The sequence below is a fragment of the Xanthocytophaga agilis genome (assembly GCF_030068605.1).
GTDB lineage: Bacteria > Bacteroidota > Bacteroidia > Cytophagales > 172606-1 > Xanthocytophaga > Xanthocytophaga agilis.
Window position 1 is genome coordinate 1 of record NZ_JASJOU010000006.1, and the last position, 57,671, is coordinate 57,671.

A 57,671-nucleotide genomic window follows, 5' to 3' on the forward strand; every position below is an offset into this window, starting at 1 on the left:
ACGCGTTACGCACCCGTGCGCCACTGGTATTGCTACCCGTTCGACTTGCATGTATTAGGCCTGCCGCTAGCGTTCATCCTGAGCCAGGATCAAACTCTCCATAGTATATGAAGTTTTGTCCTTTATTGCTAAAGGACAGTGTCTGTCCCGATAACTCTCTTATTAAAGGAATCAAGTTGATGATTTGCTCGATTAGCTACTTTTCTCAAAGTAACCTTTCTGCAAACCTTACCTTGCTTTATTTGCTTGCTATCTTTTGCTTCAATCACTCAAAGAACTTCTCTTCCACTTTTGGAAGATAGACCTAGTTAACCAGGTATTACTTCTTGTTCACTCTCAAAAAAACCTGTATAAAATTTGGTTTTCTTATTTTGGACTCTTACTTTTACTTTACCACTCTTGTCTTTTCTTCTTTCAGAATCGGGATGCAAAGGTACGTTTCTTTTTCTTTTCTGTCAAGCGTTTGTGAAAATTTATTTTTTTTATTTTTTCACTACTTGACTTCCTTACTGCCTCTATCCTTTACTTTATCCTACTTCTTCTGTTTTTATTTCTTTCTTCGCCTTGTCAGCGAATCGGGATGCAAAAGTAGAAGTTGTTTTTGATTGCTGCAAGAAAAATCTAAAATTTATTTTCTTCTTTTTTTTCTTACGCTGCTCGTCTTTGACTCTTTATTTGCGAGCAGGGTTACAAAAGTATATACCCCAATCCTTTTCTCCAAAATAATTGTGAAATATTTTTCTGCACAGACTAAATGAAAAATAATAACTAACTGTTTTTGGGCTTCTTATATATAGGAACAGTACTACAAGGCTCACCATACATAATACTTTGTACAATTGGACGTAATAATCTGGTAATTTCTACATAAGCATATGAAGGTATAGGTAGATCACCACACCCTTTTACGACAACTTTAGCATTTATATAATTTTCAAGTGTGATTTTTGAAAGTGCATCCTGAAACAGAGCTTGCTCCAAACTTTGAAGATCTCCAAAAACAACTTTATTAGCATAAGGCTCAAGATAACTAGTAAGAAGCATATAAGCCCACACTGGAACGATAGCATCTTCAGAACATAGAATGGCTACATTCTTCCCACTATAGATGCTCCAGTCATGTTCTTTAAGAAATTGGCGAAAATCTTTTTCTTTTAATATTAATCCCTGAAACAAATTATCTTTTAAATCATATATTATCCTCTCCCCTGGATGATAATAATCTGCTAGATCTAATGTAAGTAATCCACTATTAGCAACTCGATTTACAATCTCTGCTTCTGCATCCATAACCAGTTTCTTTATTTTATGATAAAGGTTTAGTACTTACAAATTCTTTTAAATAAAAAGGCTCAAATGTTTCAACATCCTCTACTTGGTTGGTCTGAAAAAATTTCCAGGCAATCTCCCCTACATATACTGCTGAAGGGATAATAGTATCTATAAATATGGCATTTGGATGGGTTATCTTATCTTTACACTTTATAGCTCCATCACCAAAAAAGAGTATTTTCTTATTAACTAAGAGATCAATAAAAGAGTTCTCATCAATAATCTTTGCTTCAACAGGTGCAATAACCTCTCCCATTCTATTATATATAGCACAAAACACTTCCATTCTTCTGGCATCTATCATGGGACAAAACAGATATTCACTCATAGAAAAAAAGCGTTTTACATCTTCTGTCATTACCTCAAGTGTATTAACAGCTAACAAAGGCACCTGCAATGCATAACAAAGTCCTTTGGCAGTAGCAATTCCTATACGCAACCCTGTGTATGAACCAGGTCCTTTCGCAACAGCAATGGCCTCTAAATTATTCAAGCTATATCCCAAATCTTTTATTATCTGTTCAATTGCAACTGTCAATATCTGTGATGTGGCCTTTTCTACTAGAAACTGAGAAATCGCAAGTAATTTACCAGATTGGTGCAATGCCACAGAACATGCTTTGACAGAAGTTTCGATACTTAAAATGAGGGCCATATCCAGAAAAGATAAACACTTGAAACTACAACATAAGAGTTTATGAAGTTGTTAGGTCTAAAAACAAAAACCACATCTTCTAAAGATGTGGTTTGTAGGGCTCCCGAAGCTGGGCTCGAACCAGCGACCCTCTGATTAACAGTCAGATGCTCTAACCGACTGAGCTATTCGGGATTAACAGGGCTGCAAAACTAATAAGAGGACCTATATTTGTCAAGAGGTAGCCCTGTTTTTTTTAATATTTTTTCTTGCCACAGCCACGAAAACCAGACAAATGCCTAATAAACAAATACTTATGCGTTAAAAAAAATTACATATTTTTTTATAGTCCAGTCTTTCCTCTACTGAAAATTGGAGTTCTTTCTTGCTTTTCATTCTTCTTATCGGTAGATTACTTACTACTTCATGTATAGACTTTATATCACTTTATTCATAAATGCTATAAACTTAACTATTCATTTATTCTTATGTATATAATTAGAAGATAACTATACACGTTTAATGAAATGCGAGCTTTAGTAGATTAAACTCCGCAATTGGTTTTATTATCCATCCTATTTTCTTTTTGCCTGATGAATCTGCGTTTATATATTATTAGTTTGTTTTTGTCCTCTCTATTAGGGGGCGTTGTGGCATTAACTGGTTATAAAATGCTATTTCCTGAAATCGAAAATGAGACAATTGAACAAAAGCAGAATCGTTTTTTTGCATCCCCTGTATCTAATCACAAAACTGATACCTCTTTTTCTGTGAAAGTACCTGATGGACTTAATTTCGTATATGCCGCAGAAAAAGTAAAGCCCGCAGTTGTACATATTAAAACAAGATATGAGCAGTTGAGTATCTCTTCACCTGAAACTGGCGACGAGAATGAGGAAGGTTCTGATGATTGGTTTCATGACTTTCATGGTTTTGATGGACCATTCAAAGGATCTATTCCTAGAGAGTCTGCAGGATCAGGAGTAATTATCTCACCAGATGGCTACATTGCAACTAATAACCATGTAATTGAAAAAGCCTCTGAGATAGAAGTTATTCTGGAAGATAAACGTAGTTATAGTGGTACTGTAATAGGAACAGATCCTACAACTGATCTGGCATTGATAAAAATTGAAGAAGAGAATCTTCCTTTTGTCAGATATGGAAATACGGATCAATTACATGTAGGTGAGTGGGTTCTTGCAATAGGTAATCCTTTTGATTTAACCTCTACTGTTACAGCTGGTATTATAAGTGGAAAAGGAAGGAACATCAATATATTAAAAGACAAAGACAATCTACAAATTGAGTCCTTTATTCAAACAGATGCTGCTGTAAATCCTGGTAATAGTGGTGGAGCGTTAGTTAATCTGCGTGGGGAGCTTATGGGGATTAACACAGCCATAGCTTCAAACACTGGTATATCACAAGGATATTCATTTGCTGTTCCTGTCTCACTTACCAAAAAAGTAATGGATGATTTGCTTCATTATGGCTCTGTACAGAGAGCACTATTGGGTGTACATATTCGGGACGTTGACGCAAAAGAAGCAAAAGAGAATGGCCTAAAACAAGTAAGGGGAGTTTTAGTTGAGGATATAAATGAACAAAGTGCCGCACAGGCTGCAGGTATCAGATCAGGAGATGTCATCTTCAAAATAGATAATTATGCTATTAATTCTATGACAGAACTACAAAGTATTGTAGGTACTTATCATCCTGGTGACAAGATAGCTGTGTGGGTTGAACGAGAAGGACAAGAACAAAAAACATGGGTTACATTACGTAATAGTAATGGAAATACCTTATTGCCTAAACCTAAATTTGCTAAAACAATAAATATATTTGGAGCCGATATGGCGCCGGCTAGTTCCCAGGAGAAAAAATCTTTGGGCATTGGCAATGGGGTAAAAATTGTCCGAATAGCAGATGGTCGTATAAAAGATGCAGGGATACGGGTAGGTTTTATCATTACTGAAATGGATAGTCAGCCAGTAAATTCTGCTGAAGAAGTTTTTAAAATTATTAACAACAGTCAGCGTGCTATAGTAGTAGAAGGAGTATTTCCAAATGGTACTAAAGGCTATCATGCAATAGCTCCCTAGAGCTGTCTTAAGTTACAGGAGTCATTCCAAAATGTAAGGACAAGACTCCTGTAAAGCTGATTTTTTATCTGCGCAGAATTTCGTGCAAACTATTTTTTAGCAAGGGCAAGGCAATCTCCTCCATCAATGAGTAGATTGAGTTTTATTGATAGCTGTTTTGCCTTTAATCACAACTCCGATCATTTTTGTTGCTGTGTATAACTAATCACAGATTTTATTTTGACCGGAACTCCGCTCACTTTGTCTCTTGTGCATATCTCATGGCAAAAAAAATATCTGATCGGAATTCACCGCAAGCAAATAGCTGTAGTAAACTATGCGCAACAAAACTTTTGCCATGAATTAAACGCAAATCTTTCTTTGATGTGAATCCAGTACATATTGCTCAGGCAGGCGATTCTCTGGTTAAAATTTGGGATGAATCATGTATTTTTGACAACCTAAAATTTATTTTATTATTATTCTACTATCAAGCTTATTTATCTTATGCAGGATTTTTTGAAACAATTGAATATAGATTCTCATAACCCAGCATATAGTACTGGTTTAAAATGGGGTCCCACTTTATCTAATCAACAAAAGGAAATATTATCTCCTGTCGATAACAAACTCATTGCCTCAGTACAATGGGCTACACCAGATGAATATAATCATGTGGTTCAAACAGCAGAAGCAGCATTTATACACTGGAGACAGATACCCGCCCCCAAAAGAGGAGAGATAGTACGTCAGATTGGAGATGAGCTTCGTAAACATAAAACGGCTCTTGGTCGTTTGGTCAGTTATGAAATGGGAAAAATTTACCAGGAAGGATTGGGCGAAGTTCAAGAAATGATAGATGTGTGCGATTTTGCTGTTGGTCTATCCAGACAATTGTATGGATTAACAATGCATTCAGAAAGGCCTCTCCATCGTATGTATGAGCAATATCATCCATTAGGGATCGTTGGAATTATTTCTGCATTCAATTTTCCTGTTGCTGTCTGGTCATGGAATGCTATGTTGGCTGCAGTTTGTGGAAATGTTTGTATCTGGAAACCATCTGAAAAAACTCCCTTGAGTGCTATTGCCTGCCAGCGGATTATAAGCAAAGTGCTTACAGAAAACAACTTACCAGAAGGGATTTTCAATCTGATATTGGGAGATGCAACTATTGGACATAGTCTTGCATCAGACAAACGAGTTCCTCTTATTTCAGCCACAGGTTCTACTCGGATGGGACGAAAAGTTGGTGAAACTGTTGCCAATCGTTTAGGAAAATCATTACTGGAACTTGGAGGAAATAATGCGATCATCATTACTCCCAATGCAGATCTGGAAATGGCAATACGAGCCGTAACTTTTGGTGCTGTAGGAACATGTGGCCAGCGTTGTACATCTACAAGAAGATTAATTATACATGAATCAATCTATCAAACAGTTGTAGAGCGGTTAGTAAGTATCTATGTTAAATTACCTATTGGTAATCCATTGGAGGATGGAGTCCTTGTAGGACCGCTTATTGATAAACAGGCTGCTCAAAATTTCACTCAAGCACTTAATGAAGTAAAGAAAGCAGGTGGTAAAATCCTGGCTGGTGGAGAAATTTTATCAGGAGAGAAATACAGTACAGGAACTTATGTAACACCAGCATTAGTAGAAGCACAAAATGATTATGCAATAGTTCAGGAGGAAACATTTGGGCCTATTTTATACCTTATTCAATACAAAGGTAACCTTGAAAATGCTATAGCAATTCAGAATAATGTACAGCAAGGCTTATCCTCTGCTATTTTTTCACTTGATTTGCGCGAAGTGGAGATTTTCCTGTCATATGCGGGCTCGGATTGTGGTATCGCAAATGTCAATATAGGCACTTCTGGTGCTGAAATAGGAGGAGCCTTCGGAGGAGAAAAAGAAACTGGTGGAGGTAGAGAATCCGGCTCTGATGCATGGAAAGCCTATATGCGTCGTCAAACAAACACTATTAATTACAGCAACGAACTCCCTCTTGCTCAAGGCATTACATTTGAAGTATAATACTTTTTTAAGTATATGGTCAAAATTTAGAGGGAGAAGGCTGTCTTTTATTCAATAAAGTTCTCTCCTTCCCCTTTTAATCATTTCACCTATATTCCAATAAAGTATTTGTGAATCAGATGAATAAATGTATAGATATTACCTCTTTTTTGTAATTTCCTTGCAATTAATGTTTAAAAAACCATATTTTTGAAAAAAAAGCACCCACTAATTATCTGACTATCAACAATATAAATATTAACTTTATTTTTAGGTAATTTTCTCACCTTGTAATGATTTGGCAAAAATTAAACTTTGGAATTGTTACTGAATATTATACCTTGTAACCGATTTTAAACCAAGACGCATTAAAATAGTTTTTATTATGGCAGAAAATACTCAGAGGTTCAACACCATTATGTTGATTGACGACAATGAGATTGATAACCTCATAAACCAGAAGATTATTGAATCGGCAGGTATTGCCAAGCATATTTTTACCCATACTGGTGGAAAAAGTGCAATCGAGTTTTTGAAGAATATGGAAAAAATTGCTGCCGTAACTAATAATGTAACCTTGCCTGAGTTAATTTTTCTGGATATAGATATGCCCTTGATGGATGGCTTCCAGTTTCTGGATGAATTTGAGAAATTATCAAAAGAGACTAAAGAATATTGCAAAATCGTGATGCTCACTTCTTCAATAAATCCACAGGATATGAGCAAATCCAAGAAATATGATTATGTAAAAAAATACGTAAATAAACCTCTCACCCAGGATAGTCTGAAAAAATTAGGAATCTAAAGACAGTATCCTGCCAGATACAAAACCCACCTGTATTCAATATGAGTACAGGTTTTTTTATTGATAGCTATTTTTTACCTACAAATACTATATATCCAAATTCCTTTACAAGACAAGTCGTATGCAAATACTTTCTCAAACAGCATTTACTAAAAAGACGATAGGCACTACCATTTTTTTACTATTTGTCCTTATTTGTTGCATTATAACAGCAACAGATGGCGGTGACTTTGATGTATATTTGGATTCAGCACGGAGGTTAAAAAACTTTGAAAATATTTATCAGCCTCCTTTCTTCAAAGGCCTTCAATATTATTATAGTCCTTTTTTTGCCTTAGTATTAAGTCCTTTTTCTTCTCTTCCTTTTATTATTTCCGAAACTATATGGTCTCTTCTCTCAGCATTTTGGCTTTATCGTATTTGGCAATTATCCACTACTTATTTTGATAAAGAGATTCTTATTCAAAAAAACAAATTGAGATGGGTATTGTTAGCATTCTTCTTAATTGTACGTTTTATTATGTACAACTTTTCAATGATTCAGGTAACAATATTCTTATTATGGGCAACACTTGAAAGCCTTCATTTATTCAAAGAAGATAAATATATAAAGGGAGGTATATTATTGGGTATTGCAACAAATATAAAATTGCTTCCTATTCTATTTTTACCCTATCTTTTATTTCGTAGAGAATTTAAAGGTTTTACTGTAGCAATTATTGTTTTTCTGTGTTTGCTCTATCTGCCTGCAATCTTTTTAGGTATTGAATACAATCAATTTCTGTTAACTGAGTGGTGGAAAATTATAAATCCTTCAAATAGTGAACATACTATTGAAGCCGGACTTGGTGTCCATAGCTTATCCAGTTTGGTTCCTGTATATATTACTGATACAGTAGGTGGACTTCCTATTAAACGTAATTTTATTAATCTTAGTTATGAGGTCACACAGTTAGTATTAAATTGTGTAAGATTACTTTTTGTAGTATTTACACTCGTATTTCTCCGAACACTTCCATTTAAAAAAAACGTGGCTGTCTTAAAAGATTACTGGGAATATACATATCTGTTCATTTGCACTCCACTATTGTTTCCTCACCAGCAAAAATATGCATACATTTATTTGTTTCCCGCTATTATTTATCTCCTTTATTATTTTATAATACATTTTCAATTTCAAAGAAGCAAAGAGATATACTTCCCTTTGGGAATATTTATTTTAGCATCCTTTTTCTTTACACCAATAATTGGGAGCGATATCATTGGAAGATACATTTACGATGTATTGCAGCACTTTCAAATTCTTACTATAGCTGCCATTCTTCTCGTTCCAGCTTTGCTTATGTGCCCTCCATCTAAAATAGAATCATTAGTTAAAAACTGATAAGTTGTACTTGATTATATAAAAGACCAAAGCCTCTAACTTTAAAGCAGTTAGAGGCTTTGATGTTAATAGGAATAACAATAGTCTTTTATGAAGATAATCTTGCAACAAAGCTTTCATCCATTTTAATCAATGTAATCACAGTAAAACCTTTTACATTGATTTTTTGTAATTTATCAATTAATCCACGAATCTTAGCAGCTTTTCCGTTTTTGCTATCATATAAGGAAGTCTTCATAATCTTAGTAAAAACAAGCATATGCTCACACTCATCTTTACCCATAATCCGAATCTGACGCTGGATACTATTAAGAAGCTGACTAAATAATTCATAATCATTCAGCAAACAATATTGCAATGCTAGCAGCAACTTTACTTCCAAATGGGCAATTGGGTACTTCTTCAAACTCATTTCATTCAACAGATTATTAACCCAACGCGCTGCCTCATCATATTTTTTAGAGTAATAACAGCAAACAGCTCTATATACTACATATCCTGTATACTTTGGTAAGTCATAGGCATCGGCTTCATAATCCTGGAATAAACCTTCGTTTTCATCATACATCGTCTGCTCTGTATCCAAGCGAATATGGCGCTGTATCTTAGTGAATAGGAATTGTGCCGGATATGTATATAAACTGTAGTTGGTTAATAACGTACTAGCAGCATCGTTTACCTCGTCAAAGTATTTTTCAGCTTTCTTATATACCTTATAGTGTGTATAGTATTCCAGTTTTAAAAATTCGAATACTAATTTCAAGTGATAGTATACTGTATCCAGATTATATTGCTGGAATATCTTTTCAACATTATTCAATACGTCTTCAATTGGCTCCTGATCATCGTCCAGATCTTCTGTATTTTCCACAAACAAACGATGGAAAATACTCATACAGTTCTGATACACATACAAACGGTGTGATTGATACAACTTACACACGTTTTCCATCTCTTTGTTGAGGTAAGTCAACTCTAGTTTCTCAGTCTCTGTACCAGAAAGAGTATAGTTACCGTATTTTTTGAAATACTCTGATAATAAATCTTCAGCTTTATCTATGGCCAACATGTAGGCCACATGACGGTTATAACTTTGAGAGTAATTGTAGAAGTCAGGCGAATTGATGTGTAATTTTTTAAGACTTTTATAAATAATCGTTAATTCGTTAGAAAGATCATAGTCCAACAATTCTTTCTCTAGTTTCTTTAGTGTTGCTACGGCAATAGCCCTCTTTTTTGTAAAAAGGATTTCAGTAATATTGGCAACTTTCTTCAACAAGTCTGTACGCGGACTCTCCATCTGTTGAAGAAGATATTCTTCAATTTTTTGATTCAGGCGTGAACGCAACGTATAATACGCATTGGTATTTACGTCAAGTTGTTCCATAATCTTACTATCAGACAATTGTTTCTCACGCATGAACTTTAGAAGGTAAGCTGATTTTTCAGCATTACTTGTCATCAACTGGTTATAGATGGCATCGTAATCTTCCGGAGACAATTGCTTGATAATATTTTTGAGCTTTGCCATAGTAATTAAATTAGTAAAAACGTATGTTATTAGGAGTATTGTTTATCAGGTTCGGATGTAAACGTCTTCAATAAAAGTATGTAAATAAAAAAGTATTTCCGGCCTGAGAAACCATTAAATCAGCCAATATATTGATAAAACATTATATTTTAATGAAAGACTTATCTATTAGTATATACAAACATCTTGTTTTACAATAAGTTATAATTTTGCGATCCAAGTATACTAATTTTTTTTTATTATTTATTCTCTCTCTGTTTTTTATCAAATCTGTCTTAGTCATACCTGCTATCTGTTAACATTTACTACATCTTCCTGACTTTTTCTGTTTTGTTTCTGAAAGTTAATAAGTTCATAGGCGTTTGTGCAATTATCACCTCTAAGGTTACTTGTAAGAATATTTTTTTTCTTTCTATTCTATCAGGTATTTCAAGCAACTTTTTACAAAAAATCATTATTTCAATACATCTCGTTTTTGCGATAACTGTAAAAAATAAGTTACCCCAAAAAAGCACTATTTATAGTACAAACATAACAAAACTAAGTCAGAACTTTGTTTTATTCATTTACGTTCTTGAGGAAAATAAACACATTTTTTTGAAGAGCTAGTACACCATCTGTAAAAACCACTCATTGACTTCAATAAAATACCACAAGTATGACTGCTTTACGTTTAAGATCTATTTAACAATAGATTTGTAAAACCGTTGATATTAACTAATTGAGGTATGTTTTCCTTGCTCTTATCAAGCAGCATTCCTCTTTCTTTTATAAATTTGTAATTTCAATCTACTATTTACGACATTGAAGAGTAAAGATTTTCTTCAGTTATACCGCGAAGACAGTCTGATACAGACTATTGAAAGATTGTTCGCATATAATATTCAAAATCCCGTGCATTTGCAATGCAAAGGGATAGTGGGAAGCCTCGACGCAGTATTGGCAGTAGCTTTATATCTTAGAAAGCCACAAACTCATCTATTTATCTTACATGAGAAAGAAGAAGCCGCTTATTTTCTAAATGACCTTCAAAATTTACTGCCAGATAAAGAAATTCTGTTTTTTCCAACCTCATATAGAAAGCCATATCAATTTATAGAAACGGACAATGCCAATATACTCCGTCGAGCAGAAGTACTGAGTCAACTGAGTATGGGAGGCCATGAGCTTATTGTTACCTATCCGGAAGCACTAACAGAAAAAGTAATTAGTCAAAAATCACTGGTACAAAATACTTTTGTCGCACGTGTAGGTGAAAAACTGGATACCAATTTTATTGCTGAATTCTTGCTTAGCTATGATTTTGATAAAACGGATTTCGTTTATGAAGCTGGACAATTTTCTATTCGAGGTGGTATTGTAGATGTTTTCTCTTTTGCAAATGATCTCCCCTATCGGATTGAATTGTTTGGTGATGAAATTGAAAGTATACGTACTTTTAATCCTGATACTCAATTATCTGTTGCAACCGCATCACAAGTATCTATCGTTCCTAATATACAAAGCAAGATAATAGTTGAATCAAGAGAAACTTTTTTGAGCTTTCTTCCTAAAGATGCTGGAATTTGGGCAAAGGATATAGAGCTTACATTAGAAGTAATTGATAAATATTTTGAGAAAGCAACTGAAACATATGAAGCAACCAAAGAGCCCAAGCTTATTTCAGAACCAGGAGAATTATTTGATACCCGACGCAATTTTCTCAATCAGCTAAAAGAAAAACGTGTTATTGAATTCGGGAAAAAATTTTATTTCAAGAATGCACAAAAGATAGAATACCCTGCTTCTGCTCAACCATCCTTTAATAAAGACTTTAATCTCTTAGCAACAAACCTTCAGGATAACCTTACCCATGGTTACGTCAATGTCATTGCAGCAGATTCAATCAGGCAACATGAACGCTTGAATACTATTTTCCAGGAAATCAGCCCTTATATTAATTATCAATCTCTGAACCTTGCCTTTCGGGAAGGGTTTATAGATCATAATATTAAAATTGCCTGTTATACAGATCACCAGATTTTTGATCGGTTCCATAGATACAAGGCAAAAGAACGATTTTCTAAATCAAAGGCAATGACCCTACGGGAATTGCGGACTTTGCAGCCAGGTGATTATGTCACACATATTGACTATGGTATTGGAAGGTTTGCCGGATTGGAAAAGATAGAAGTGAATGGCAGCCAACAAGAAGCGATCAGACTTGTATTTAGAGATGATGATCTCTTATATGTGAGTATTTATTCGCTTCACAAAATATCAAAGTATACAGGTAAGGATGGCAATCCCCCACAGATGAGCAAACTTGGCTCACCAGAATGGGAAAATAAGAAATCCAGGATCAAGAAACAGGTCAAGGATATTGCCAAAGAACTTATCAGCCTGTATGCCAAACGCAAAGCAGCACCTGGGTTTGCCTATTCCAAAGATAGCTTCTTACAAGCTGAACTAGAATCTTCTTTCTTGTATGAGGATACGCCAGATCAAGCCAAAGCTACTGCAGATGTGAAGAAAGATATGGAGCAGGCTCATCCTATGGACAGGCTTGTATGTGGTGATGTTGGTTTTGGGAAGACAGAGGTTGCTATTCGGGCAGCATTTAAAGCCGCTACAGATGGTAAACAAGTAGCGGTACTGGTACCCACTACTGTACTTGCCATGCAGCATTACAAAACATTTAAAGAACGACTTGAAAAGTTTCCTGTTCGGGTAGAATATGTCAATCGATTTAAAACTACTCAACAAATCAAGGAAACACTACAAAAAGTAGCGGATGGCAGTATAGATATTCTCATAGGAACACACCGGCTTGTAGGAAGTGATGTTAAATTTAAAAACCTGGGACTCCTGATTATTGATGAGGAGCAAAAATTTGGTGTCAAAACCAAAGATAAATTAAAGGAAATGCGAGTGAATGTAGATGTACTCACATTGACAGCAACTCCGATTCCCCGTACTCTTCATTTCTCTTTGATGGGAGCCCGTGATCTTTCTATTATCGCAACGCCACCACCAAACCGCCAGCCGGTAACTACAGAAGTTCAGACATTTAGCGAGGAAATGATTCGTGATGCGATCAGTGAAGAACTACGCCGGGGAGGTCAAGTGTTTTTTGTTCATAATCGTATTAACGATATAGTTGAACTTGGCGATACTATTTTACGATTAGTTCCTGATGCAAAAATTGGTGTAGCTCATGGGCAGATGGAAGGAAGTAAACTTGAAAAAACCATGCTTAAGTTTATAGATGGAGAGTATGATGTATTACTTTCTACCAATATTATTGAATCTGGCCTGGATATTCCAAATGCGAATACTATTATTATTGATAGAGCTCATCAGTTTGGATTGGCAGATCTTCATCAGATGCGCGGCCGTGTAGGCCGAAGCAATCGCAAAGCCTATTGTTACCTGTTAACTCCTCCTCCTTCCGCACTGAGTTCTGATTCGAGAAAAAGACTACATACTCTTGAGGAATTCTCAGATCTGGGAGATGGATTCAAAATAGCAATGCGAGATCTGGATATTCGCGGAGCGGGAAATCTATTAGGAGCAGAGCAGAGTGGATTTATTTCAGATTTGGGCTTTGAAACGTATCATAAAATATTAGACGATGCTATTCAGGAATTGAAGGAAGAAGAGTTCAAAGAGCTCTTTGCGGATGAAATCAATGTAAAAGAATTGATAACTGATTGTGTCATTGAATCTGATCTGTCTATTATTATTCCGGAGACCTATGTACCCAGTATTTCAGAAAGACTAAACCTCTATTCACAACTGGATAACATCAAAGAGGAAACAGAGTTGGAGAAGTTTACAACCGAAATAATTGATCGATTTGGACAGATGCCAGAAGAAGTAAAAGATCTAATTGAAATGGTCCGGCTTCGATGGATAGCAGAGAGATTAGGTTTTGAGAAACTAACCCTGAAAAACGGAACTATGAAGGGTTATTTTGTCCCTGCAGACAACGAAAAATATTTTAAGTCTGATGTTTTTGGTAATATTTTACATTATATTCAACAAAATCCAAGAAAGTGCAGACTCAAAGAGGCAAAGGACAAACTCATCCTAATATTTGATGAAATCAAATCTATTAGTCAGGCTAAGGAGATATTATCTGTAATAGATGAAAAAGCTAAAATGGTTATATAGTTTAACTCATACAATATCTTTTTCTCTATACCTTTACTATCCATTCTAGATACAGAAAAATCAGACGATCATTTGTGTTTCAGAAAAATATTGGATACAAAAAAGGCAATATCAGGCAGGTAATATTCGTTCCATTGGAGATTAAACAAAACGTCCATCCGACTATGCTGCAATTTTTGTAACAAAATCTTAAAATTGCACGTCTTAGGAAGACTAAATTAACTATAGATTCCGTTAATCTATGTAACAAAACCGTATTTTTGTCTGGACTCTATTTTGACTATATAGTCAGCTCAAATAGCAGAAACAGATTGATTTACGATAAGTTAAGGTAAGATTCCAATTTACCTCTGCTCTTTTTTGATAGATGTGATTGGTTTGGAAAAATAGAGGCACCCTATCTGCCAAAATTTATTTTACGGAATTTTAATTTTTATTACATACATCGATTTTCTTTCGGTAATCAATTTATTATTCCACGAAAACCGTGCATTTTCGTAGCAGAATTAAAAGTGTATTTAATAGTTGTTGTATCATATAGATTCTCTTATAATTAAAAGTTATCTGGATCCTAGAAATCTGATGAGAAACAATTCTGAAAATAAGTGTTTAATATAATTCATTATTTAACAAAAAACAGGTTATGAATAAGCTCTGGCGTTCAACTACACATGTTATGTTGGCAGGTTCCCTGCTGCTAGCATTAGCATCGTGTAAGAAAGACAAGTATCCTACGGCAGCGAACCCTGGCCAGGAAAGTACGGCGACTGGCCTTGCATACAATGAAGATGATGGTTTTCAAGTTCCGGACTTTAAAGGACAGCCTCAAGGTCCAAACCTTGTATTCATTGAAGGTGGACGCTTTGTAATGGGTTCAGCGGAAGAAGATTTAACCAATTCACACGATAATATTGAAAGAACCGTCAGTGTACAATCTTTCTGGATGGACGAGACAGAGATCGCCAATATTCACTGGTTAGAATACTTATATTATATTCAAAAAGACTCTTCTGAAGAATTTTACCAATCTGCCCTACCAGATACAACAGTATGGACAAGCGAACTAGCGTTCAATGACTCGTATCGTGATCACTATCTTCGTTACCCTGGTTTCCGTTACTATCCTATTGTAGGTGTTTCATGGAAACAAGCGGTAGATTATTCTACATGGCGTACCAACGTTGTAAACAAAAAACTAGCTGAAGATGCAGGTATCGAGCCACCTTCTGATGGTGGAGGACGTATCCCACTTGAATCAGGTGTAGTTCTTCCAAATTATCGTCTGCCATCTGAAGCGGAATGGGAATATGCAGCTTACGCTTTAATTGGAGTTCAGTATCTTGATGAAAACCAAACAAACAAACGAATTTATCCTTGGGATGGACACGCACTGCGTAACCCTTATGGCAAACAAATGGGACGCTTCCTAGCAAACTTTAAACGCGGTCGTGGCGACTATGCTGGTATCGCAGGCAAGCTAAATGATGCAGCGTTGATCACTAGCCAAGTATATGAGAACCCACCAAACGATTTCGGTTTGTATAACATGGCAGGAAACGTAAATGAATGGGTATATGACGTATATCGTCCAAACTCTTATCAGGATTTTGATGATTTGAACCCACTTCGTCGTAGTGGTTATTTGGATAAAGCCGATAATTATGATAAGAAAAACAACAACTCTCTGATTGATGATCAAGTACGGGTTTACAAAGGAGGTTCTTGGAAAGATGTGGCATATTGGTTATCACCAGGTACTCGTCGTTATTTGGAAGAAGATTCAGCAACAGCAACTATCGGCTTCCGTTGTGCAATGATTAATGCAGGTTCTAACCGTTAATAAAAAGAAAAAATGTAAAAAGCCTCCGCTCTCGTGGAGGCTTTTTTGTTTCTGCCTATCCAATCTCTTCTCATTTAGACAAAGACCACTATGTTTTCTTTCTTATTTAAAAAGAAGCCAGAAAATACCTATATCAGGCATTCAGATAAAACCTGGGAAAAGAAAATACATAAATATGAGGCTCTTTGTGAATTATTGGAACAGGAGGTCTATCCCATTATTGTTGCATTCTTTCCTAAAACTATACAGGAAGTAAAAAATGTATTGGAGAAACGAGGATTGGCCTTTACACATTTGGAAAGTCTTCAGGAGGATTTACATGATGAAAAAGCAATTTTATTGCTTTCAGCTGATCTCCTTGCACATCCAAACATTACCAAGGTACTTGGTGCTATCTCAAAAAATCTGACATTCCACTTTGCAGAACACTATCCTAAATGGAGTGTAGAATACAACTGTTTATTTCAATTAAATAATTTTAAGGAAAAGCCTGTTGTACAATTTTATAATGCATTGGAGGAGCCTTTTTTCATTAAATTTGGAGGAGAGCGAATAGCAGAATTATTAACAAAATTTGGCCTTACTGAAAAAGAATGTATCTCTCATACAATGATAGATAACTCTATCAAAAATGGTCAGCAGAAGTTAGATAAAAAAGTTGAGATTGAAGTAAAGGCATCCTCTGCAGAAGATTGGTTTAATAAGAATATTCACCCATTTTAGCCACTTCAACTCTATTTCTATTTATCATGTATGTATGATTGGTATTCTAGCCATCAATGAGATTGAACAAAGCTTTGGTCACCAGAAAAAGTGAACAAAAGTATAGTCAAACTTCAAACTGACCATTATTCGAATATTTTTGTGAAGTGACCAGAATTATGGTCAAACAAAAAAAGTGATTCGATTTCTGTTCGTTTTTTACTTTGGCTAACAAACATGTGTTACCTTCTTTTATTGAAAGACTGAACAGAATTTTATAGTAACTATTGTGCAGCTGCCAAACAAGCAATACTTACTTCTTTACACTTTGCTTTTTGCAACGTTAAGATACAGGACTCCAGCGTAGAGCCAGTGGTCACAATATCATCCACTAACAAGATTCGCTTATCTCTCACAGACTCATAATCTGCTACTTCAAATATATCTTTAGTATTTTCATACCGCTCCATTCTACTTAATTTTGTCTGGCTAGAAGTATGAATATTTCGTTTCAAAGCAACCGGATATGCAGCAACCCCCAATTGCAAAGACAGGCCTGTCACAATAGGATCACACTGATTATACCCTCTCTTTTTTAACTTTGATGCATGCAGCGGTACAGGTATGATACTATCAAATTCTGTATGATATTCTCGTTTTCTTAATTCACTTCCATACCACTTACCCAAAAGTATACCTACATCCTTTTTCCCATTATATTTCAAATGATGTAAGACATTCTGTACCTTCCCTCCTTTTGTAAACTTTAAAAACGCCCAGGCATATTTAACATTTACCTTTCCTGCAAACCGTTGCATCAATGCATTATTTGGATCATTGTGGTAATTAGTTAAAGGTAAGTGATACCTGCAGTATAAACAAATCTGTTTTTCATTCTTTAAAAGACTTCCATTACACATAAGACAATATTCAGGAAAGATCAACTCCAGGAAATCTTCGAACAAACTCATAGCTATTATATGTTATAATGTATTATCCAACAAATTCTCATTAAAATAGCAGTACATTGTGTACATTCGCAACCCAAATTCTAAGAAGAATATTACAACATAGACATAGATAACTTTTTTTATTCATTTTATTCCAAATATATATGGCAGATCCACTTGTAGAAGAATTCAATGCATACCGAAGCCGGATGAACGAACAAATATCTGGCGCAAAAAATCTAATCATTAATAGATTGTTTAACCTGGATACAAACTGCTATGAACCGGGTACTGTAGATGTAGTAACAAAAGAAATGATTGGGTTAGCATGTTCTATGGTATTACGATGCGACGATTGTGTAAAATACCACCTGGGAAAATGCCACGAACTGGGAGTTACAGACCAACAGATATTTGAAGTATTTTCTATTGCTAATCTAATAGGTGGTACGATTGTCATACCACATCTTCGCAGAGCAGTAGAATATTGGCAAGCATTAAACAAAAACTGAGCTCTGATATATTATGGAAGATACACTTGAAGTACAATGGGATCAACTCCTCACAAAGCTGGAACAATCTATAGGTAAACGACCCGCTGATTTAAATGGGGTATTATTTTTAATTGGTGTTCAGGAACTAGGCAAAGGGGTATTACATTTTACCAAAGAACAGAAACAAGACCTAATGCATATAGGTATATGTAAGGTACTAAGTCAAGTTGGTTATTACGAATTTGATTATAGAGATACCGACGGATGGCCACATTGGAAACTAGTGCAAAGACTTCCTTTCTCTGATCTATTATCTCAGGAAAAAATGCTTAAAGAGTATGTGATTAACTATTTCCAGAATGAAGTGGGTATATAACTAATTTGTTTAGTTACCTTTTTATTCTGTTTAATGGATGGATATTAAAGCCCATCTTTTATAAATAGTATAGAGACAATTAATAACCAAGATTCAAAGATAATTAGTTATTGAAGTCTCCTAGTTTGTTTATAGGCAGTTTTGGAAAAGATATTGTAACACCGATTCCTTATTTGTATGTAAAAGGAAAATATGTACCGCATTCCCTTTTATGAAGATTATATCTTTTAATATCAATGGATTACGATCAGGCTTGCAGAAAGGCTTTCTGGAATGGTTAAAGAAAGAACAACCTGATATCATTTGTTTGCAGGAAGTAAAATTTGATACACCTGAACACCTTAACCCTTTATTTGAAGGATTAGGCTATACCTATACCCATTGGTATCCGGCACAAAAAAAAGGATATAGTGGAGTAGCTATTCTAGCTAAACAACCGGCTCTTCAGATCATTCAAGGAAGTGGAATGGAGGAATATGACATAGAAGGACGTATACTCCGCTTTGATACAAAAAAGTTTTCTCTAATTAATGTATATGTACCTTCAGGCACATCTGGAGAAATACGCCAATCATTTAAGATGAAATGGCTAGATCACTTCAAACAATATGTTGTATCTATTCAGCAAGAGCAAAATAAACCGCTTATACTTTGTGGAGACTTCAATATTGCTCACCAGGAAATTGACATACATAATCCTAAAGCCAATCAAAAATCTACAGGTTTCTTACCTGAGGAACGTCAATGGGTAAGTGAGTTTCTGGAAGCTGGTTTTGTAGATACCTTTCGATATAAGAATCCTCAGAAGCAACAGTATTCATGGTGGACTTACAGAGCTAATGCCAGAGCCAAAAACCTTGGATGGCGCATTGACTATTTCTTTGCCAGTAGATCAATTGAAGCCAATATACAGGAAGCTGAATTATTAACAGACATTTGTTTTTCAGATCATTGCCCAATTATGATCAAATTGGAGGTTTAATTTCTTAAACCCTTTGAACCTTTCCCAGGTTTATTAATTTTGCTATCTCAGCAAAATTGAATCTTTTTATGATCAAAAACTTTTCTGTTTATATTTTAATTCTTTTTATCATTGCTGGATGCAGACAAACCAGAGATGAACTTATCTTAGTGCCGGCGGCAAAAGGCAATAGTTATTATGGTGGTATCCTTCGTCTTAGTAAAACAGAATATATCCACACACTTTATCCTCCTTCTATCACAGATCCTGTTTCTGCTCAAGTAGCATCCATGATATATGAGGGGCTATTTAAAACAGATCCAAAAACATTGGAAGTAATACCTTCGCTGGCAGAATCTTATGAAGTAAACAGTGACAGCACTATTTATACATTCCAGATCAAAAAAGGAGTTCGCTTTCATGATGATCCCTGCTTTCCTAATGGTAAAGGAAGAGAACTGAAAGCAGGAGATATCGTTTATAGTCTTATTCAATTGTGCATAAAATCTGCTGATAATCAAGGATTCATGCTATTCAAAGACAGATTAAAAGGAATTAATGAATATTTTGCAACTTCAGATAAAAACAAAAAACTTATCATACCGGAAGCAATCAAACAAATTGATGACTATCATTTCCAATTAATTCTGGAAAAACCATACCCGGATATATTATTTCAGTTGGCTAGGCCCCAGGCTTTTATTTATCCTATTGAAGCAATCAATAAATATGGAACTGTAAGACCTAAAGCAGTAGGGACTGGGCCATTTATGCTTACAGAAGTTGAGCGAGAAATCTCTATCAACTTATCTCGCAATCCGCACTATCACAGACATGATGCTCCAGGCAATCAACTTCCTTTTTTAAGTCAAATAAACATTCAGTTTATTCCTGATAAACGTTCGGAGCTGGCAGAATTTAAAAGTGGCAATATCCAAATGATGTATCATTTGCCACCAGAACAGTTTATTGAAATAATGAAAATCGAATCAATGGAAAATAAACCAGAAGGATGGGAACATTCTATTCTTGTTAAAAAACCTGAAATTATTACTCATTATTTAGCATTTAATTGTGCAGATAAATTCTTTAAGAGTCCATCTCTCCGTAAAGCCTTTGCATATAGTATAGATAAAACAACTATTTTAAGTACTACACTTAATGGTGAAGGACTAGAAGTAGCAGAACATGGCCTTATTTCACCAGCTTATCCCTCGTATCCAGCGAAGAATGTTAATGGAATACCTGAACGGCAGGATTCGGCACGAACTCTTTTAGAAGAATCTCCTATCCCATCAGAAAAGCCAACTCTGGCCTTCTACCCTGATGGGTCCCGAAATACGCTTGTAGCCATTGCGATTGTTGATCAGATTAAGAATACATTAGGCATAGAAGTAAATTTACAACCAATGCCGTTAGCCAGGCTTCAAGAAGCCTTAACAGAGGGAAAGTTTACCATAGTTTTATTATCTAAAACACCAGACTACGCGAAACCTATAAGTTTCCTGGAAAATTTTTATAGCAGAAATACCATTAGTTATGAAGGGAAAACATATCCTAATGTATTTCAATACCAGAGTAAAGTATTTGATGAATGGTATCAAAAAGCCTTGGTTGCGAGACAAGCTACTGAAGCAAATGCAGCAGTGACTCAGGCAGAACAACATCTGATAAATGAGGCAGTAGTTATTCCATTATGGTACGATGAAAAATATATGTTACTCAAAGACAATCTAAAGAATATTCCTTCTCACCCATTAAATATGGATGATTTTTCTGAGGTATATTTTACTCCTGAAGCACCTGTAGAAGAGAAACCTAAAAAGTAAAATCCCTGATTCTTTTTTCACAAGAGAAATAAAAACATTGCAAACTGTAATGCTTTTATTTCTCTTGTTTTTTTTGCCCAAAAAAACTACCTTTTCTCTTTGTTCGTTATTTTAGTAGATACGACTAAAATTGAAAGTATCTATAGTTAAAACTACATGTACCTATACTGAAAAATCTTCCTAATCATATATTATTATATAAGAAGCTATGAATATCCTTTTGCAAAAGCTGACAGCTTACAAGAAAAAATATTACCGTAATCTTTTAATCAGAGGATTACTGCTTGGAGGATCACTTATACTGACGACTTACCTGATTGTAAATACGGCAGAATTCTTCGGTCGTTTTAATCCGATAATGCGAGCAGGGTTACTATTTACATTTTTAGGAATAACAGGGTATGTATTATATCAGTACATCATTGATCCTGTGCTAAAACTCAACAATATGAGTAAACCAATATCCAATGAAGAAGCCGCTCGTCAGATTGGCAAATATTTCACCAACATTGATGATAAGTTACTCAATACCATTCAGCTTCAAAGTTTAAGTACTTCTCAAAACCAATTATTACTGGCAAGCATTGATCAGCGGACGCAACAACTTAGCGTTATTCCATTTACTGATGCAGTTGATCTTAGCCAGAACCGCAGATATTTACGTTATATAGCCCCTCCTGCCCTCATCATATTACTTATTCTTGCTCGGTTTCCCAAGTTCTTTACAGATAGCTCTCAACGAATCGTCAACTTTCGAAAAGTATATTTGCCAGAAGCCCCATTCTTATTTGAGTTAAAGAATAAAAATCTGGATGTTTTCAAAAATGAGGATCTAACTGTTACTCTTCATCTGGAAGGAAATTCATTGCCAGAAACAGTTTACTTATATACGAATGGGCGTAAACAAAAGATGAATGCAATTGATGCCAGAAACTTCTCATTTACGTTCAGTAAAATACAGAAGGCTTTTGATTTTCATTTTGAGGCAGCAGACTTTCAATCTAACGGATACGAAGTTCATTTAATCCCTCGTCCAAGCCTTGAGATATTTTCGGCAAGATTAAAATACCCTGCCTACCTAAAGCGCACAGACGAAACATTAAATAATGTAGGCAATTTATTAGTGCCAGAAGGTACTCAGATACAATGGGAATTCAAATCAGCAGATACAGATAGTTTGCTTGTTACCTTTGGCAATGAATCTAATCCAACGATTGCCGAGCAACCATCAAAAGAGACATTTTTATTCTCTACTAAAGCAAGCAAATCGGAAAATTATCAGGTTAAACTTAAAAATCGTTTTGGGTCTAACAAAGAAGATATCAATTATTTCCTGGATGTGATTCCAGATCAGTATCCTAAAATTACATTAGAGAGCTTTAAAGATACGACTCTCTTCAATTATCTTGTATTTGGAGGAAATATCGCGGATGATTATGGTTTCTCCAAACTTGCTATTGTGTATAGCGTTATTCCTACAGATGAAGAAAACAGATCACAACACACAGGAACTATCCCATTAAATCTTCAAGCCAATCAAACTATTCAGAACTACTATCACCAATGGTCATTGGAAAAGCTACAATTAGCTCCAGGAGACAAAATCCAGTACTATGTACAAGTATGGGATAACGATGGCGTAAATGGTCCTAAAGCAGCAAAATCACAGGTATTTACCTTCTCTATTCCAACTGATAAACAACTGGAAGATAATCAGGAGCAACTATCTAAACAAACCAGTTCGAAAATCAGTAGTGCATTAACAAAAGCATCCAAATTAAAGAAAGAGATAAATACATTAGAAGACAGGTTAAAGACGAAGAAACAACTGGACTTCCAGGATAAAAAACAAATTGAAGAAGTACTAAAGAAAAGACAAGAGTTAAATGCTGAATTAGAGAAACTGCAGGAACAAATGAAAAGTCTGAATCAGCAGCAAAACCGCTTCTCGGAAACGAATCCCCAATTAATGGAAAAAATGGATCAGTTACAGAAGCTAATGGATAACCTTTTAGATGAGGAAACCAAAAAGCTTTATGAAGAATTAGAAAAGCTACTGGAAACAAATAAAAACAATTTCAATCTGCTAGATAAACTCAGCCAGAAGGAAAATACATTGGAGAAAGAAATTGAAAGAGCACTGGAGATGTTTAAACAACTGCAGTTCGAGCAAAAAATGGACAAGCAGATAAATGACTTAAAAGAGTTAGCTCAAGAACAACAGAAACTGGCGGAAAAGACTGAAGATACAAAAAACAATAACTCTAATGACCCTCAACAAAAAGAGTTAGAAAAAAAACAACAAGACCTCAATGAGAAGTTTGAAGAACAAAAACAAAATCTCGAAGAGTTAAAAGAAATGGATAAAGAGCTTGAGCAGCCTACAGGCCTTGAACAAATGGATCAGGAGGGACAGAAGGAGAAAGATATATCAGAAAAACAAAAACAAAGTTTAGACCAGCTTCAGAATAATCAAAATAAGAAAGCCTCCCAAAATCAAAAAGATGCTGCGCAGAAAATGGAGCAGATGGCAAAAGAGATGGAACAAATGCAGGGAGGTATGGAGATGGAGCAAAATCAAGAAAATCTGGATGACCTGAGAGACATTTTGGAAAATCTGATCACATTGTCATTTGACCAAGAAAAACTTATGAAAGATTTTAGAAATGTAAATCTTTCAGACCCCAGATTTCCAAAATTAGCCCAAGAACAGTTGAAATTGAAAGATGATGCAAGAATTATAGAAGATAGTCTGTATTCGTTGGCGAAACGAGTTTTTCAGCTCGAATCCTTTGTAACACGTGAAGTGACTGAAATGAAACAACACATGGATGAAAGTACAAGAGGTATAAAAGAAAGGCGTCTGAGCCTTGCCACTGGCCAGCAACAACTTGCTATGACATCTATGAATAACTTGGCATTGATGTTAAATGATGCGTTGAAACAAATGCAGGAACAAATGAAAAATGCGAAGGCAGGAAAAGGCAAACCAAAGCCTAATAAAAAGCCCCAGCCTGGCATGAGTGAATTACAGCAACAATTAAATAAGCAAATACAAGATCTAAAACAAAGTGGAAAGTCAGGCAGACAACTTTCCGAAGAATTAGCAAAAATGGCAGCTCAACAGGAGATGATCCGGAAGGCATTACAACAAATGGAGAAGAGCCGAAATGAAAAAGGAGAAAAACCAGGAGGTATGGATGAATTGTTAAAGAAGATGGAAGAAACAGAAAAAGATCTGGTAAATAAAAATTTATCGCAAGATATGCTCAAAAGGAATCAGGATATTGTAACACGTTTGTTAGAAGCCGAGAAATCACAGCGAGAAAGAGATGAGGATGAGCAACGAAAAGCCGAGCAAGCAAAGGATGCAAAGCCTTCTGTTCCTCCGGCTTTTGAGCAATACATCAAGAATAAAGAAAAACAAATTGAGTTACTAAAAACCATCCCTCCTGCCCTATCGCCTTATTATAGAAAAGAAGTAGATGAGTATTTTAAAAAGCTCGGTGGTTCAACAAAATAAAAGAAGAGCTCTCATTCGAATGAGAGCTCTTCTTTTATACCTTTTAATATAGCTTGCCAATTTTGGTTACACTTACCCATTGAAAAGTATATACTTATCGTAGGTATAGAATCTTATAGACCATCTTCTTTGAATAGATAACCTATAAGATTAAAATCTATCCTTCTATTAAAACTTTTGATTCAGAATTTACGTACGTATATATAAAAAATGGCCTAACACATTTGGAGATGAAAGCTCAGCCTCATAAATTTGATACTGTATCAGGACTATCTTCTTTCATGGAATCTATTACTATTCAGATACCTTCGATGGTAGAAAACATTCGTATCATTGAAAGTTTTATTGACAATGCCAAGGAAATCTATAAACTCGATGACGATATCTATGGAAACATTCTCATTGCTGTTACAGAAACTGTCAATAATGCTATAAAGCATGGCAACAATGAAGACCCAACAAAGAACGTATCCTTACAGATGCATCTGGAAGAAAACTCCGTTCGTTTTATTGTAGAAGACCAAGGGCCAGGATTCGACCACAATCATCTCCCTGATCCAACCGCACCTGAAAGCCTTGAGAAGATTGGAGGCAGAGGTATCTTTTTGATTCGTCATTTATCTGATGAAGTCCATTTCAGGAATGAAGGCAGAGAGGTTGAGCTTATTTTCTATTTCAATTGATAAAACATACTTTTTATCAAAAAAGCCTCTATCAAGAGGCTTTTTTCTTTCACACCCTTTTAATCTGCTCCCTCTTTTCTATGTATCTTTGTCTTATAATTAATAGTGTATTATGGCTTCTATTTCTTATTTTACTGAAGATACGACATTTCAAGTTGCTCAAAAAAGAATGTTGTCAACTTGGATTAAACAAACCATCCATGCTGAAGGCTATCAGCTTGAACTCTTAAACTTTATATTTTGTTCCGACAATTACCTGCTATCTATCAACAAGCAATATCTGGATCATGACTACTTCACTGATATTATTACCTTTGAACAATCTGAAGATCCATCGACAATTGAAGGAGACATTTTCATAAGTATTGATAGAGTTAAAGAAAACGCAGGTACATTTAACACTGCATTTTCACAGGAACTATTTCGAGTAATGATACACGGTGTTCTCCATCTTTGTGGATATACCGACCACACATCCGAAGAGAAAGAACAAATGAGAAACAAAGAATCCTATTACTTAGACATTCTTTCAAAAAAACATTCCACGTGAAACATTCGATTTATTTCACAACATTTCACATTAATGTTTCACGTGGAATGTTTTCACAAAACACAGTAGTTTAACAAAAGCACACAAAAAAAAGGACAATCAAAAATCGTTATCAAAAGATATGTTTCCTAAATATGATATAATAGTAGTTGGAGCAGGGCACGCAGGTTGCGAAGCAGCAGCAGCAGCGGCAAATATGGGTTCGAAAGTATTGCTCGTAACAATGAACATGCATACAATTGCACAGATGTCATGTAATCCAGCAATGGGAGGAGTGGCTAAAGGACAAATAGTAAGAGAAGTAGATGCATTGGGTGGAATGTCGGGAATTATCACAGACAAAAGCATGATACAATTCAGAATGCTTAATCGATCGAAAGGAGCTGCAATGTGGAGCCCAAGAGCACAGAATGATAGAATGCGCTTTGCGGAAGAATGGCGTCTTGCATTAGAACAAATACCCAATGTAGATTTTTGGCAAGAAATGGTAAGTGGCCTCCTAGTAAAAAATGGGGTAGTATGTGGAGTAAGAACATCAATGGGGTTAGAAATAGAATCCAAAGCAGTAGTGTTGACCAATGGAACTTTTCTAAATGGTAAAATACATATTGGAGAGAAAAACTTTGGAGGTGGACGAACTGCCGAAAAAGCAGCAACAGGAATAACAGAACAATTAATTGAGTTAGGATTCGAAGCAGGAAGAATGAAAACAGGAACACCTCCTCGAGTAGATGGAAGAAGCCTGAACTATAAGCTAATGGAAGAGCAGCCAGGAGACGAAAATCCAAGTAAATTTTCCTATACGAATACACAACCTCTGTCAAAACAACGTAGCTGCTGGATGACATATACCAATGAAGAGGTACATGAGATACTTCGAACAGGATTTGATAAGTCACCAATGTTTACAGGGAGAATTAAAGGATTGGGACCTCGCTACTGCCCATCTGTGGAAGACAAGATAAATAGATTTGCAGATAAAGATCGTCACCAAATCTTTGTAGAACCAGAAGGTTGGAACACAGTGGAAGTATATGTCAATGGCTTTTCAACTTCACTTCCAGAAGAGGTACAATATAAAGCGCTATTAAAGATTCCAGGATTTGAAAATGTACGAATGTTTCGGCCAGGGTATGCAATAGAATATGACTACTTCCCTCCTACTCAACTGGAGTTATCAATGGAGACTAAACTCATTAAGAACCTTTTCTTTGCAGGTCAAATAAATGGAACAACCGGATATGAAGAAGCTGCCTGCCAGGGGTTGATGGCGGGTATCAATGCACACAATAAAATAAATGACAAAGCTCCATTTATTCTAAAAAGATCAGAAGCCTATATAGGTGTGCTAATTGATGATCTTGTCAATAAAGGTACAGACGAACCGTACAGAATGTTTACCTCACGGGCAGAATATAGAATTTTATTGAGACAAGACAATGCAGATCTCCGTTTAACAGAAACAGGCTTTAATCTAGGGCTGGCATCTGAAGAACGTCTGGAAAGAATGAAATACAAAAGATCTGAGTCAGCTAGGCTGTTAAATGATCTCAAATTTAAAAAATTTGCGCCAGAAGAAATAAATGGAGCTTTGGAAAACCTTGGAACAGCCATTATTCGAGAAAAGAGCTCTTTATATAATCTGCTGAAACGACCAGAAATTACAATTGACAGATTAAAGTCACTGGACAAAGATCTCGCAATATATCTTGATCAGTATGACACAGAGATGCAGGAACAAGCAGAGATTGCAGTCAAATATGAAAGCTATATTGACAAAGAGCAAAAAGTGGCAGATAAGCTATCAGAGTTAGAGAATTATAAGATAAATGAAAACTTTGACTATGATCGTGTACAGGCCATTTCAAAAGAAGGTAGAGAAAAATTAAAAAAGATACGACCAATGACGCTAGGCCAAGCCTCCCGAATCAGTGGAGTCTCTCCCTCAGATGTATCTATATTAATGGTGTATATGGGCAGATAAAATATAGCTCAGAAAACAGGCGGAGTAAACACCGCCTGTTTTTTTATGTTAGAATCTCTTTCCACAAACAATAATATGATCTACGATCACTAAATATGCTTATTATAGATATGCATTAAACAGAAAATAGAGTTGGCTGAGTCAGAACAGGTAAATTCTATCTGGCAAAATATAGGACATGTTGGTATCAGGAGAAGCATAGAACAGAAAAATCGATCTTTGAAATCGGCTTAAAGTACCTATTCCATTCTCAAAAAAGACCAAACTTATCATGTAGCTTACCCAAAATCTATCCAATAATACCTCTACCAACTGTGCCAAAAATAGAAGATAGATTACCTAGGAAATCGACATAAGTCTATCATCCTTTATTCAACTACTCCCCCACCCTACTATATTCAACCTTATACGCTCTTCTGTCCTATACATTTTTTAATTCTAAGAGCTTTAAGAAAAAGCCACTTATTAAAATAGAAAGGCACAGGTCTGAGCATTTGCAGAAGTGTCTGTCCAATACTTCGCTATATACTTGTTAGGAGATAGAGCTTTTCTTTCCTATAAATCCAAGCCATCCCTCCTAAAATGAACACTCATCATTATCTCTAAAGAAATCCATTTCACTCCCCTCTCCTTTCGCATACTTTTTCTCTATGTCCTCCAGGAAGAACTCCTATCTTTTATTCTCCTAGAAGGATCACAATTACACTATCTTCCAGTCTTCCTAATAGGAACTTGATACCCAAGCCTTAGCGTGGCAGACTAATGCGTGACATACGTGACAAGACCGACAGCCTTTTCGAGTGGCGATAATTATTTCTCACAGAAACCAAAGATGGCTCTATTTGTCACAAGGTTCTTTCAGAAGGACACTAAATGAAAGAACAATGATCCTTTCAGGAAGATAGAAAGAAAGCGTATGCAGGAGGAAAAAAGAAAATGGGTTCCTTTCTTTAAAAAGATATACTTCTAAATGAAGAATTTCCTGGGGTCTCCGTTAAATTACAATATTAAACAGACGCCTTTTGCACAACATTCAAGTGGATATCTTCAAGCAAATACTCTCCTCTCCATCAACATATCCCATTTCCCAAAAAAGCAGAATAAAATAAGTCGTACGTTCCGGAACAACTACATAAAGTTTCCTAATTTACAGAAGAGCAAGTAATAGAATGTTCAGCAAGTGCGCCATCATATATCTAAGGATGTACAATCCTGCAGTAGATATTGTCAATTTAGGCACGGTACAGAAAATCATTTGTGCCTTTTGCCGGAATAATGTCAAAAGGCTTCATATTCCATTTGTATAAAATCCATATCAAACACACATTCTTATTTTTTAAGCCTTCTATTTACTAACTTTAGAGCCATAAACATAAGAATCTCAACACTATCTCCATGTCTGAAAATTTGAAAGGTTGCCCAGTATGCAACGCATTGGTATTTAAACATTTTATAGCTTGCAAAGATTATACAGTTAGTAAACAAGAGTTTCAGATTTTAAGGTGTGAAAGTTGTGGTTTTAAGTTCACAAACCCTCGTCCTGCAGCCCATGAAATTGGAGCATTTTATCAGTCAGAAGACTATATATCACACAGCAATACAAATAAGGGGTTAATTAATAAGGTCTATCAGCTAGTCAGAAATTATACGCTTAAGAATAAATTAAAGCTAATAGATAAACTCCATACCAAAGGCACATTATTAGATATAGGATGTGGTACAGGTACATTTTTGCAAACATGTAATTCAGCAGGGTGGCAAGTGAAAGGAACAGAGCCAGACAGCAATGCACGGACGATTGCGAGCTCAAATAATCAAATAATGATTGAACCAGATTTCTTAACAGCTTATCCGGATGAACAATTTGATATTATTACTATGTGGCATGTATTGGAACATGTGCATTTATTAAGCGAGACGTTAGATAAACTACGCAGGAACCTTTCTTCAGATGGCAAACTGATAATAGCCGTTCCTAATTCGGACTCATATGATGCTAGCTATTATAACCAATATTGGGCTGCGTATGACGTACCGAGACATTTATATCATTTCTCACCAAAAACACTTACGCAATTAATAGAGAAGTTTGGCTTTAAAATTGCGGAAATAAAGCCAATGTATTTTGATGCTTTTTATATTTCCATGTTGAGTACAAAATATAGAGACGGAAAAATAAACTATATAGAAGCGTTATCTAAGGGATTAAAATCAAATTCCTGGGCAAAAAATAATAATAACAACTACTCCAGTTTGATCTATATATTCGAAAAAGTATAGAAACGGTATTACGAATACACAATATTCCTTTACAGAAATACCCAACAAAGTATAGTAAATAATTACCTGAAAGTATTATCCAGATCCAAGAAAGATGAAAGTGTTAATGCAACTACAAGTGAATACAAACCTACATACAACTTCAGGGGTCCAACCCTCAGCAAGTATAACAGATACAAAAGCACAACATTTTTCTATCATCTTTACTTGTTTAATCTTGATTTTCATTCCGTTTCTCTTTACTCAATGTGCATTGCAAGGAGCACCTAGCGGTGGCCCCAAAGATACACTTGCACCAAAATTGGTGAAGGTTATACCCGAGGACAAGAGTCGCAATTATAAAGGAAAGGTTGTAGTCTTTACTTTTGATGAATATATCCAGGTAGAAAATCTTCAGCAGGAACTAATTGTAACACCTAATGTAGGAACGGAATATGAATACAAAGCCAATAAAAATGGTCTTGTTCTGACATTTAATAAACCTTTTGATAAACCCAACACTACTTATACTATTAATTTACGAAATGCGATCAAAGACGTTACTGAAAAAAATATAGCGAAAGATGCAAAGGTTGTATTTAGTACAGGCTCAGGGCTGGATACATTATCGGTAGAAGGAATCATAAGAGACCTGGAAACAGGACAACCAGTAGAAAATGCAGTAGTTTCACTCTATAGGACAGATGACACACTGGATATTGTAAAGGATAAACCTTACTATTTCACAAAAACAGATAAGAAAGGTTATTATCGTCTGGAGAATATACACGAGGACAATTATAAAATGTATGCATTAAATGAAAAAGACAATAATCAACGCTATAATCAGGAGAAAGAGAAAATAGGTTTCCTTCCAAAAACGTTACAAATAGCTGATAGTAGTAAAATAAACTTAGATATTAAAGTAAGTGTAGTAGATGAAAACCCTCCTAAAATAAGCAGCAAATCAGCACAAAGTGATCTTTATAAAATAGAAATGAATGAAGGATTAATTAATGCAGAAATCCGGATGGATGATTCTAGCAAAAAAATAGCCTACATAATAGATGCAAAGGCGCCAAAAACAATCTACCTATATAATACGATACAAGTTTATGATAGTCTCTCCATACAAGTGATAGCACAAGACTCTGCCCAAAACATCGCTCAGATACCTGTAAAAATTAAGTTTGATCAATTAGACGAAAAACAGCTAAAACGTAAAACTAAATTTCCTTTTGAAGTATCAACGCAACCTAGCAACAGTGAGCCAGTTCTGAAGGATTTTCAATATGTTATTGCCTTTTCTAAGCCTGTTATGAAATATGATCTTTCTAAAATAAAGGTACTTGCAGATACCCTCACTCCTATTCCACTTGATATCACGAAAGATTTTCAATGGAATAACTCATATACTCGATTAACTCTGAATAAGAAAATCGAAGTAAAGACAGGCGTACGGTTTGAAGCTCCCAAAGAAACCTTCTTTAGTGTTGAAAATGATACTGCAAAAGCAATTAAAACAGATCATAGCATAAAAGATCCTGAGAAATATGGTACCATGAGTGGAATAGTGAATACAAAAGAAAAATACTTTATAGTCCAGCTTGTAGACAATAGTGGTAAAGTAGTAGCAGAATCAAGAAATCAACGTAATTATATGTTTCGCTACCTTTCAGCCGGAGATTACAATTTAAGAGTAGTAATTGATCAGAATAATAATGGTAAATGGGATCCGGCGAGTTTTAAAGATCGTAGAATAGCAGAGGATATAATTTACAAACCTGAGAAAATAAAACTCAAAGAAAACTGGGAATTGACAGACCAAAATATATCCACGCTTTAGTCTTAAATTAACGTCAGTTCTGTTTTAGAAAAAAATAAAGGATTGAGAAAGATAGTCTGCTATTGTCCAGAGGTAAAACATTATCAACTCAATCCTTTATTCAAGCTCAGGTAATCTCAATAGATTAATAGATCTTTAGTGAATCAGGTAATGTTCTGTCAAAGCGATACTTCCAGCAAATGAAATCCTCCCCGGCCAATACTCAGTCTGGAGCTATTCTGCTCCTGTACTATCCTAGTTATCTTGAATATCTTTAAACTACGAGCCTACTTGATATCTAACCATATTCATATAAAGCCATTTTGATCCCTCAAAGAAAGAAGCTTTATCTTTAGCTCTACCATCACACAATAACGCAGATAATTCTCACAATAGATCACTAATCTGACTTTATAAACTAAGGAATGTGATTTGTGAGTCAAATCAAAAACAAATCATCCAATACAATCTAACTACCAAATCATAGCTGTATTTGAAAAGAAAGTTGTGATTGAAATAGTTAATAGTTTGCTCTCTTCTATCTATGATCTGGAATATACTCTTATTTGAAAGGGATGAACTATACTGGTAAATCTAGTATACAACTTATGTATCAATTTTGAAAAAACAATTTATATCTAACTAAACAGATCCTAAACCGCTGGTACGTTTACGAATCTCTCCTGCCCTTTCTACCAAGTGATCTATTAGCAGTTGTGTTAAGTGACAGTTAATAGGTTGTATCAGGAATATAGAATCAAATGATGAATCTATATTGAAAACACCCAAGAAGACAGACTCTAAACAGATTAAAGTTCAATGTATGTAAGCGGAAGTAAGAGTCTATGGAAAAGTAGTGAGACTACATACTTTTAACAAATTGAAGAAATATTCTATTTCAATTCTGATCATAGACTTTGGGTTAAACTCAATTGATTTTGTAACATACATCATTTAGATTTATAAGGAGGCTTACCTACTGAGTAACGTAACCTGAATTCACTGTGAACTTTATTCATGCGTTTAGTTCACCATACACTGATGCCATTCGCATAGTTCTATGCAAGCAACAGTTTTGCGGTGAATTCCGATCAAAAAATATAATACCGTGAGTTATGCGCAAATGTAAAAGTGATCGGAATTATGTTCAAAATAAAAAGTTCTGTAAATAATAAGCAACTTGTGCATGGACTATTGAAATTGACTTACTTCTTCTGAAACAATTTTGCATATAGCTAAACACAAATAAGAAATCTGCGTTAAAGAAGATTCATATTTACATTTGGGATAACTTATATATCTGTAGAAAGTGCTTCGATTAATATCAAAGGCTTCAAAACGTAGATATTCGAGGGCTGTTGATAGCGGATCACCAAGTACATATTTTAGGAGGTCTACCGATTGCCTTTAAGAGCATGAGAAGGTAAATAGAATCTAATGTGGCGAAATTAATACTTTGTTTATATAGTACTTGTGTAATCCCTCTTTCGCAGCACTACTCCAAAATCTAATATGCCCACAATTTCTAATTACCATTGAACCAGCCAAAGCCTAACCCCATCAAGTTTTGTTTTATAAGACTAAAAGGATATGTTGGCTCAACTTAGCAATAAAGCAGGAGATAAACTGAGTATGCCTTCACTTCTTCTAGGCAAATTTAAAAGAGCATTCTACTATAAACAACTTAGAGCACTCCATTTATAGCACATTGCCACTATAACCTAACTTCTTTCATTTCCTTTCATATAGTCATTTTAAAGACTGAATATGAATGCATGCTATACAGCCCATGGGTCAAGAGTACATTAACATAGTATCAGAGAAATCACCAGGATACAATCTAATATGGTGAAAGGATCTAGCCATATTAAAGGTAAAAAACCAGGCAAATAATCCATCTTCTGCCAAGATTCTTTTCAATTAGAAGATAGCTTTTTAGTCTATATAGGTATAAGTCCAGGTAAAAAATAATGGTAAAAAACCATGAAAATAAAAATCATTTCTCTTTGAAAATCAGCAACTTATAAGTATTATTGAAGTACGATTTTAGATTTATCCGATAAAAAAACGCTACTTATAAAGGCTAAAAGATAATATGACAGATTATTATGGTAGTAAAACGATTCATTATGAGACAATAGAATCAACTAACAAAACAACATAGACTAAATACATTTATACTCCTCATAAATAATTAAATAAATCTCTCAAAGAGAATACACATTTAATCTACAAAAAGTCAACAAGAATAGTTTTACTATTACCCTACTTCATAAATCAAGGGAAGCATATGGGATTTATAGCGTTGACGAGAAGATAACTTATAGGACATTAAAGGAAATATTAAAATGATCAATAGGAAATGGTGTATTTTCTTAAAGGCTTGTTATTGCCTAAATAAAATAAACTGTCAACTAACCAGCGAAGAATAGTTCTTTTCTTTAAAAAAGTATATATGATAAGAAGATGTGTATGTAAAATTTAAAACTACTTCATACTTTATAAAGACAACAAAGATAGGCTTTATTGAAGTTCCTATAGAGTTGAATACAACTGTAGTGGCTTGGCCTATTCTTCAGCCAATAGCTTAGCATCATACTAAAATCTGCTTAATACCTGTCTTTAAAAGTATACGAAGCAGCTTCTATAAAATATCGAGCTGGCAATGTGAGTTTTTGATGAATAAGAAACCCATATATATGGGTATAGTATATGGTTAGCAGTACTGTTAGTTATCAGAGTGTCTTTACAAAAACTGTTAATGTTAAACAGTATTTATTAATGCAACAAAACTATAGAACAAGACTTCGAAAGATTTCAAAGGCCAGTAATGGTTAAAGGATAGATAGTTTCACCTCTAGAAAGATCTCTCCTGGTGGAAAAAATGAAGTATTCAAACAATTATGTCACTAAGTATCAATCAATACTTGGAGCAGCAAATTTTGAAATCCTTTTACCTAAGATTAAAAAAGAATAGAGAGCAAATACAACAAAATGATATTGTAAAAAGAAAATAAGACAATCAATACACACCCACTTGCTGTTTTGTTTATGAACAGAGTGACCCATAACGCTTTTTCAGAGGTTGTGTAAATTTATTTTGAAGAACTGAGTAGCTGTTGTAATGAGCTAAGTATAAAAAATAGTAAGTCAGTCAAAATATAGACGTAGACATCAGTTGCGGTTAGAAAATGTATGAAGAACCAGCATATGTATTCTCAATTCTTATGGAGACTTCCTGCTATCTGAGTTTACAATGTATAAGATAGTTTAGATAGTACCTGAAAGAAAATTATTGCAACCAGAATTATATCATGTTTAGTAGATCAATGAAGTTTAATATTCATCTAGGAGGCGAGCCAAATTTCAGGAGGCAGAAAAGGTTATATCTGATAAAGAAATTCATTAACATACTGAAGTGGCAAAAAGTAAGTGAACATAATTACTTTTTATTTTTTCCGAAATCAGCGGCCCTCAAAGTACTGTACTACCACAAGACGAGTATACAAAAGAAAATGCTCAACAACAGAAATATAGTTGAGATGTTTGCTTGAAATTCTTTATCAAAAGTTCCAAGTGGACGCTGCTAGTATGTAATAAGATGTGAAGTTGTAAAATGATATTGTCCATAAAATGAAAATGTAAATAAGCCATTTGGCTCAGAAATTTCATTAGGATGGTTGGTGATATAAGTAGAGACTTCTAATCTTTGTGTGATAAATCATAATTGCAGAAACTAGAGTTTAAAAATTGATGAGGCGAGCTCACTAGAAATTAATTACTCATTTCAATAAAGGTTCGCAAAACAAACACTTTATAACAAACGAACAAAACTGACATATTGACATATTTTAGGTAGATCTACTGATCTTACTCCCAAAGAAAATTTTGTTTCCTTAAAAAGGAACAAGAACGGCTATTCTATTGAATCAAGGCAACTTCCCACAAATTTTGTTTCCCAAATCCAACTTCAAATTCCATTGACAAATCACCATTCCAAACTATATAACTAGAGCAATGAGATGGAGTGTTCTAATTTAAGGTCTATTTTTTCTTAGGAAAAAAATAAAACAATGTGGATAACTCTGTGGATTAGTGGAAAACTCGAGTGGATAAAGACCCTCTTAATGTTTATCTAACGTTTATCCAGCGCGGATAACCCAGAGCCGATTATTCTATCCCTATACAAAAGTGGATAAACCCATACTTATCCACAATTTACCCCTATACTTATCCACACATGTGAACAACTTCTTATTCACATGTGAAAAATCAGGAAAATGTGTATAACTTATGAAAAATACTGAGAATCTTGTGGAAAACTGTGGATAAATATGTGGATAACACCATACTTATCCACAAACTATCGACACTTGCAAAGGTATTCTATCCGGTTTTCCACTTTTCCACTTATCCACGGACTAATGGTAGTATTAGATTTTATTTAAAAAAAGAATTAATATTATATATAAGAAAGAAAGGACTTGAACGGTTATATGAAAAGACACACACACACATTTGGAAAAATGAAAAAACAAGTATTGCTGACACTGACATTTGCGGTATTGTCAGTATTGATGTGCTGGGGCCAGCAACAGGACATCAAGCTCGCGGATGAATATCTTCAACAGAATGACCCTGAAAAGGCAAGGGAGATTTATCGAAAGTTGATAAAAGAAGAAAAAGTGATTTCTGTTATACAACGAAAGTATGTTCAGACATTACAAAAATTGCAAGCATGGGATGAAGCTGAGAAGTTTTTAAAGAAGCAAGCAAAGTCAAGTTCAGAACATCCCATTTATAAAGCAGAGTTAGCCGTGATTCAGGATTTGCAAGGAAAAAAAGATGAGGCTCAGAAGAGTGTGAACCGGTTGATAGACGATATTAAAAAGAACCCTCAGCAGATCCACCAGATCGCTCAATATTTGCTCGAGAATCAGCATCCCGACTGGACGGAGAAAATGTATCTAGAGGGCCGTAAAAGCAGCGGGAACCCTAGTGAGTATGCGTTTCAGTTGGCACATCTTTATAAAAATAGTGGAGAGACGGAAAAGATGCTTGATGAGTATGTCAGTATTGCAGCAGAAGCACATGATAATTTGGTTGTTGTACAAAATGCAATGCAGGATGATCTGGAGAAACCTGAAGATTTTGAAAAGCTTGAAAAGGTATTACTTGCAAAACTTCAAAAAGAACCTAATCAAATTGTTTATAATGACCTGCTTATTTGGTTTTATATGCAGCAAAAGGACTTTCATCGGGCATTTTTACAAGCAAGGGCTATTGATCGTAGGATGAAGATGGAAGGACAGCGATTGATGGAAATAGGGCAAATAAGTTTGCAGAACAAAGATTACAAAGCAGCAAGTGAAATATTTGAATATTTAGTGAAGGAATATCCGCAAAGCAACAATTATCCTATGGCAAGACGGTATCTTGTAAATGCTAAAGAAGAACTAGTAAAAAATGCATATCCTGTGAATAAAGATGCAATACGTTCATTAATAGCAGATTATAAGATTTTGTTAAGTGAGTTAGGAAGGAGCCCTAAAACCATAGAAGCAATGAGAAGTACTGCTTTGTTATATGGATTTTACTTAAACGAAAAAGATACAGCAATAACTCTTCTTCAAGATGCTATTAAAATTGCTCGAGCGGATCAGCGATTTATCGATAAATGTAAATTAGATTTGGGGGATATTTATTTATTGAAAAGTGAGCCTTGGGAAGCAACACTAATTTATTCACAAGTTGAGAAAGATGAAAAAGATAGTCCTTTGGGATATGATGCTAAATTACGGAATGCGCGTTTGAATTATTTTAAGGGTGATTTTCAATTAGCTCAGGAACACCTTGATATATTGAAACTGGCAACATCACGTGAGATAGCTAATGATGCTATGTCTTTAAGTATTCTCATACAAGATAATATTGGATTAGATAGTACAGGTGAGGCAATGCGTGAATACGCGAATATTGAACTGTTATTATTTCAAAATAGAGATGAAGAAAGTTTAGAAAAACTTAATCAGATGATGACTAAATATGCTGGACATAGTCTGGCTGATGAAATTCTCTGGCAACAAGCTCAAATTTATATGAAAAGAGGTAATAGTGAAGCTGCCGTTGAGAAACTGCAGAAAATTGTGACAGAGTATGGCTATGATATTTTGAGTGATGATGCCGATTTTCTAATAGCAAAGCTGAAAGAAGAAAAGCTTGGAAAGAAAGAAGAAGCTATGGAAATGTACAAAAACTTTTTAGTTAAGTATCCTGGAAGTATATATGTCGTTGAGGCCAGAAAGAGATATCGTAATCTAAGAGGTGATACTCCACAATAAAATATTCTTTCTTCTTTCCTAATCGCAAGTCCAAAACTTGCGTTTTTTTGTTGGTATTAAATTATATTTGTATAAGCAGTTATAGCGATCTACTGACTGTAGATAAAAAATAAACAGATTTCCTTGTATTGTTGGATAGTATCTGGGAAGAACTAGAGTATCTGGAAAATGTAAATCGGTTGGATGTTATAAAAGAATATGGCTATATAGTCCTTTTTAGAATGATAAAAGTCGGCTAAGAGTGATCTCTGGAAATATTTTTTCAAATGCTATTAAATATTAAAAGATTTGAGAGCAACATCCTTTTTTTAAGATAAAAGTTATAATAAATGAAAATGAAGCTCTTATTTGAATAGAAGAAGATAATGGAATAGGACATCTGGATAAAGTATCCTATATGTTTTATAGAGAAAGCGCACAATCAAATGGCTCAGGAATAGGTTTGTATATAGTAAAAGAAACAATTGAAAGACTACAGGGATCTATACAACTTCAATCTAATATGGTAAAGGGACTATTTTTACTATTAGATTACCCAGTAACAAAAATAATTAACCTCTTCCCTCCCACTCAGTATAAAATTGCTCCAGGAACTGTTCCATAAACAAGTGTCTTTTTTGGGCAAGCTGTTTTCCTGTAACTGTATTCATACGATCTTTTAAAAGGAGTAGTTTTTCATAAAAATGATTTATAGTTGGAGCTGCACTCTTTTTATACTCTTCCTTTGACATTTGAAGGTTAGGCGTAATCTGAGGATTGTATAGTTCTCTATTTTTAAAGCCACCATAATTAAATGCTCTAGCTATGCCAATAGCGCCAATAGCATCAAGTCGGTCCGCATCTTGTACTACAGCCAGCTCAGTGGAATGAAATAATGTAGTGAAATTCCCTCCTTTAAAAGATATGTTACGGATAATCTTAACTACATGATCAATAATACTTTGATCTAAAGAAAGCGTTTTTAAAAAGAGTGCAGCTTTTCGAGGTCCAATCTCTTCATCCCCATCATGAAATTTAGCGTCTGCAATATCATGGAGAAGTGCAGCTAGTTCAACTACCAGACTATTAACAGATTCTGTTTGAGAAATAAGCTTTGCATTATTCCATACACGTTCAATATGCCACCAATCATGTCCTCCTTCGGCATTAGCAAGCTCTTTTTTTACATAGATGATAGTAGTCTCTATAATAAGTTGATTATTCTGCATTTCTATCTAATTTAGGTTTCAAAAATACATTCTTTTATCATTTAACGTGAATAAATTATGCCGCCACGTCCCTACATACTTGCAGAAACAAATTGGAAAACAGTAAAAGAAACTCCTTATGAAGTAGTGATACTTCCCTGGGGTGCTACAGAAGCACATAATTACCATATGCCCTATGGTACAGATAACTTTCAGTGTGATTATGTTGCCGCTGAATCAGCGCGAGTAGCTTGGGAGAAAGGTGCCAAGGTTGTAGTTCTACCTACCATACCATTTGGTGTTAATACTGGTCAGCTAGATATAACACTGGATATCAATATGATGCCAAGTACACAAATGGCTATTTTGAAGGATGTGATAGACGTTTTAGCTCGGCAGGGTATCCCCAAGCTAGTAATACTAAATGGACATGGAGGTAACAATTTCCAGCAGATGCTTCGGGAGCTACAAGTACTTTATCCTACAGTATTTTTGTGTACAATTCACTGGTTTAGAGTTATTGATGGACGCAAATATTTTGATGATCCGGGAGATCATGCTGGTGCCATGGAAACCAGCGCAATGATGCATATAGCACCTGATTGGGTTCTGGATCTTTCAGAAGCAGGAGACGGATCATCGAAACCATTTAAAATCAAGGGCTTTCAGGAAGGATGGGTTTGGGCACAACGTGAATGGAGTAAGGTAACTGCTGATACAGGTGTTGGAAATCCTTATGAATCTACTCCTGAAAAAGGAAAGCGATATCTGGAGGCCGCAACAGAAAAAATAGGAAACTTTTTGGTAGAGTTGGCTGCTGCAGATGCAAAAAATATGTATGAATAAGTGGATATTAATAAACCCCACTGGATATCAGTGGGGTTAGCGGTTGAAATCTTGGGTTGTAAAGTGGTTTGTTTATATAAATCATTAAATGGATGATTAGTTTCCATTTACGCTAAAATTGAATGATAGGTTTTCGTTTAGTAAAGCTTTTTTCAGTGCATCAATATTTTTCTGAATAGACACATCTACCTGTTTACGCATACTTTCCATATCTTTTTGTTTCCACTCTTTATTTAATTCCTTGTTTTCCACACCACTTACAGTGACAAAACCCAAATCTACAGGATGAGATAATTTAGGATTAGCTTCATGATAAAAGTTATTAAACTCATACATAAAAATGCCATCCTTTATTAACAGGGTTGCCACATAAACTACCCTTCCATCTGTTGATGCTTTTTTGTTTGTGTATTCACTGGTAAATGGTACTTCACTACCCATAGAAACCATACCCATCTCCTCACTTATAAAAGAAATCGTGTTTTTGTTACTATTAAGCCAATTTTGTGCTCTTTCGATAAGTTGAGCTTTACTGACACCTGGAACTTCTATTGTTTCAGAGTAGGCAACTAACCCATTGGATTGTGCCATTTGTAGAGATTGAGCCCATGAAAAGGAACCACAAAGGAATAAGAATAAACCTACCAGGTTTCTGCAAAAATTTGGGTGGAAGAAAGTATATGCTTTCATATGGTAAATGAGTAAAAAACGATTTAGATGTAAGAGTAGTTGCATGTGTTTTGTATACATATATACTTATGCGAAAAAAAAGGTAAACCTTACATGGCAAATAAAAAATAAAAATATGTACGTAAAATAATAATATGTTGATTGATAGGTATTTGTGATTTTATGCAATAGATAAAGTACTATAATTCTTACTTGTGTTAGAAAAATGAAAGTCTAAAAAAAGCAAAATGCAGGGTATACACCTAAAAAAGATAGTATTTTTGAATGCATATTTTTAATAAGATACAACAGGGCATCATTTATCTGCTAACATCACAAAAAAAATGGGTCATCAAATCCAAATAGAAAAAAGTATAACTACTTCTCTTACTTCTTTTCTGGAGGTAAATAAATACAGTCAACTTATTGTATTGGTTGATGAAAATACTAAGAGATACTGTTATCCTTTGGTAAAAGCTACTTTACCTAAGCACACTCTTATTCAGATAAAAAGTGGTGAAGAGCAAAAGCATTTGGAAACATGTATGATGATCTGGCAGAAAATGACAGATGTTCAATTAGACCGAAAAGCGTTGCTAATCAATCTTGGTGGTGGGGTAATTGGGGATATGGGAGGATTTTGTGCGGCAACCTACAAAAGAGGCATCGACTTTATACAGATGCCTACCACATTGCTTTCTCAGGTAGACGCCAGTGTTGGAGGTAAGTTAGGCATTGATTTTCAGGGTTTGAAAAACCATATTGGGGTTTTTCAAAATCCGAAGGCAGTGTTAATCGCTACTGATTTTCTTCAAACTTTATTGTATGCAGAAGTTCGTTCTGGCTTTGCGGAAGTGATTAAGCATTGTCTTATTGCAGATAGTCAGATGTGGGATGAAATAAGACGCAAGGATTTGGAAGAACAAAGCTGGAATGAATTGGTTAGACATTCTGTGAAGGTGAAAGAGACTATAGTAGAACAGGATCCTACAGAAAAAGGATTGCGGAAGATTCTGAATTTTGGCCATACAATTGGCCATGCAGTAGAGAGTTATTTTCTGGAAAAACCTAAGCGGAAACTACTTCATGGCGAAGCCATTGCTATTGGAATGATAGCCGAGGCGTATCTATCCTATAAAAGAAAGCTACTTTCTGAAGAATCGCTCATGCAAATTGAAGAATTTATTTTTTCAATTTATGGGAAAGTAGATATTCAGGAAACTGATATGGAAACAATTGCACCGCTAGCATTACAGGACAAAAAAAATGCAGGGGGAAAAATACAGTGTGTATTGTTAAAAGCTATTGGTGAGCCTATCATTGATCAGGCTATTTCCCTTAAAGATATAAAAGATGGATTGAAATACTATCAAAAATAAAACCTGATCTAAGTAGATCAGGTTTTGTGTATAAGTGTTAAGCATTTCTAACTCCTACTATCGATATAAAACTGAATTAGATGCTTCAATGATTCGCTTGGTACTTGGAAGAATTGCTTCAATTAGGGTTGGTGCATAAGGTAGTGGAAGATCCATACTATTTACACGACGAATAGGTGCATCCAGATAATCAAAAGCAAAACGTTGTACATTATAGGCAATCTCTGAAGAGATGGATGCCAATGGCCATGACTCTTCTACAATAACTAGTCGGTTAGTCTTCTTTACAGAGTTGATAACAGTTTCATAATCAATAGGGCGTACAGTACGTAGATCGATTACTTCTACTGAAATACCTTGTTTTTCCAGTTCGGCAACAGCGGGCATTACCACACCTCCGGTTTGAGGGTTGTCGCACAACATTTTGCCAAAAGAAACAATAGTAAGATCTTTTCCTTCTTTTTTAATGTGTGCTTTTCCCAGTGGAATCAAATATTCTTCTTCTGGAACCTCTCCTTTATTTCCGTACATCAATTCTGATTCCATAAATATTACAGGATCATTGTCACGGATAGATGACTTTAATAATCCTTTCGCATCATATGGATTAGAAGGAACAACTACTTTCAGACCTGGAGTATTAGCAAACCAGTTTTCAAAGTTTTGACTATGTTGAGAACTCAACATACCTGCATTTCCAGTAGGTCCACGAAATACAATAGGTACAGAATATTGTCCACCAGACATAGACATCATTTTTGCCGCACTATTGATAACCTGATCAATTGCAACCAGCGAAAAGTTGAATGTCATAAACTCAATGATAGGACGAAGACCATTTGCTGCTGCTCCTACCCCAATACCTGCAAAGCCTAATTCAGCAATGGGGGTATCAATCACACGTTTTGCACCAAATTCGTCCAGCATACCTTGGCTTACTTTGTAAGCACCATTATATTCTGCAACTTCTTCTCCCATCAAAAACACGTTGGGATCGCGGCGCATTTCTTCAGACATGGCCTCGCGCAAGGCTTCGCGGAATGCAATTTCTCTCATTGTATGATTTTGAGTTATTCGTTATCTGTTAGTTGGTCATTGGTATACCTTAGAAGGAGAACCAATAGAATAAATGCATTTAGAAGGCAACAAAATTAGACAGAAACCAGTAATTAGCAAACTGTTTTTATAATGTACCTGTGATACAATAAAATTCTCTGTAAGTAGAGAGCACAAATCGATAAAGGGAGTAACTATAATTATTTAGCAGACGAATAAAAACAACTGATATACAGGAAGATTATCAATTGCCTGAGCAGATATGGAAAATTTCACCAGGCTATTTCTAAAAGGTATTTCATTGTAAAAACTTTGATGGAAATACAGACTTTACTATTATGCTGATTGTATCAGGATTTTTCCTGAAAATAAGGATTAGGTAAGGTTGTTTTAGTCATTGGTGTGTCAAAAAAATAGTATATTTCATGCCATAAAATCTTGTTTATATACTGGCATTATACCAGTCTAGTAATACGATATGAATCAGCTAACGGAAGAACAAATTGCTCAGTTATCGCCGGACACAGCTTCTTTGGCTGCTGGAAAAGGACTTGCCGGTACATCCAAATGGGTTTCTTTTGCTTATAATGAACGGGTATTATGGGGTGAAATCAAAGGAAGTGGCAGTACCCCTTATCGCAGCCAGATTGATCTTACAAATACTGCATTTAAATGCAGTTGCCCTAGTCGTAAGTTTCCCTGCAAACATGGACTAGGTCTATACCTGATGTTTACCCGAAATTTTGCAGATTTTACCAAGACTGAAAATGAGCCTGTCTGGGTAAAAGAGTGGATGGATAAACGAGCATCCAAGCCTGCTACTACAGAACCTAAACCTGAAGCAGATGTTGAAACAGTTGCTAAACAGGCTAAAGCAAAAGAAAAAAGGCAAAATAAACGATTGGAAGAAATTGCTGGTGGGGTTGCAGAGTTGGATCTATGGGTAAAGGATTTGCTACGTGGAGGTTTGTTAGCATTTCCTGAAAAGGGGCCACAGTTCTGGAAAAAAACGGCAGCCCGGATGGTTGATGCGAAAGCACCAGGATTGGGAAATATGGTCAAAGAATTTCAGGAGATTAATTATTTTTCTGGAAATACCTGGCAAGGAGAAGCACTACAGCAGGCTACCAAAATATTCATGCTGTTAGAAGGTGTAAAAAATATAGATGCTTTACCTACTTTGGTGCAGGAAGATGTAAAAAGTTTGATTGGCATTTCTCGTAATCAGAAGGAGCTTTTAGAAGATGCTGCTGCTGAGAAAATTAAAGATATCTGGCTGGTATTAGGCCGACAGCGTGAAGTAAATGACGAAGACCTAACCATTCAACGCGATTGGCTATATGGTACACAATCCAAACGATTTGCCCTGATTCTAAATTTTGCCTATCGAAGTGCTCCTATTCAGAATTTGGTAGTGCCGGGTACTGCTACTCAAGCTGAACTGGTTTTTTATCCTGGTAATTATCCTTTGAGAGCAGCTATTAAAATGGTGGGCTCCAACTCTACACAATTTTCCATTCCTGAAATGTTTGGCAACTGGGATGCAGTTCAGGAATATTACACACAAATTTTGAGCAAGTTTCCCTGGGCTGACAATATTCCTTTATTTGTAAAGGATTTACTTCCTGTAACACATGCTTCAAAATGGCATCTGAGAGATTCCGATGGATATATTATGCCATTGCCAGCTGACTTTGATATTCAAAAGCTATATCAGATTCTGGCTATCTCAGGTGGGGCATCTGTGCACATGTCTTTTCTTCGGCAGAAAGATACGGTTGTACCATTAGGGGTTTGGGTAGATGGCAAATACAAACTGATCTAATAAACTTTTCTTTAGTGAACTTTATCAGCTATGATATTAAATCCATATAATGTTAATGAGCAATAAAGAAAAAAGGCAAACAGTATCTTAATTGCCTGAATTCATATAATGAATATATATATGAAAAGAGTCCGAAGCTACTCTCCTTTGCGGATATTCCTGCCATCATTTATTTGGCGACAATAGAATGTCTACCTGAAAATAAGCTATAGGAAGTTGCTGTCTAACCAGAAAAGAATGAATTTATATAGGCGAATAAAGAGATTGTTACTCATTGAAAAAGAGTTTACTGCTGCATTGGGTGAGTATGGGATTCTGGATATTAACTTACAATCAGATGATTATGTAAAGATTATAGATACTACTTTGTTAAATGGGTATCGTCATGAGGCGAAGGATAAATATGATCCGGTCTTCCTGAATAACACAGATCAGATAAAAGCTGAGATCGGAACTAGCTTTGGAATCAGCTTTTATTTCCTGGTAAATAATTCTCACAGAGAGGTCGATATTGAAGTAACTTTGCGTATTCTCCATCCTGAAATGAAAAATTCGCTTACCCGAATGAGTGCAACAAGTCAAACAGATACATTCATCTATACTACGCCTTATTATCAATACATGCATGTAACATTTGAACATGAGTATGAGTTGGTAAAAGGACAATGGACTTTTCAGGTATGGAAAACTAGTGAACTAGTAATTGAGAAAATATTTGAGATAATATAATCTCCTTAGGGGATATCTCTAAAGACTTAAAAAATAGCTATATGGCCGATTTCTGGAACGATCTGGTAAATACTGCTTTGTTAGGAACAGACAAGCAGACATTTGATGAAAATCTCTTACCAGAAACAATAAAAAACAGTTTATCACAAATTGATAAGAAGGATAAAGAGGCTTTATTTTATAAGGTAGCTGCACTAGCCTCTTTCTATAGAAAGGCAGGTAATATGCCTGAAAAGTTGGAAGTTACTGTTGGTCTGCCTGCAGAAACGGAAGTTTTTTCCTATGCTTCTACTCCTGCAATTTCATTATTACGGAAGATATTATCATATGATAGTGGAAATCAGGCTTTAGTAGAAAAATGGTTAGATGAGGCTATTCGTAAATCATGGATTATCACACCTGATTTATTGTTAGTAATGTTAAATCTGGGGTTGGATAAAAAATACAAGCATTTGCAAACGAAGATCCGGCAGATTGCAGGTAAGCGGGGATTGTGGATGACTCAGTTTAATTCAGAGTGGAATTACCTGAAAGAAACAAACTATCTTCTTTTATGGGAAGAAGGGAAAGCAACAGAGAGAAAAACTGCTCTTGAAGAAATTCGGAAAATTAATCCAGCACAGGCACGTGAGCTTTTGGAAAAGTCCTGGGTACAAGAAACTGCTAAGACAAAGCTGGAGTTGATTGCTGTACTGAAAAATCAGTTGAGTTCAGATGATGAACCTTTTCTGCAGCAAGTATTCGATGAAATACAAACTGTACGCCAAAAGAAAAAAGACGCTACACCTGATCTACTTAAGCAAGTAGTTGAGTTGTTACTAAGCCTGCCTGAATCGAAGCTAAGCCAGGAAATCTGGGAAAAAGCGAAACGTTATGTTTATAAGAAAACAGACAAAAAATTGTTGGGACTGGTTTCTGCTGAAAACATAGCTGTAGCCATTCCTGAAAAAGGAGACGATTTTTTGTGTAAGGAAACTATGTGGGAACGGCTAGGTATTCTGGAAGAAAGCCACAATAAAAATGTGTATGTGGATGTTGAAGGATGGTTGTATGAAATAATTTCACGTATTCCTCCTCAACTATGGGAACAACATCTGTCAGCCTCTCCTGTCCAGATAATGGAAGCATTTAATAAAGGAGATGGTTTTACTAAAAAGAAAGATAAAGCAAAAGAGGATACAATTGCCTTATATACTGTAGCATTGGCGCAGGCAGCATATTATCATAACAATAGTACCTGGGCTAGAAGCTGGTTAGAATATTATAAAGATGTTTATACTATTCAGCAAACTCATGTGAGTTATTTACTGGGTTATCTATCAGATGCCGAACTGGAAGAGTTTTATCTCAAACACATAGACTTATCCAATACTGCTACTGACTCACAACGATTGCGAGAAGAGTTACTTAAAAGGAAAGAACATCAGTGGTCATTTGCATTCACACAGTATGTAGTGAAAGCTATGTGTAGTGATCTTACTTCCTATAATTATGGAAATACAGTGTCTTTTCTGATAGAGTCAATACTACATATGCACCCTGACATTGTAAAAGAGAATATCTCCGATTATATGTCTGCCAATGCACCTGGCTGGGTAAGAAGCCAATATGATAAAACGATTGTATTCCCATTACAGGAGATGATGGGTCTCCGAATGGAATTGAATAAGGTATTTGAAGGGTGAAAAATTATCATTACAATGGGGATATCTATAAGTATCGATGCTGATCCAAACTGGGATTATACAGAAGACTGTGGATCAAATCTTCAATTATCTACATACTGGTTGGTATTAACCCGAAATTATCGTGATTATGAAGATTCGGTGTTTCGACAGATACAGGATATTCTTAAGATAAACCTTAAACCTTTTTCGTATCATCTCATGTATTCCGAAATTGCAGAAATGGAAGAAGATGATGATTTTGATGGCTATGAGGCACATGCAGAAGAATTCAAATATAGAAAGGAACAGAAGGTATATATAAAGAAATGTATGCAAAATCCAGAAAAGGTTTTGAAGGTTGCTGAAAGATTTCAGAAAAAAATCATTAATAATCCAGACTTTATCAAGAGTATTGATTGGTACTATGCTATAGAAAAAGAAAATAAAGATATGTATATAGAGTATTTGACAGGAGATCAGTTTCTGTTAGATATTGCAAACATCATGGAGAGTTTACAGTGTTATTATGATAAAGGTATTGGAAAGGTTTTTTTTCGCGTTAGCACATAAGCTTTAGAAAATGCTCAATAAGAGTAAAATATAGACTACTACAACCTAAAAGATGAAAACATTAGATATTGTATTATTAGTACCATTAATCTGGGGAGCATATAATGGATATAAAAAAGGATTATTGATGTCATTTGTTGCGATTGCTGCCTTTGTGATAGCAGTCGTTCTTGGATTTCGATTATTACATGCTGGTATAGAATGGCTTGCTCCTTATCTAAGTGGAGTGCCACGTCGAATACTTCCTTACATTGGTTTTTCAACTTTGTTCTTTCCTATTATATTTCTGGTAACCAAACTGGGGCAAATGCTGCGTAATGCCTGGAAGTATACTCTGATTGGAAGTTTTGACAGTATTGCAGGAGCTATAGTAGGCCTGACTCTGTGGGCATTTGGTGCAAGTGTAGTGATTTGGTTGATTACAGCCATAGGAATCAGAATCCCTGCTGATGCTCAGGAGCATACATTCGTGTATCCAGTTGTAGAACCGATTGCTCCGATAGTGATTAATAAAGCTTCGGGATTACTACCAGCTGGCGAAAATTTGTTACAACGCTTAAAAAAACGGATTGATGAAGCATAGACAATATCAATAAAAGGCATCTTCAATATGGACAAGCTCTATAGAATTGCCAAGAGTAATTGCAATGATATCAAAACGAATGTCATGCAGCCAGTTGGTATTATGAATATACTCATCAGCTGCTGCATGAATTTGGTTTCGTTGTGTAGAGGATACAAATGTTTCAGGCTCGCCAAACTCCGTGCTTGAACGAGTTTTCACTTCTACAAATATCAAACAAGCATCCTTACGAACTATCAGATCTATCTCCGCGCGTTTGTATCGAAAATTTCGTGTAACAATTTCAAATCCCTTACTTTGCAACCACTCTACTGCTTGGTCTTCCCCCCGATTGCCAGTTTGTTTGGTTTTGGAATATTTCATAGCTAATGATAAGATTATATCTGGATATAGATGGTGTCTTATTGACCAAAGACCAGAAACTCCCTGATGGAGTGTATGAGCTGTTGGATTATGTACTTGCTACTTTTGATTGTTATTGGCTTACCACACATTGCAAAGGCCATGCTGATACAGCTATTACATATCTGTCAAAATTTTATTCGAGTGAATATCTTGAAAAACTAAAACAAGTAAAGCCTACGAACTGGGATACATTAAAAACTGAATGTATTGACTATACTCAGTCCTTTGTATGGCTAGATGATTTTCCTTTTGAATCAGAGAAAAATAGTTTAGCCAAGAAAGATGTTTTAGACAGACTAATCATAGTGAATTTAAAACAATCCTTTGCTTTACAAAATCTTTTGATACAACTAAAATCTCTGGCTAATGCCTAATGCAGATATATACTATAATACGCCTTTACGTAAATAAATTTTAGAATGGAAGATCTCTTAAAAGGATACTTGAATCAATTGAGGCGTGGATTAGAGCTTGGAAAAGATCTTGTTGTAAAACCACCAGTTAAAGAAATCCGAAATGTAGTTATTGCAGGTATGGGAGCCTCTGGAACTGGAGCTTCTATAGTTCACTCTGTAACTGCTGATAGTATACAGATACCTGTGGTCTTGCTTCAAAGTTATGATCTCCCTGCCTTTGTCAATGAGCATACATTATTTATCGCATCTTCTTTTTCAGGAACAACAGAAGAAGTCATATCTACATTAACTCAAGCTATTGTTCGGAATGCAACAATAGTCTGTCTTACTACTGGGGGTAAATTACTCGAAATTGCTCAGCAGAATGGACTTACAATTGCTAAGATTCCATTTAAAGAACTGCATTCAAGAGCTTTTATTGGATACTCGGTTATCCAATTATTATTTTTGCTTAAACAGTATTCTCTTATTTCAGACTGGTTTATTCCTCAGATTGAAGCAGCTATTGAATTGATTGATGAAAGAGAATACTTTATTGATGATGGTGCTAAAAATGTGGCTGAATTTTTAAAAGGAAAACTTCCTATAATCTATGGAGATGCGAAGTTTGGACCTGTATTACATTGGCTTCAGCAACAAATTAATACAACTAGTAAACAGTTTGCCCATACCAATCTAATTCCGGAATTGAATCACAATGAGATAGAAGGATGGATGCATGCTGCTACACTATTGGAAAGTGCTATGATTGTAATGCTGACTACAACTCTTGATCATCCGCGTATTCAATTACGAATTGATGAAACTCGTCAGATCATCTATAAACACTCAGCAGGAATCATAGAGGTAATTTTATTATATGGAAATTCTCTATTAGAACAGATGTTATATGCTATTAATCTGTTTGACTGGATATCTTTCTATCTGGCAAAGGAAAATAATGTAGATCCGCTAGTGCTAAAAAATATTTCAGAATTAAAAGACCAGATGAGTAAGCAATAATTATCCTAGACAACTTCAATGGCTACAGGTTACACTTTATAGGATTACAATGTTCTATTGTAGCAGAAGTTATACCTTTGTGCAACTTTCAGAAAATGACATATGTTTTCCTAAGTAAAAGTATCATTATCTATGTGCTTATATGAATCCAAAAATCAATAAAAGTGTGCAGTATCAGCATTTAGGATTGGCTGATTATCAGAAAATATGGGATTATCAAACAGAATTGTTTCAGCAGATCCTGGATGTAAAAACACAGAATCGTGATCTGCCACCAGAAAGCCAATTAGAGACGCCCAATTTTCTGTTATTTTGTGAACATCCTCATGTGTACACATTAGGACGAAATGGTAAAGCGGATAACTTATTGCATGCAGTAGATACTCTTGCAGACATAGGTGCTACCTATTACCATAGTAATCGTGGAGGAGATATTACCTATCACGGACCTGGACAGATTGTTGTATACCCTATTCTTGATCTGGAAAACTTTTTTACCGACATCCATAAATACATGCGTCTACTCGAGGAGGCGGTTATACGTACATTAGCTTACTATGAAATAGATGCAGGACGAATAACTGGTCTAACAGGAGTATGGATCGATTACGTAGAACAAAAGCAACCACGAAAAATATGTGCAATGGGTGTAAAAACCAGTCGTTGGGCTACCATGCATGGCCTTGCACTAAATGTTACTACAGATCTTTCTTATTTCAATAACATTATTCCTTGTGGTATTTCTGATAAAGCAGTTACTTCCCTAGCTAAAGAAATTGGTCAGGTACCCAATATGGCTGAAGTTGAAGCTTTATTACTTAAACATATATCATCCCTTTTCGAAATGGAGTTGACCATGAAAGAATCTGTGTCAATACTTTCCTCTCCAATGTAAATTGAAGTAATCAGAATTCTGATAAAATATTTGTTGTATGTATCTTATGTCACAAATTAAAAAGAGATCAAAACTCTGATTAATTTATAAAAATATCGAAGTTCTGGTAATGATTCGAGGTTATCAGAAATCTGATGGCTTTCGTATACGATCAAATTTTTGATATTTTCTTTGCCTACGCATACTTTGCTGTAGAGAATTCGATTATTATTTTAAAAGCTGCATTACTGCATCTTCTCCTATTATCGCATTCTCTGGCCGAGGATGACTTTTATCAAAGACGGCAAGTTGAGTGGCTGATAAAATAGTATTCGTGCTTTCATCAACCTGTCCGTCCTTCATTACTTTGTGTAAATCCAGTTTCAAATGTTTAGCAAGAAATGAATAAGCGGATAAACGCTTGGATAGACCATAGTCATGTTTTTCATTGGCGAAATGTGCATTTTCAACCAGGTTACCAGCATTATAGTATTGATAGATATTTTGAATATAGGGATATTCTAATTCTGGAGTATATTTGGTCCAGTCTGCACCATCTGAAACAAGTAACATAGGACGTGGTGCTGCCAGTGCTGCAATTTCTACATTGCTGGTTTGATGAGTAGACCGCTTGTGTATAGGCATACCACTTTCACAGACACAACCACCAAAAAAATAGCCTGACACCTGAACAACCGGTACAGAAACCGTAATTCGTGGTTCAATAGCCGTAAGCAAAAAGGCTTGCGTCCCTCCTCCTGATTCACCGGTTATAGCTGTCCGGTTGGGATCTGCTTCTGGCAATGACAATAAAAAATCCAGTGCACGAATGCTGTTCCATGTTTGTAATTGCAATGCTTTCGGAATCTTATGTATACACTGCTTTGAATCACCATAACCTATCATATCATAGGCAAATACAAGGGCACCCATTCGGGCTAATGTTGCACATCGGTTTTGTAGTTGTTCATGAAATCGCCCATCAGGATTATTCCCATGACCATGAGTACAGAGTATCACAGGCACTTTGCCTTGTTTTTTTAATGGACGATACAGATTACCTGTTACATAAAAACCAGGCAGACTTTCAAAGGCAATATTCTCCACTGAGTAGCCACTGAGCATTTTTTTGCTATGGACAATAGGATTTAGTATTGTTTTCTGAGGAAGAGGCGATAGATTCATTCCTTCCAAAATGCCTTTACGGATCAAATTGGCTCGTTGTTCCCAAGAAGTTTTGTCAGTATATAGTTGGCCAAACTGCTGATGAACCTTCACTGCCTGATCTTCTGTAAAAAAGGCTCCCTGGCAAAGTTCTGGCTTCTCTGGATTAAACTGTGCCCATACTTGAGTAGTAAGCAGGAAGAATAAAAGCTTTTTCATTATTTTCAGCATTAATCCCCTGAAAATAATGAAAAAGCCGATGAGATGTTTAACAATTTGGTAAATGAATACACAGTAAAAACAATATCTTTGCGCAGCGAAAACATCTCATTGCATTGTGTCTGTTCAATCTCCTGTTATAGAAGAACCACGTCTGTTTACAGTTTCCTTTGGTTTACTGTGTTTAAGTTCTTTTCTATTTTTTGCCAGCTTTAATATGATGGTTCCCGAGCTACCTGATTACTTAACGGAATTAGGTGGAGCTGAATACAAAGGGTTGATCATCAGTCTATTTACTTTAACAGCATTATTATCCAGACCTTTCAGTGGGAAACTGACTGATACTGTTGGAAGAGTCCCTATTATGGCATTTGGGTCTCTTGTATGTTTTATTTGTGGATTCCTGTATCCTATTTTCCATACAATTGCTGGTTTTTTGTTATTGCGACTAGTTCATGGATTTTCAACAGGATTTAAACCAACCGCAACATCTGCGTATGTAGCAGATATAGTACCTCTTAGTCGACTAGGGGAAGCTATGGGATTATTGGGGATGAGTGGTACATTAGGTTCTTCTATCGGACCTGCTATTGGAGATTGGTTTACAATTACCTTTTCACGAAATGTAATGTTCTATTCTTCATCAGGCCTAGCGCTTATGTCTATTGCCATCCTGATGGGAATGAAAGAAACTTTGATTACAAGAGAGCGTTTTCAATTAAAACATCTGAAGATTTCATGGAAAGATATGTATGAGCCTGCTGTTTTGCGGCCTTCTATAGTCTATTTTCTTTTTTGCTTTTGCTATGGTGCCATTCTGACAATAGGACCAGATTTAAGTAGATATTTAGGTATCAATAACCGGGGGTTATTTTTTACATGTTTTACTTTATCATCTTTAATAACACGTTTTGGAGCTGGAAGAATCTCAGACCGTCATGGTCGTGAAAGCGTAATGAAGGTAGGTGTTTCATTAATGGCTTTCTCAATGCTTCTAATCGGCTTAGCAGATTCTCCTTTGTTTTTACTAACAGGTTCTGTTGTATATGGGATAGCTTTGGGAATATGCTCGCCTACAGTACAGGCCTGGACTATAGATTTAGCTCCCGAAGATGGCCGTGGACGAGCAGTTGCTACTATGTATATAGCGTTAGAAGCAGGTATTGGTTTGGGTGCCCTGTTATCTGCTTGGTTATATGACAATGATTCCTCCAAATTTGGAATGGCGTTTTATGTGATGGGCATCATTACTTTGGTAGGATGGTTTTATATGGTAAAAACCGGAAAAAAGAAATTACCTCAATAAGCCGACTCTCACGATGGAAAAGCAAGCCTTTGAAAATTTTGTTTGTCAGAACTTCAAAGAAAAGTATCAACAGGTAGCTCTTCAAATGATCAAACCTACAATCCGTTTACACACTGAGGTAAAAAGCGAAGCCGAAATTCCTATTGGTTATACTAAAATTGGTGGATATCCAGATTTACCACCGGAGTTTGAATGGCCTACCTCAAAATATACAAATGAACCATTATGGTTTGTCGCTCAAATCAAATTAGAGGAAGTAAAAGATTGGGATAAAGAGAAGATGTTACCCATAACTGGCATTTTGTATTTCTTTGCTATATATGATCATGGTCATGTGATGTATTTTGATGGCGATACTACAACATTAATACGAAGATCTGCACCTATAGAATCACAGCTAGGGAAAAGAAATTGGTTGCAGCGAATATTTACAAGAGAAGAGCGGAAAATATTTCCTGCATGTAGTGTGTCAATAAGAACAGAATATACACTTCCTTATTGGCCAGCTTTATATAAAGCTCTTAGTGGAGATTATTCGAAGGAAGAGGATGTTGTATTGGATATTGACAACTATTTTTATGACCAGGAATTACTACTTAATGAGAAAGAACATATTAGCCGGCATTTACTTCTTGGTTATGCTACTCCCATTCAATCTGAGTATATTGAATCTGGTCCAGTAACGGAGGTTGTGGATTGGAATAAATTAAGGAATGGAGATATTGCTAAAATTAATCAATGGTGTCTGCTCTTTCAATTAGATAGTGATGATAATACAAAAATGAATTGGGTTGATGGAGGGCGAATTTACTTTTTAATAGAGAAAGATAAGTTAGCAAAAAGGGATTTTACAAATGTATATGTGACAATGGAGTGTTATTAACTTTCTTATTTCTCATAAGCCCCGATATCAGGTTTAGAATCCCGGGGTTTTCCTTTAAGATCTGATGTCACTCCAAGATTTTCTCCTGCATCAACTAAAGGTGATGCTTCCTGAGGTAAAAAATTGAGTTGTGTAATACTGGTAAAATCCGGATCTATGGAAAGCAGATTAGTTGCATTATATATCAATGCATTCGCAGGCGTTTTTAGCAGGTTATGTGAAAAATTCTGAGTAAAGGTATAATTTGTATTTTGAACAAAGTCTACTTCATTGGCCAGAGTACCCCATACAACCGTATTTTTTACTTCACAGAAGAGATTGTTTTCCCGATCAACACTATTAAATTTTACATAGTCAGAAAAGAGCAATGCTCCATTTTCTCGCTGGAGTAAATAGTATGTACCTACTAACGTACAATGCCATAAACGATAATTTCCTCCTCCTAGCCCTGCAAAATAAAATTCACCACATTGTGTAATACGTGTATTAATTGCATGTATATCAGATTCAATTCCTAAAATTCCCGACTGGCGAGCATATTGAATAATGGTATTTTGTATCGTTACATCTGTTTCAGAATCGGTATCTGGTGAGTCTATAAAGATAGCATTGGTTGCATTACGTATCTGGACAAAATTTAATAAGCTCCCTTTATTTGAACCTCGAAATGATAATCCTGTCCATAAACCTGATGCTTCCCTATAGTCACCATCCTGCCGGAATCCCATAAACTGAATAGGTTCACTGATTGTTCCATTGGCTTTAAGTGTACCATTTACAACCAATGCCGCATTATTGTAAGCATAAATTTTTGCTCCTTTTTCAATAGTTAACTGACAATTCTCAGAAACGATAACAGAGTCAAATAGTATATAGGGTTTTTCTGCTGTCCAGGTTTGATTACAACTCAGTTGTTTTTCTTTTACAAAAACTGCATCCTGTCCCCATGCGAGTAACTTAATATTAGGCATAGTATCCTGCATATCAAACATCAGAGAGTCATACAATACAAATGCTTTGGATGAATCTTTGGAAGGAATATCCATCTTAACCATAACGAGTAAACTATCCCCTCCCCGTAACTCAATATTCTTGGCAGAGGTGATTGGGCGGCCACTTATGATAACAGAGTAAGGTGATGCTGGATTTCCCAAATGTACAGACTTTATAAGAACTGCATTTTTATTAGGATTTCGGACAAAGAAGTATTCCGTTGTGGTGGTGAGGGCAGTGAAGACAGTATCAAACACAATGGCATCTTCTGAAAATGTGACAGGTTTAGGATTGTCGGTCAGAATTTCATCCTGAGGTTTACAAGATACTATACAAAGTGTAAGCAGAATTAATAAGCAAATGTATTTCCCGAGAAAACGCATAAGTCTCACAAGTATTTTAATTCGAAAATAGCCTAAATATTCGCTGTAGAATAAAAATAGATAGGGTTGAATCGTGGTTTGATCGGGAATATACAGTATTATTTTGCTTCGATGCCATTGGAAGAATACATAGTTACTGCATTTCTATGCTTTTCTTACACTGCTCCTTCTTTCAATTTTTCAGCATTATCTGCCATTCGGAGTTGCTCAATAAATGGTAAAATCTCTCCATTCATTACAACAGGCAGATTATAGACTGTGAAGCCAATCCGATGATCTGTTACCCGTCCCTGAGGATAGTTATACGTCCGTATTTTCTCAGAGCGGTCACCTGTTGATACAAGGCTTTTCCGATGACTGGCTATCTCCGCTTCCTGTTTCCGAACTTCTTCTTCATACAACCTGGTACGAAGCATCTGCATCGCTTTTTCACGGTTTCCTAACTGGGAACGTTCTGTTTGGCATACTACAACTGTTCCTGTCGGAACGTGCGTCAGCATTACCTTTGTTTCTACTTTGTTAACGTTCTGACCTCCTGCTCCACCACTTCGGGCAAACTGCATTTTGATGTCACTTTCTCTGAGTTCAAAATCAATCTCATCAGCCTCTGGCATCACTACAACTGTTGCAGCTGAAGTATGTACACGTCCTTGAGTTTCTGTATCCGGAACTCGTTGCACCCGATGTACACCCGATTCATATTTTAACATTCCGTATACGTCTTCACCTGATATTGTGGCTGTTATCTCTTTATACCCTCCCATAGTTCCTTCTGTAAAGTCTGCAAGATCTATTTTCCAGCCCTGATTCTCTGCAAAACGTTGATACATACGGAAAAGATCTCCTGCAAAAATAGCTGCTTCATCTCCTCCAGTACCTCCTCTAATTTCCAGTATGATATTTCGACTATCATTGGGATCTTTTGGAATGAGAAGATTTCGGATATTCTGTTCCATTTCTTCTTTTCTAGGGGAGAGTTCATCAAGCTCTATTTTGGCCATTTCCCGGAATTCCTCATCTTTTTCTGTCTCCAGTACTTGCTTTGCACTCTCAATATTGCCTAAGAGTGTTTGGTAGGCATGATACTCCTTGACAATTTTTTCGAGGTCTTTATATTCTTTGCTGAGTTTGGAAAACCGATGGCGGTCTGCAACTATAGATGGGTCTGTGAGTTGTTGACCCACTTCATTAAACCGATGTTCAATAGCTTCTAATTTATCTAACATAAATAGTATATAAGCTTACTAGTCAGAA

41 protein-coding genes, 1 tRNA gene and 1 rRNA gene are annotated in these 57,671 nt (G+C 35.5%); 30 read left to right on the top strand and 13 right to left on the bottom strand.

Features of this window, described 5'->3' with window-relative positions; all coding sequences use genetic code 11:
- The 4 genes from QNI22_RS18105 to QNI22_RS18120 all read right to left on the bottom strand — a co-directional run.
- Positions 1–105, bottom strand: a 16S ribosomal RNA gene (locus QNI22_RS18105); the annotation flags it as partial.
- Positions 106–768: 663 nt separating this feature from the next.
- Positions 769–1,290, bottom strand: a complete 522-nt coding sequence (locus QNI22_RS18110) for a DUF2480 family protein (protein WP_314512772.1) — start codon at positions 1,288–1,290, stop codon at positions 769–771.
- Positions 1,291–1,306: 16 nt separating this feature from the next.
- Positions 1,307–1,987 carry a tRNA (adenosine(37)-N6)-threonylcarbamoyltransferase complex dimerization subunit type 1 TsaB gene (gene tsaB / locus QNI22_RS18115; RefSeq protein ID WP_314512774.1) on the bottom strand — a complete coding sequence of 227 codons (681 nt, stop codon included), beginning with the start codon at positions 1,985–1,987 and terminating at the stop codon, positions 1,307–1,309.
- A gap of 100 nt (positions 1,988–2,087) precedes the next feature.
- Positions 2,088–2,161 (bottom strand) — tRNA-Asn (locus QNI22_RS18120).
- Between the two features lie 476 nt (positions 2,162–2,637).
- Between QNI22_RS18120 and QNI22_RS18125 the strand changes: the two genes are divergently transcribed.
- The 4 genes from QNI22_RS18125 (at position 2,638) to QNI22_RS18140 (ending at position 8,258) form a co-directional block, all read left to right on the top strand.
- Positions 2,638–4,071: a trypsin-like peptidase domain-containing protein gene (locus QNI22_RS18125; RefSeq protein WP_314512776.1), complete on the top strand. Its 1,434-nt coding sequence runs from the start codon at positions 2,638–2,640 to the stop codon at positions 4,069–4,071.
- 486 nt (positions 4,072–4,557) lie between these two features.
- A complete protein-coding gene (amaB, locus tag QNI22_RS18130; protein WP_314512778.1) occupies positions 4,558–6,090 on the top strand; it encodes an L-piperidine-6-carboxylate dehydrogenase in 1,533 nt (510 codons plus the stop codon).
- Positions 6,091–6,454: 364 nt separating this feature from the next.
- Positions 6,455–6,874, top strand: a complete 420-nt coding sequence (locus QNI22_RS18135) for a response regulator (protein ID WP_313981585.1) — start codon at positions 6,455–6,457, stop codon at positions 6,872–6,874.
- Positions 6,875–6,995: 121 nt separating this feature from the next.
- The gene (locus QNI22_RS18140; protein ID WP_314512780.1) at positions 6,996–8,258 is read left to right on the top strand and encodes a glycosyltransferase family 87 protein; all 1,263 of its coding nucleotides are present in this window, start codon (positions 6,996–6,998) and stop codon (positions 8,256–8,258) included.
- 88 nt (positions 8,259–8,346) lie between these two features.
- Here the strand turns inward: QNI22_RS18140 and QNI22_RS18145 are convergent, their stop codons facing one another.
- Positions 8,347–9,789, bottom strand: a complete 1,443-nt coding sequence (locus QNI22_RS18145) for a hypothetical protein (protein WP_314512781.1) — start codon at positions 9,787–9,789, stop codon at positions 8,347–8,349.
- An 804-nt stretch (positions 9,790–10,593) separates the two neighbouring features.
- Here QNI22_RS18145 and mfd point away from each other — a divergent pair.
- The 3 genes from mfd to QNI22_RS18160 all read left to right on the top strand — a co-directional run bounded on the left by mfd (position 10,594) and on the right by QNI22_RS18160 (position 16,507).
- Complete coding sequence (mfd, locus tag QNI22_RS18150) at positions 10,594–13,944, top strand: transcription-repair coupling factor (protein WP_314512782.1); 3,351 nt, start codon at positions 10,594–10,596, stop codon at positions 13,942–13,944.
- Positions 13,945–14,587: 643 nt separating this feature from the next.
- Positions 14,588–15,784, top strand: a complete 1,197-nt coding sequence (gene gldJ / locus QNI22_RS18155; RefSeq protein WP_314512784.1) for a gliding motility lipoprotein GldJ — start codon at positions 14,588–14,590, stop codon at positions 15,782–15,784.
- A 90-nt stretch (positions 15,785–15,874) separates the two neighbouring features.
- The gene (locus tag QNI22_RS18160) at positions 15,875–16,507 is read left to right on the top strand and encodes a hypothetical protein (protein ID WP_314512786.1); all 633 of its coding nucleotides are present in this window, start codon (positions 15,875–15,877) and stop codon (positions 16,505–16,507) included.
- 263 nt (positions 16,508–16,770) lie between these two features.
- On the opposite strand, the gene QNI22_RS18165 is transcribed toward QNI22_RS18160, so the two are convergent.
- Positions 16,771–17,457 (bottom strand): ComF family protein, encoded by a 687-nt coding sequence (locus tag QNI22_RS18165; protein WP_314512788.1) that lies wholly within the window; start codon positions 17,455–17,457, stop codon positions 16,771–16,773.
- Between the two features lie 143 nt (positions 17,458–17,600).
- On the opposite strand from QNI22_RS18165, the gene QNI22_RS18170 reads away from it, so the two are divergent.
- From QNI22_RS18170 to QNI22_RS18220, 11 genes are all read left to right on the top strand, one after another.
- Positions 17,601–17,948 (top strand): carboxymuconolactone decarboxylase family protein, encoded by a 348-nt coding sequence (locus QNI22_RS18170; protein ID WP_313992364.1) that lies wholly within the window; start codon positions 17,601–17,603, stop codon positions 17,946–17,948.
- Between the two features lie 13 nt (positions 17,949–17,961).
- Positions 17,962–18,306: a hypothetical protein gene (locus QNI22_RS18175; RefSeq protein WP_314512789.1), complete on the top strand. Its 345-nt coding sequence runs from the start codon at positions 17,962–17,964 to the stop codon at positions 18,304–18,306.
- 211 nt (positions 18,307–18,517) lie between these two features.
- Entirely contained in the window at positions 18,518–19,288 is a 771-nt protein-coding gene (locus tag QNI22_RS18180) for an exodeoxyribonuclease III (protein ID WP_314512791.1), read from the top strand.
- A gap of 68 nt (positions 19,289–19,356) precedes the next feature.
- Positions 19,357–21,096 carry an ABC transporter substrate-binding protein gene (locus QNI22_RS18185; protein ID WP_314512793.1) on the top strand — a complete coding sequence of 580 codons (1,740 nt, stop codon included), beginning with the start codon at positions 19,357–19,359 and terminating at the stop codon, positions 21,094–21,096.
- A 208-nt stretch (positions 21,097–21,304) separates the two neighbouring features.
- Positions 21,305–24,619: a DUF4175 family protein gene (locus QNI22_RS18190; protein WP_314512794.1), complete on the top strand. Its 3,315-nt coding sequence runs from the start codon at positions 21,305–21,307 to the stop codon at positions 24,617–24,619.
- Positions 24,620–24,900: 281 nt separating this feature from the next.
- Positions 24,901–25,302: an ATP-binding protein gene (locus QNI22_RS18195; protein ID WP_314513333.1), complete on the top strand. Its 402-nt coding sequence runs from the start codon at positions 24,901–24,903 to the stop codon at positions 25,300–25,302.
- 112 nt (positions 25,303–25,414) lie between these two features.
- Positions 25,415–25,852, top strand: coding sequence for an rRNA maturation RNase YbeY (ybeY, locus tag QNI22_RS18200; RefSeq protein ID WP_314512796.1), 438 nt, complete (start codon positions 25,415–25,417; stop codon positions 25,850–25,852).
- Between the two features lie 121 nt (positions 25,853–25,973).
- The gene (gene mnmG / locus QNI22_RS18205) at positions 25,974–27,836 is read left to right on the top strand and encodes a tRNA uridine-5-carboxymethylaminomethyl(34) synthesis enzyme MnmG (protein WP_314512798.1); all 1,863 of its coding nucleotides are present in this window, start codon (positions 25,974–25,976) and stop codon (positions 27,834–27,836) included.
- Between the two features lie 1,395 nt (positions 27,837–29,231).
- Entirely contained in the window at positions 29,232–30,116 is an 885-nt protein-coding gene (locus QNI22_RS18210) for a class I SAM-dependent methyltransferase (protein WP_314512799.1), read from the top strand.
- Positions 30,117–30,333: 217 nt separating this feature from the next.
- Complete coding sequence (locus tag QNI22_RS18215; RefSeq protein ID WP_314512802.1) at positions 30,334–31,941, top strand: Ig-like domain-containing protein; 1,608 nt, start codon at positions 30,334–30,336, stop codon at positions 31,939–31,941.
- A gap of 4,505 nt (positions 31,942–36,446) precedes the next feature.
- Positions 36,447–38,261, top strand: coding sequence for a tetratricopeptide repeat protein (locus QNI22_RS18220; RefSeq protein WP_314512804.1), 1,815 nt, complete (start codon positions 36,447–36,449; stop codon positions 38,259–38,261).
- A 551-nt stretch (positions 38,262–38,812) separates the two neighbouring features.
- Here QNI22_RS18220 and QNI22_RS18225 read toward each other — a convergent pair.
- A complete protein-coding gene (locus tag QNI22_RS18225) occupies positions 38,813–39,469 on the bottom strand; it encodes an HD domain-containing protein (RefSeq protein WP_314512806.1) in 657 nt (218 codons plus the stop codon).
- Positions 39,470–39,526: 57 nt separating this feature from the next.
- Between QNI22_RS18225 and QNI22_RS18230 the strand changes: the two genes are divergently transcribed.
- Positions 39,527–40,294, top strand: coding sequence for a creatininase family protein (locus QNI22_RS18230; protein WP_314512808.1), 768 nt, complete (start codon positions 39,527–39,529; stop codon positions 40,292–40,294).
- 96 nt (positions 40,295–40,390) lie between these two features.
- Here the strand turns inward: QNI22_RS18230 and QNI22_RS18235 are convergent, their stop codons facing one another.
- Positions 40,391–40,984 carry a DUF4468 domain-containing protein gene (locus QNI22_RS18235; protein ID WP_313992327.1) on the bottom strand — a complete coding sequence of 198 codons (594 nt, stop codon included), beginning with the start codon at positions 40,982–40,984 and terminating at the stop codon, positions 40,391–40,393.
- 323 nt (positions 40,985–41,307) lie between these two features.
- Here QNI22_RS18235 and aroB point away from each other — a divergent pair, with 323 nt between their 5' ends.
- Complete coding sequence (gene aroB, locus QNI22_RS18240) at positions 41,308–42,342, top strand: 3-dehydroquinate synthase (RefSeq protein WP_314512810.1); 1,035 nt, start codon at positions 41,308–41,310, stop codon at positions 42,340–42,342.
- Between the two features lie 57 nt (positions 42,343–42,399).
- Here aroB and QNI22_RS18245 read toward each other — a convergent pair whose 3' ends face one another.
- Positions 42,400–43,416: a pyruvate dehydrogenase complex E1 component subunit beta gene (locus QNI22_RS18245; RefSeq protein WP_314513336.1), complete on the bottom strand. Its 1,017-nt coding sequence runs from the start codon at positions 43,414–43,416 to the stop codon at positions 42,400–42,402.
- A 460-nt stretch (positions 43,417–43,876) separates the two neighbouring features.
- Here QNI22_RS18245 and QNI22_RS18250 point away from each other — a divergent pair, with 460 nt between their 5' ends.
- The 5 genes from QNI22_RS18250 to QNI22_RS18270 all read left to right on the top strand — a co-directional run bounded on the left by QNI22_RS18250 (position 43,877) and on the right by QNI22_RS18270 (position 48,772).
- A complete protein-coding gene (locus QNI22_RS18250) occupies positions 43,877–45,223 on the top strand; it encodes an SWIM zinc finger family protein (protein WP_314512812.1) in 1,347 nt (448 codons plus the stop codon).
- Between the two features lie 237 nt (positions 45,224–45,460).
- Positions 45,461–45,952 carry a DUF3859 domain-containing protein gene (locus QNI22_RS18255; RefSeq protein ID WP_314512814.1) on the top strand — a complete coding sequence of 164 codons (492 nt, stop codon included), beginning with the start codon at positions 45,461–45,463 and terminating at the stop codon, positions 45,950–45,952.
- A 41-nt stretch (positions 45,953–45,993) separates the two neighbouring features.
- Positions 45,994–47,637, top strand: a complete 1,644-nt coding sequence (locus QNI22_RS18260) for a DUF5691 domain-containing protein (protein WP_314512817.1) — start codon at positions 45,994–45,996, stop codon at positions 47,635–47,637.
- A gap of 15 nt (positions 47,638–47,652) precedes the next feature.
- The gene (locus tag QNI22_RS18265; protein WP_314512819.1) at positions 47,653–48,189 is read left to right on the top strand and encodes a hypothetical protein; all 537 of its coding nucleotides are present in this window, start codon (positions 47,653–47,655) and stop codon (positions 48,187–48,189) included.
- A 52-nt stretch (positions 48,190–48,241) separates the two neighbouring features.
- A complete protein-coding gene (locus tag QNI22_RS18270) occupies positions 48,242–48,772 on the top strand; it encodes a CvpA family protein (RefSeq protein WP_314512821.1) in 531 nt (176 codons plus the stop codon).
- A 6-nt stretch (positions 48,773–48,778) separates the two neighbouring features.
- Here the strand turns inward: QNI22_RS18270 and QNI22_RS18275 are convergent, their stop codons facing one another.
- Entirely contained in the window at positions 48,779–49,135 is a 357-nt protein-coding gene (locus QNI22_RS18275) for a YraN family protein (RefSeq protein WP_314512822.1), read from the bottom strand.
- Positions 49,136–49,140: 5 nt separating this feature from the next.
- Here QNI22_RS18275 and QNI22_RS18280 point away from each other — a divergent pair, with 5 nt between their 5' ends.
- The 3 genes from QNI22_RS18280 to lipB all read left to right on the top strand — a co-directional run bounded on the left by QNI22_RS18280 (position 49,141) and on the right by lipB (position 51,490).
- A complete protein-coding gene (locus QNI22_RS18280) occupies positions 49,141–49,551 on the top strand; it encodes a hypothetical protein (RefSeq protein WP_314512823.1) in 411 nt (136 codons plus the stop codon).
- A 45-nt stretch (positions 49,552–49,596) separates the two neighbouring features.
- Positions 49,597–50,595, top strand: coding sequence for a bifunctional phosphoglucose/phosphomannose isomerase (locus QNI22_RS18285; RefSeq protein WP_314512825.1), 999 nt, complete (start codon positions 49,597–49,599; stop codon positions 50,593–50,595).
- Positions 50,596–50,737: 142 nt separating this feature from the next.
- On the top strand, positions 50,738–51,490 hold the full coding sequence (lipB, locus tag QNI22_RS18290; protein ID WP_314512827.1) for a lipoyl(octanoyl) transferase LipB: 753 nt from the start codon (positions 50,738–50,740) through the stop codon (positions 51,488–51,490).
- Between the two features lie 207 nt (positions 51,491–51,697).
- Here lipB and QNI22_RS18295 read toward each other — a convergent pair whose 3' ends face one another.
- Entirely contained in the window at positions 51,698–52,852 is a 1,155-nt protein-coding gene (locus QNI22_RS18295) for an alpha/beta hydrolase family protein (protein WP_314512828.1), read from the bottom strand.
- Between the two features lie 118 nt (positions 52,853–52,970).
- Between QNI22_RS18295 and QNI22_RS18300 the strand changes: the two genes are divergently transcribed.
- Together QNI22_RS18300 and QNI22_RS18305 are read left to right on the top strand one after the other, a co-directional pair.
- Positions 52,971–54,158: an MFS transporter gene (locus QNI22_RS18300; protein ID WP_313992291.1), complete on the top strand. Its 1,188-nt coding sequence runs from the start codon at positions 52,971–52,973 to the stop codon at positions 54,156–54,158.
- A gap of 13 nt (positions 54,159–54,171) precedes the next feature.
- Positions 54,172–55,041 (top strand): YwqG family protein, encoded by an 870-nt coding sequence (locus QNI22_RS18305; protein WP_314512829.1) that lies wholly within the window; start codon positions 54,172–54,174, stop codon positions 55,039–55,041.
- Between the two features lie 5 nt (positions 55,042–55,046).
- On the opposite strand, the gene QNI22_RS18310 is transcribed toward QNI22_RS18305, so the two are convergent.
- Both QNI22_RS18310 and prfA read right to left on the bottom strand, forming a co-directional pair.
- Positions 55,047–56,417 carry a choice-of-anchor Q domain-containing protein gene (locus QNI22_RS18310; protein ID WP_314512830.1) on the bottom strand — a complete coding sequence of 457 codons (1,371 nt, stop codon included), beginning with the start codon at positions 56,415–56,417 and terminating at the stop codon, positions 55,047–55,049.
- A gap of 155 nt (positions 56,418–56,572) precedes the next feature.
- Complete coding sequence (gene prfA, locus QNI22_RS18315; RefSeq protein ID WP_314512831.1) at positions 56,573–57,643, bottom strand: peptide chain release factor 1; 1,071 nt, start codon at positions 57,641–57,643, stop codon at positions 56,573–56,575.
- Positions 57,644–57,671 lie beyond the last annotated feature (28 nt).

Coding starts and splice junctions, on each gene's coding strand:
- QNI22_RS18110 (WP_314512772.1), bottom strand. CDS start 1,290: ATGGATGCAGAAGCAGAGATTGTAAATCGAGTTGCTAATAGTGGATTA.
- tsaB (WP_314512774.1), bottom strand. CDS start 1,987: ATGGCCCTCATTTTAAGTATCGAAACTTCTGTCAAAGCATGTTCTGTG.
- QNI22_RS18125 (WP_314512776.1), top strand. CDS start 2,638: ATGCTATTTCCTGAAATCGAAAATGAGACAATTGAACAAAAGCAGAAT.
- amaB (WP_314512778.1), top strand. CDS start 4,558: ATGCAGGATTTTTTGAAACAATTGAATATAGATTCTCATAACCCAGCA.
- QNI22_RS18135 (WP_313981585.1), top strand. CDS start 6,455: ATGGCAGAAAATACTCAGAGGTTCAACACCATTATGTTGATTGACGAC.
- QNI22_RS18140 (WP_314512780.1), top strand. CDS start 6,996: ATGCAAATACTTTCTCAAACAGCATTTACTAAAAAGACGATAGGCACT.
- QNI22_RS18145 (WP_314512781.1), bottom strand. CDS start 9,789: ATGGCAAAGCTCAAAAATATTATCAAGCAATTGTCTCCGGAAGATTAC.
- gldJ (WP_314512784.1), top strand. CDS start 14,588: ATGAATAAGCTCTGGCGTTCAACTACACATGTTATGTTGGCAGGTTCC.
- QNI22_RS18160 (WP_314512786.1), top strand. CDS start 15,875: ATGTTTTCTTTCTTATTTAAAAAGAAGCCAGAAAATACCTATATCAGG.
- QNI22_RS18165 (WP_314512788.1), bottom strand. CDS start 17,457: ATGAGTTTGTTCGAAGATTTCCTGGAGTTGATCTTTCCTGAATATTGT.
- QNI22_RS18170 (WP_313992364.1), top strand. CDS start 17,601: ATGGCAGATCCACTTGTAGAAGAATTCAATGCATACCGAAGCCGGATG.
- QNI22_RS18175 (WP_314512789.1), top strand. CDS start 17,962: ATGGAAGATACACTTGAAGTACAATGGGATCAACTCCTCACAAAGCTG.
- QNI22_RS18180 (WP_314512791.1), top strand. CDS start 18,518: ATGAAGATTATATCTTTTAATATCAATGGATTACGATCAGGCTTGCAG.
- QNI22_RS18185 (WP_314512793.1), top strand. CDS start 19,357: ATGATCAAAAACTTTTCTGTTTATATTTTAATTCTTTTTATCATTGCT.
- QNI22_RS18190 (WP_314512794.1), top strand. CDS start 21,305: ATGAATATCCTTTTGCAAAAGCTGACAGCTTACAAGAAAAAATATTAC.
- QNI22_RS18195 (WP_314513333.1), top strand. CDS start 24,901: ATGGAATCTATTACTATTCAGATACCTTCGATGGTAGAAAACATTCGT.
- ybeY (WP_314512796.1), top strand. CDS start 25,415: ATGGCTTCTATTTCTTATTTTACTGAAGATACGACATTTCAAGTTGCT.
- mnmG (WP_314512798.1), top strand. CDS start 25,974: ATGTTTCCTAAATATGATATAATAGTAGTTGGAGCAGGGCACGCAGGT.
- QNI22_RS18210 (WP_314512799.1), top strand. CDS start 29,232: ATGTCTGAAAATTTGAAAGGTTGCCCAGTATGCAACGCATTGGTATTT.
- QNI22_RS18220 (WP_314512804.1), top strand. CDS start 36,447: ATGAAAAAACAAGTATTGCTGACACTGACATTTGCGGTATTGTCAGTA.
- QNI22_RS18225 (WP_314512806.1), bottom strand. CDS start 39,469: ATGCAGAATAATCAACTTATTATAGAGACTACTATCATCTATGTAAAA.
- QNI22_RS18230 (WP_314512808.1), top strand. CDS start 39,527: ATGCCGCCACGTCCCTACATACTTGCAGAAACAAATTGGAAAACAGTA.
- QNI22_RS18235 (WP_313992327.1), bottom strand. CDS start 40,984: ATGAAAGCATATACTTTCTTCCACCCAAATTTTTGCAGAAACCTGGTA.
- aroB (WP_314512810.1), top strand. CDS start 41,308: ATGGGTCATCAAATCCAAATAGAAAAAAGTATAACTACTTCTCTTACT.
- QNI22_RS18250 (WP_314512812.1), top strand. CDS start 43,877: ATGAATCAGCTAACGGAAGAACAAATTGCTCAGTTATCGCCGGACACA.
- QNI22_RS18255 (WP_314512814.1), top strand. CDS start 45,461: ATGAATTTATATAGGCGAATAAAGAGATTGTTACTCATTGAAAAAGAG.
- QNI22_RS18260 (WP_314512817.1), top strand. CDS start 45,994: ATGGCCGATTTCTGGAACGATCTGGTAAATACTGCTTTGTTAGGAACA.
- QNI22_RS18265 (WP_314512819.1), top strand. CDS start 47,653: ATGGGGATATCTATAAGTATCGATGCTGATCCAAACTGGGATTATACA.
- QNI22_RS18270 (WP_314512821.1), top strand. CDS start 48,242: ATGAAAACATTAGATATTGTATTATTAGTACCATTAATCTGGGGAGCA.
- QNI22_RS18275 (WP_314512822.1), bottom strand. CDS start 49,135: ATGAAATATTCCAAAACCAAACAAACTGGCAATCGGGGGGAAGACCAA.
- QNI22_RS18280 (WP_314512823.1), top strand. CDS start 49,141: ATGATAAGATTATATCTGGATATAGATGGTGTCTTATTGACCAAAGAC.
- QNI22_RS18285 (WP_314512825.1), top strand. CDS start 49,597: ATGGAAGATCTCTTAAAAGGATACTTGAATCAATTGAGGCGTGGATTA.
- lipB (WP_314512827.1), top strand. CDS start 50,738: ATGAATCCAAAAATCAATAAAAGTGTGCAGTATCAGCATTTAGGATTG.
- QNI22_RS18295 (WP_314512828.1), bottom strand. CDS start 52,852: ATGAAAAAGCTTTTATTCTTCCTGCTTACTACTCAAGTATGGGCACAG.
- QNI22_RS18305 (WP_314512829.1), top strand. CDS start 54,172: ATGGAAAAGCAAGCCTTTGAAAATTTTGTTTGTCAGAACTTCAAAGAA.
- QNI22_RS18310 (WP_314512830.1), bottom strand. CDS start 56,417: ATGCGTTTTCTCGGGAAATACATTTGCTTATTAATTCTGCTTACACTT.
- prfA (WP_314512831.1), bottom strand. CDS start 57,643: ATGTTAGATAAATTAGAAGCTATTGAACATCGGTTTAATGAAGTGGGT.